Raw genomic sequence first — 57,671 nt, forward strand, 5'->3', positions numbered from 1 at the left:
AATCTTCAGTTTGTTTTCTGTCGTGCGTGGTTATAATATTCCAGTAGTTTTTTTAGCACAATATTTATCCTCAATATTTATCCTTTCGCCCGAAAAAAGAGCACTCGATGTCATTTTAGATTGGCGTTTGTTTCTACTCGTTTTTGCATCAACGCTAACCATTGCGTCGGGTTATATCATCAATAATTTTTACGATTCCGAAAAAGATTTAATCAACCGACCTAACAAGACTAAGTTAGATAGATTGGTTAGTCAGCACACAAAATTACAAGTTTATTTCGTGCTAAATTTTCTCGCAACAGCACTCGCGCTTATCATTTCCTTTCGCGCAGCATTCTTTTTTGCAACTTATATTTTCCTAATTTGGTTCTATTCTCACAAACTGAAAAAATACCCAATTATTGGAAATATAACGGCTTCGTTACTCGCAGTCTTGCCTTTTTTTGGTATTTTATTGTATTTCAAAAATTTCTATCACGTAATTTTTGCACACGCCATGTTTCTTTTTTTACTCATTTTTATTCGCGAAATGGTCAAAGATTTAGAAAACATAAAAGGCGATATTGCAAACAATTACCAAACTATTCCGGTACGTTTCGGAGAGCGAATTTCCAAACAAGTCATCACAATTTTAACCATTTCGACGATTATTCCAGTTTATATATTGATTGAAAAATATGACGTAGGATATATGGATCTCTATTTTTATATCAGTCTAATCATTCTAATTTTCTTCTTGCTCAAACTCTGGAAATCCGAAACACAACCCGAATATGTACAACTTCATGTTGTGCTAAAAATCCTTATCGTTGCTGGCGTTTTTAGCATTATACTTATAAATCCTTCGGTTTTAATAAACGGAAAAGCATTGCTAAAACTATAATTTTTCAGGAGCTATTTCCAGCTTTACACTTCAATCTTTTGTTTTTTAAAGGAAAAAACAAAAGGATTTCCGTTACAAACGAAGTTCACGGAACTCAGATAAAAATAAAAAATAAGTGAAGTAATCTGGGCTAATAAGAAACTATCAACTCCCATTTTTCATTATCAAATAAAGAAACACTATCTTTGCAAACTTGCGGTCATAAGACCCAAGAGAAGAAGTAAATACAGAAGTTATGAATAATTCAGGAGGCAATAAAAAAGGAAGTGGCGCGAGACCAAACAGTACTCGTCCAAGTTCTAACAAGCCAAAACCAGCGATGGCAAAGCGTGCCCAAGGTCCAAAAAAAGTAAAACCTACAACAAAAGTTGAGGTAGTCGACCCAAATAAAGTAGAGAAAAAACCAAATCAAGCACCTAAAAGGCCAAAAGTAAAAGACGAAATACGTCTTAATAAATACATTTCTAATTCAGGAGCGTGTTCGCGTCGTGATGCCGATATTTACATACAATCAGGTAACGTAAAAGTAAACGGAATTCCGGTTATCGAAATGGGTTATATGGTAAAACCAGGTGATGTTGTAAATTTCGACGGATCGGTACTTACACCAGAAAAGAAAGAATATATCTTACTAAACAAACCTAAAAACTTTACCACTGCTTTCGACGAAGGTCAGGAAAATCGTAACGTTTTAGAACTGGTAAGAGGTTCTACAAATGCAAAAATTGCTGCCGTAGGAAGAATGGACAAAAATACAACTGGTTTGTTATTGTTTACAAATGATACGGATATGATTCGTAAATTTAGTTTGCCAAGTCAGAAATCATCAAAAATATACCAAGTTTCTTTAGATAAAAACTTAAAATTTGAAGATTTAGAAAAAATAAACAAAGGATTGGTAATAGATGGTCACCGTGTTTTTGTAGAAGACGTAAGCTACATAGAGAACGAACCTAAAAGCGAAATCGGCTTAAAACTAAAAACGTCAAACGTAAAAGTTGTTCGTGCTATTTTTGAAAGCTTCAAATACGATGTACTTCGTATAGACAGAGTTTCGTTTGCAGGATTAACTAAAAAGAATTTACCAAGAGGAAATTGGCGTTTCTTGACTGAACAAGAAATTATCAATTTAAAAAATACATAATTTTAAATCCCGAAACTCTCGGGATTTTTTTTACCTACATTTTATGACACCAGAACAATTACAATCTATAGCATTTCGTTGGTTTGAAACCTTCAATAACAAAGAACTGGAAAAATTATTGGCGCTTTATGATGATGAAGCGGAACATTTTAGCCCAAAATTAAAAATTCGTCAGCCAGAAACCAATGGTTTGGTTGTTGGTAAAGAAGCTATGAGAGCTTGGTGGCAAGACGCTTTCGACAGGTTGCCAAGTTTGCATTATAAAGTAAAATCGCTCACGGCAAATTCCGACAGGGTTTTTATGGAGTATATTCGTCAAGTCGCAAACGAAGACGATATGCTTGTGGCAGAAGTACTAGAAGTTAGAAACGGAAAAATTATTTCTTCTAGAGTTTATCACGGATAATTTTAGGTAATATCAAATTAATAAAAAAATCCTGTTTCATTGAAACAGGATTTTTTGTTTAAAATACTGAAGTAGTTGGGTTGTTTTTATATTGTGATAATTTGATAAAAAAATAATTTTTTATCACAAAAAACCAAACGCTCTTCACGACTTATAATTTAGTATATTTGAATATAAATGATTACAAAAAAACTAACACTATTCAGACCAATCCGTTGCTGCGCTTTTGGTAGCTTTGTCTGATTTTATAAGGTCTAGATACAAGTTATAAGCCGTTTTATAAAACGTTACAAACAAACAACTGATATTCAAAATATTAACAAAAATAATAATGAAAAATTTTTACGCAATCGCTGAAGAAGGTGTTGAACCTCACGAATTCGAAATTAAATTTTTCGGTGATAAAACTGAACATAAAGTGGTTTCTTTTGACAATAGTTATATAGACCTCAAAAAGGTATATAAACCTGCAAAAGATGAGGATTATGATGTACAATTTCGTGCTGCAATGTACCAAATTAAGCCAATTTATAAAGTTTCCTTTTTTCTTGATTATCAATTATCGCGCTATGAAGGAAATCAGTCAGAATTCTTAGCACAAATAAAATATGTAATTCTACCACGTACAAAAAATGGTAAACCAGCTTATGCGGAAATCATTGAAAAATGGATAGAATCAAAAGAAGAAAAACCAAATGTCGGAACTTATACAATTTCTACTGGCGATGTTCATGCGCCAATTCAAATTCAGCAAAACTCAAATCATTCTTCTCAAAAACAGATAATAACCTACAATTCTTCTGATGTAAAAGATTTTTTTTCAATCCTAAAAAATGATATCGAAAAACTTGATGCGTCAATAAGAGAAGATTTCGAAATGGAAATGAAATATGCTATAAAGCAACTAGAAAAAGAAAAAGATATTCAGCCACAACTTCTAAATATTGGGTCTCTTATTTCAAATGTTGGATTACCAATCTTCACTAGCTTAACATCTTCAGGGATTTTTGAAGTAATCAAACCATTACTAGGATTATAAAAAAAACGAAAAATGAATTTAAAAAGTGTAGTTGTTGAGCAACTTGATTGGAATGCAACATCAAAATCTTTAACTCTTGAGCCTGACAACAAAGGTCAACTATGGGTTGCATTTCCGACGGATTATGACGAACCTAGAAATAGTCCATTTTATTTTCAGCATCCCAAGTACGAAAAACAGTTCAATAATGGTTTTGCAAAATGTCAAGCAAGAAGAATTACTAAAAACAACTTCTTTGAAACAGATGGCATTTTCACATATAAAACTACTTGGAGGAATATTCCAACTGAAAGAAACAGTGTCAGTTATTACGCATTATATTTGCCCGAAAATGCAGTGCCTCAGGAAATCCATCTTCTTGATCCCTTTTCTCATGGAAGAGAATATAGAAGAACAGTATTTAAAGACCTGCAACAACCAAGATACATAGTTTATTTACAATGTGCTTCAAAGTATGGAGCATTCAGTTTTGACATTATTTGCAAATTCAGGAATGATAGTAATGGTTTTGCAGAAAGTTCATATAATGATGACTTTCAACAAGACTTTTATACACAGCCAGAAGAATGGAAGCATTTTTTAAATAATAGTGAACGAGAGAAAGTTGAACAATATTTTATCACAAACAATATGAGAGACCAATATAATATCAATCAAGCAGGAGCCGTTGGGCCAAATTCAAGTTCCAACAACAATATTTTTAATCAAACAACTTATTCATTACCAGACAACACTAATTATGAATTACTAGGTTCAGAGCTTTCGCAGTTAAAACAATCATTGATTGGAAGAGCATCTTTACCTGAGCACTATTTAGCAATTTCTGAAGTTGCAAATGCAGAGGAAGCAACAAAAATAAAAGATGGTAACAAAGTAGTTAAATCTCTTTTGACAGGAGGAAAATGGGTATTAGACGCAGCGACAAGCATTGGAACAAGCGTAGTTGCTGAAATTATCAATAAACAAATGCTTGGTTAAATCAGTAAATAAAAGAAAAACGGCTTATAACAGCGGTTTGGCAATATGGCGAGCTTGAGACTTAATTTAAAGTTGGTTTTGTACTTGCAAAGTTAGTCTTTAACCGAAAATTAAAGCTTACTTTTCCCAAACCTCGTGTAGCTGAGGGATGTCAGCGGTCATTGTAACGGACGACCCAAGTAAAACAGACAGACAACTAAAATTAGAATATGAGAAAAGTAATTGCAGCAATAAACATGACGCTTGATGGGTTTTGCGACCATACTGCTGGATTTTTTGCTGATGAGGAACTACATTTTCATTATGCTGACTTGTTGAATAATGCAGGAGTAATATTATATGGGCGGACAACTTACCAGCTCATGCAATTTTGGCAAACATTATTAAAAAATCCTTCTGACGAAAAATCAATGAATGACTTTGCAATTTCAATAGACAAAATTGAAAAACTTGTTTTCTCTAATACATTAAAAGACACAGGCTGGGAAACTGCAAAACTTGCAAGCAGAACACTTAACGAAGAAATTTTAGAACTAAAACAACAATCAGGGAAAGACATCTTTGTAGGAAGTCGAAGCTTGATTATTCAACTTTTAAACAGTAATCTTTTAGACGAATTTCAAATTTGTATTCATCCTGTCATAGAAGGAAAAGGACTGCCATTGTTTGACCAAATAAAGGACAGGACTGCTTTCAAATTAAAAAAGACAAAATCCTTAAAATCGGGTACAACAGTTTTTTACTATGAACCGACATCAGAAATAACAACGAACCGCTAACAGCAAGCATAGAAAAATAAACGCAATAGATATGAATTCACAATCTAATCTTGAAATTTTCAGCACTAGAATTTTAAACGCTCCAGTTGAGGAAGTTTACAAAGCTTTTGATGATCCATCTCGTTTAAAAAATTGGTGGGGACCAAATGGTTTCACAAACACAATTCATGAATTTGACTTAAAACCTGGCGGAAAATGGATTTTGACAATGCATGGGCCTGAAAAAGGTAATTATGAGAATTCTTCGGTCTTTAAAATTGTTAAGCCAAACGAATTTGTAAGTTGGAAAAGGATTTCGAAACCTTTATTTGATATGGAAATTGCGTTTGAAAAAATTGCTGATTCGAAAACTAAAATATCGTTTCGAATGATTTTCGAAACTGTTGAAGAATGCAACAAAATCCGACCGTTCGCCGAACCAAAAAATGAAGAAAATTTTGATAGGCTTGAAAAAGAAATTATGAAAACGTAATCAAATAAAAAAATCCTGTTTCAATTGAAACAGGATTTTTTTATTTATCTAACTTCGTTATTCAAAATTAAATCTAAGTATAAATTTATTTTGTCTTTCAGTTCTTTTCTTGGTGTAATAAAATCTAAGAAACCGTGTTCTAAGACAAATTCTGCAGTTTGAAATCCTTCTGGTAAATCTTTTCCAGTGGTATCTTTTACAACACGAGGACCTGCAAAACCAATTAAGGCTCCTGGTTCAGAAATATTTACATCACCTAACATAGCGTAAGAAGCGGTTGTTCCTCCAGTTGTTGGATCGGTACATAACGAGATGTACGGGATTTTTGCTTCGGCCAATTGTGCTAGTTTTGCTGAGGTTTTTGCTAATTGCATCAATGAATAAGCAGCTTCCATCATACGTGCTCCACCAGATTTAGAAATCATAACAAATGGAATGTTATTTTTGATAGAATGGTCTATTCCTCTCGCGATTTTTTCTCCTACAACAGCTCCCATCGAACCACCAATAAAGGCAAAATCCATGCAGCAAACCACTAAGTCACGTCCTTTCGATTTTCCAACAGCAGTACGAACTGCATCTTTTAGTTTTGTTTTGTGCATCACATCTACTAAACGATCAGCATATTTTTTAGTATCTACAAATCCTAGTGGATCTTTAGATGTCATATTAGCATCAAGCTCTGTAAATTCGTTATTGTCAAACAATATCTGAAAATATTCGGCGCTTCCTATACGAACATGAAAATCGTCTTCTGGACTTACCCAAAGGTTTCTCGCTAGCTCATCGGCATCAACAATTTTTCCCGTAGGTGATTTGTACCAAAGTCCTTTCGGTACATCCATTTTATCTTCGGTAGCCGTAGTAATTCCTTTTTCTTTTCTTTTAAACCAACTCATATTTTTAATGGATAATGGATAATTGACAATGAATAATTATTAACTGTCAATTATCAATTGTTAATTTATAATGTATTTACGTTATTCAAATCGGCAAAAGCCTGTTCTAATCTTGTATTGAAAGTTATTTCGCCTTCACGAAGCCATTTTCTTGGGTCGTAGTGTTTTTTGTTTGGAGATTCTGCTCCGTCTGGGCTTCCAATTTGGGTTTTTAAATAATCGATATTTTTTACCATATAATCACGAATTCCTTCGGTAAAAGCGAATTGTAAATCGGTATCAATATTCATTTTTATAACCCCATAATCTATTGCTTCTCTAATTTCTTCGAGTGTTGAACCTGAACCACCATGAAAAACAAAATCTACTGGATTTGCATCTGTATTGAATTTATTTTGAACATAATCTTGAGAGTTTTTCAAGATTTTTGGAGTTAGTTTTACATTTCCAGGTTTGTAAACACCGTGCACGTTTCCAAAAGCTGCTGCGATAGTAAAACGAGGAGAAATTTTCATTAGTTCTTCGTATGCGTAAGCTACTTCTTCAGGTTGTGTGTATAATTTAGAACTGTCTACGTCTGAGTTATCTACACCATCTTCTTCGCCACCAGTAATTCCTAATTCGATTTCTAAAGTCATTCCTATTTTGCTCATTCGAGCTAAATAAGCTTTACAAATTTCGATATTTTCTTCGATTGGTTCTTCAGACAAATCAATCATGTGAGAAGAATATAATGGTTTTCCTGTTTCGGCAAAATGTTTTTCAGAAGCATCAAGTAAACCATCTATCCAAGGTAATAGTTTTTTTGCGCAATGATCGGTATGAAGAATTACGGTTGCTCCATAAGCTTCCGCTAAAGTATGTATGTGTTTTGCACCGGCTATTCCGCCAGCTATTGCTGATTTTTCGTTTGCATTAGATAATCCTTTACCAGCATTAAATTGCGCTCCTCCATTAGAAAACTGAATGATTACGGGAGCATTTAGTTTCGCTGCGGTTTCAATTACACAATTTATAGTGTCTGAACCAACAACATTTACAGCGGGCAATGCAAACCCTTTTTGTTTGGCATAATTAAAAATTTCTTGAACCTGATCTCCTGTGGCTACGCCTGATTTTATATTATGCGCCATTTTTTTAATTTTTAAAGATTTACAAAATTACAAATTTACTTTTAGAACGGATAGTTTATACCAATATTTAGTACAGTTTTACTTAAATTTAATTCTTTAAACCATCTTTGGGTTTCTGGCTTTGCTGGATTATAGGTTTTGAAACCAAAGTCTAGTCGAAGCAAAAAGAATTTGAAATCATATCTAAATCCAAATCCTGTTCCTAAGGCTAAACTTTTTAGCGAAGAAATCCCAGAAAAAACTTTAGTTTCATCGGTTTCATTGTCTAAAACATTCCAAATATTACCACAATCGGCAAAAAGTGCTCCGTTTAAATTTCCAAATAACTTGGATCTAAATTCGGCATTTAGTGCAATTTTCATATTGGCTTCGTTAAAATCGTTTAATCCTCCAGAGCTTCCTGGGCCTAAACTATAAGATTGCCAAGCTCGATTGTCGTTAGATCCTCCGGCAAAATAACTTCTTGCAAAAGGAACTGATTTAGAATTTCCGTAAGGAACTGCTAGTCCAAAAAAGCTTCGTACGGCAAATATTTTCCCGTTTGTTAAATCCCAATTTTTTACATAATCGAATTCTCCTTTTAGGTATTGTGAATATTGTAATCCGAAAACATTTCTAGTTCCGTCACTATTTTTAGGTTCTTTAAGAAGGTTAGAAGTTAGTGAAAGTAAGTTTCCGGCACTTTCTAATTTTGCTCTAAAACTATAAAATTCTTTGTCAAAAAAATCAGATTTAGAATCTTTTGCATAACCAAAATTTGCTGCAAAAATTAAATTGTTTTCAGTGAGTCGGTCTTTTCTTTCTTTGATGCTTTTTATCGATTTATAATCATCAGTCAATGGTGTTAAAAGAGGATATTGATTGGCTAATACACTATTGATAAAGTTATCGGCACCACCATCTTCTTTAGTAAGGTCGATATCGTTATTGTTGTATATTTTTGCTAAACTATTTAATCGATTATAGGTCGAGCCGTAGACATTGAAATAATTGGCAATATTAATATTTTTTACATATTGAACGTTTACTAAATCGAACTTTGCGGTTGTGTTTTTCTTTGGTGTCCAATTATAATTTATGGCTGCAGTTAGATTCTCTTTATCTAAACCAATATTTGTTTGTTTTGCAAAACCAATACTAATAATGCTGGAAGGCAACATGCTTTTAGAAATAATTTTATCAGTTCCGAAGGGAAGAAAAATTCTAGGAAAAGTTAATCTCATATCAGCTCCGACTTCTGAGATATTAAAAAACCTGTTTTCTGCAATTGTTGGGTCGTTTGAAGAACCAATATTACCGTGAAATCCTATTTGTAATGTTTCGGCACCTCTAAAAAGATTACGAATAGAGACCGCCGAACCTCCCGTTATACCAAAAATCTGAATATTAGATCTCGTAAAATCGGCATTGGCATCAAAATGAAATTTTGTTTTTGAAGTCAAATAAATATTCGCTTTAAGTGTTTGCGTTATTGTGTCTTCAACATACACAATATTAGGATAATTAAAGACTTGTAAGTTGCTTAATGAACGCAATGTTAAGGTTCTCTTTTCATCATTATACAAACTGTCTTTTTGTATAAAAACAGCATCGGCAATGGCTTTTGGCCTGTATCTTAATTTGTTTGTGCTATAAAGATTAAAATTTTTATAAGTTGCACTATCTGCAATTTGTAATTTGTTTTTTGTGTCAATATCATTTGTAAAAATATTAACCTGACTGATGCGATATATTTTATAAGGTTTCGATTGAGTAGAATCGCCAATCTTGGTAACTTTATCAGTAATATTGATTTTTACAGGAGCTTTGTGATTTGGATTTAAAGTATCAACTTCAAAATAAACACTTTGTTGTTGGAAATAATACACACCATGATTTCTAAAATAATTAGTAATTCGAGAACGTTCGTTACTAAAGTTTTCTGCTTTGTATTGCTGCCCTTCTTTGATGTAAGATTTAGATTTAGAAAGCAAATACAACGAATCGAGTGCTGGTGTTTCAATTTCGCGCGAAATAGTATCTAAAAAAGTAGGTTCTCCAGTAGTTACAGTATAATTTATATCACCTCGTTTATTCTCTTGATAATTTGCAGTAAATTTAGCGTCGGCATCAAAAAAACCTTGGTTAAAATAATAAGCTTTCAATCGTTTTAATGATCGCTTTGCTTTCAATGTGTCAATAATTACAGGTGGTTCGCCAGTTCGTCTCAAAAAACTATGCCAGCCAGAATACCAAAAAGATTGTCCTAGTCTGTCAACCTGTTTTTTAGAAAGCCATTTTGATTGTCGTTTGTATTTTGCTGGATTTGCAATATATTTTGCTCTAAAAAGTGAGTCTGTATTGTTTTTAGAAAGATTGAACATATTCAACCGCAACTTATAGCCAAAAATTGAAGTATTGGGTTGCTGCACTAATTGTAAAACGATATCTTCTTTCGAATTTTTTTCTCCGTTTACCAAAATTTCATTTTTAAGCAGAAGGTGTTTATCATCAGGAACTTTTTTTACCACATTACACGCAGTAATAAGTGCCACAATTAGAATAAATAATGATATTTTTGTAGTAATATTGCTCAAACGATTCTGAAATTTAGTTCAAAAATACACTTTTTTATGGTTAGTAAAAACCAAATAAAACTTATAACGAGTTTAGTTCAAAAAAAATATAGGAAACAACACCAATTATTTTTTGCCGAAGGCACAAAAGTGATTCAGGAATTGTTGCAATCTAATTTCGAATTAGAACATCTATACATTACTAAACCCATGTTTCCTGATGTTTCAGAATCAAAAAAAACAATTATTTCTGATTCTGATTTAAAAAAAATAACTGCATTGACTACAGCTAATGATTGTTTGGCAGTTTTTAGAATCCCACAGGAAAAACAAATAATAAACAACGGATTGATAGTTGCGTTAGACGATATCCGTGATCCTGGAAACTTAGGTGCAATAATACGTTTGTGCGATTGGTTTGGGATTACTCAAATTGTTTGTTCCGAACAAACTGTCGATGTGTATAATCCTAAAGTAGTACAAGCCACAATGGGATCTGTCGCTAGAGTAAATATTACATATTTAGGTTTAGAATCGTATTTAGCCGAAGCAAAAACAGAAATTTTTGGAACTTTTATGGATGGCGAAAATGTATATAAAATGCAATTACCCACTTCTGGAATTATAGTTTTAGGTAACGAAGCCAACGGAATTTCTAAAATAATTGAAGAAAAAGTAACACAGAAAATTGCTATTCCTCGTTTTGGAAACCTACAACTTACCGAAAGTCTTAATGTCGCAACAGCAACAGCAATTGTTTTGAGCGAATTTAAGAGAAATTGTTAGTGGAAAGCGAAGTTTATAAAAATGCCTCGAGTCGCAATTTTATCTATATTTCCTGTCCAAGGACTGTTTGGGTCATTGTCTGGGATTAATTCGTTTTTCGTTCCAAAAACACCTCTTATAGAAGGCGAAAATTTAAAATATTCGAAATATAAATCTATTCCAAGCCCCATTTCGTAATTACTGGTTTTTTTTACCATTCGGAATCTATTGCTCGAATTATCGTCTGGCGAGTTGGCGTTACTAGATAAATTCATATCCCACGAAAGACCGCCAAGTACATAAGGTCTAACATTTCCGATTCTTTTTGATGAAAATTTTAGCAATAACGGAAAATGAATATAAGTAGATTTTACCTCACGAAGCGCATCAACATTATCTGTAATATGAGGAAAACGCAAATTTCTCTGACCATAATACAATCCAGGTTCAAAACGCAAATCGACATAATCTGTTAGGCGCAAATTGGTTATTAATCCAACATTAAAACCAGTTTGACTATCTACAATAATATCTTCGTCGTCGTATTTTTTGTCGATTTTAAAATCATAATTATTAAAACCCAAATAAAACCCAAAATGCACTCTTTGTTTATCGAAATTTTCAAGATTTACAAGCGCTTTTTTTGCAAACATGCTTTTGCTAAAAACCTGTGCGTTACTAACGGTTGAAGTTATAATTATTAATATTAATAAGAGTTTTTTACTCATTTTGTGAATGATCAATTGTATAATTATTTTTTAGAAGCCGAATAAATGGTTGCTACGCCAAATGTTTGCGGCAAATGCTTTACATCTATAAACCCAATTTTTTGTAAAATATTGTTCAGTTTTTCTCCGTAAGGAAAAATAGAAGCCGAATCCGACAAATATTGATACGCTACTTTGTCTTTAGAGAACATTTTGCCAATAATTGGTAAAACGTTTTTAGTGTAGAAACGGTAACCTTGTTTGAAAGGAAATTTCTCAGGAACTGATGTTTCTAAAATGACAAAAATACCATTTGGTTTTAGGACACGTAATATTTCGGCAAGTCCGATTTCTAGATTTTCAAAATTTCTAATCCCAAAAGCAACCGTTACTGCATCGAAAGCGTTGTCATCGAAAGGAATTTTTTCTGAATCGCCTAGAATCATTTCTATTTTATCAGATAAATTTTTGTGGGCTATTTTTTGTTTTCCTACTTCGAGCATTCCTGCCGAAATATCTAATCCTATAATTTTCTCAGCATTTGTATTAGATAACAAAATGGCCAAGTCGCCTGTTCCTGTAGCAATATCTAGAATGTTATTTGGATTTTTAGCCGCAATCATTTTTAGGATTTTTTTGCGCCATTTTACATCGACACCAAACGAGATTACTCTATTCAGGTTGTCGTATTTTGACGAAATGGTATCAAACATTTTTGCGACCTGTTCTTTCTTTCCAAGTTCAGAATCTTTGTACGGTTTTGTGCTAATAGACATAAAAAATATTTTAGCAAATATAAAATTAAATTCCGAATGTTTAGAAAATGGTAAATCATCGGTAAATTAAACTTTTTTGTCGCATTTCTAACTAAAATTAGGTATATGCAAAAATACCAAATATCTGGTATTGTGGGGTTTGTTGTGTTTTTTTAAATTTACTATCTAATTAAGTTCTTTCGATGATTGTTATCTAATGATCTTAGATTAATGTAATGAGTTAGCACAATTTGTTACATTTCTTCATCAGAATCGGCAATTGTTTTTTTTCAATTGTAATTAAAAGTGCACAAACGTTCTTTGGTTAAATTTGTTTTTGGAAATTTTAGTTTTTTCTGTACTTTCTTAGTGGTATTTGGGGGTACAACGTTATAGAATTTTTTCCGTTTTTTATTGGCTAATATAAGTTTAGTTGAACAATAGAAAACAAAATAGATTTTGACTGTCGAATTAGATTTTTTATCAAAACAGCTTATTAGCATAAAAAACACTTCATTTCTGAGGTGTTTTTTTGGTTTTAAAAATTCCTGCGATTATTTGAATTAGATAATTTTCTTATAAGTTTCGAAAGCAAAAGAATGGTCGTGCTTCTCGTCTTTATCATGAAATTGAGAAGAAACCAACTCCCATTTTGTTGAATCTATTGTTGGGAAAAAAGCATCGGCATCAAAAGTATTGTGTACACGTGTGAGCTCGATACAATCAGCCATATTTATAGATTGTTTGTAAATTTCGCCACCGCCAATAATAAAAATTGTTTCGTTTTTTGGGCAAATGGCTATGGCTTTTTCGATAGAATCGACTACAAAACAACCGTCGGGAACACTGTAATTCTTGTTTCGAGTAATGACAATATGAGTTCGATTGGGTAATGGTTTTGGAAAACTTTCGAAGGTTTTTCTTCCCATAATAATATAATGACCTGAAGTTAAGGCTTTAAATCTTTTGAAATCATCAGGTAAGTGCCAAATTATTTGGTTGTCTTTTCCTAATTCATTGTTCTCGCCAGCAGCTGCAATAATTGTAATCATTAATTATTATTTTGGTCTAAATCTTTTTGTAGTTGTTCTATTTTTCGCTCTTGTTTGGCAATGAGCTTGTCTATTTGTGTGCGTTCCCAGTTTTTGTTCATAAAACTATCGGTAATAAAAACCCGAATAAAATGCAAGACAAACAAAAAACTTAAAATAGTAATTACCCATAAAAACCAATGTGTTTCTGGGTAAACTCCCAATAATTTATTTATAATTATAGAAAATATACTGAGCAATACAAAGAAAACAAAATGATAATACAGTCGTTTTTTTTGCTTCAAACGTTGTCTGGCATATTCGTATTGTTCGTGTTGAGTGTTTTCCATAAAAACTTATTTTAAGGATTTAAAGATAGAATTTAAATTTGAATTGTGTTTTTTTTTCGATTTTATTAATCGTCATTCTGGAAGTTAAGATTTATTGGCAATGAAAATTTAATTTTTTGCTTAATTCCTCTATACTCTCCAGGCGTCCAAAGATTACTAGTTGTTTTAATTAATCGAATTGCTTCAGTATCTAAATCTGTTTCTAGGGATTGAATGATTTTTATGTCTTCAATCTCTCCTCCAACACCTATAGTAAATCCTAAAAATATTTTTCCTTTTATGCTTTTTTGAATAGATGGTGTTTTATAGTTATGCGCAATGTACATTCCAAATGCGTGCATTCCTCCTATAAATTCAGGCGGTTTGTTTATTTCTAAATAGCCAAATTCTATGTTTAGAGCATCTCGGCTTACTCCTCCCATAAATTTGCCCAATTCATATTTTTCAACAAATTGAATCTTATATCTTAAATCAATGCCTTTCCAAATACCATCTTTAAAACCTCCGTTTATTTCTCCTCTCGAATTTTCGAATTCACCACGTTCGATCATAAATCCATTTCCTTCAACAATTTTTTGATTTTCATTTTCGTCCCAATAGGAAATTATCTTTATAACGGACTCTTTATTTAAATTATCTTTTGTTATCTGTGTGTATTCTCCATCAATCTCCTTTTTTCCATTTTCATATAATGAAAAATAATTGCCAGTTGGATTATTATTTTCATTGTTATAGTTTGTTACACTTTTTAAATTTCCCGATTCATAAAATTCTTTGTGTTGTCCTATTTTTAATCTCCCAGATTTGCTATGGGAAAAACCTTGATGTTTTATATGATTATTTAAGTAATAATCAACTATTTCGTATTTGTCCTTTTCTAGCGCGTAATCTTTAATTATTCGATAATATTTATAGCTTTCTTCAGTTGTTTCTTGATTTAAAGAATCTAAAAATATTTTTTTGTCATTATTATCTTGAGCAAAAAGGGAAGATGCAAAAAGTGAAAATATAATAAAAAGGTAATTTTTCATGTGTGGGTTTTAATGATTTTTTATACAGCAACCGCTCCTTTTATATGAGCATGTGCTTCGTAACCTTCTAGTGTAAAATCTTCAAATTTAAAATCGAAAATATTTTTCACTTCAGGATTTAAAATCATTTTTGGTAATGGTAATGGCTCACGAGATAATTGCAGTTCAACTTGTTCGAAATGATTGTTATAAATGTGTGCGTCGCCAAAAGTGTGAATAAATTCTCCCAATTGCAAATCGCAAACTTGAGCAAGCATCATTGTAAATAATGCGTAAGAAGCAATGTTAAAAGGAACTCCCAAGAAAATATCGGCACTACGCTGGTATAGCTGACAAGATAATTTTCCTTCGGAAACATAAAACTGAAAAAAAGCATGACAAGGAGGTAAAGCTACTTTTCCGTTGGCTACATTCTCTGCAAATGATTTAGTAGTGTCTGGTAAAACTGAAGGATTCCAAGCAGAAATTAACATTCTACGACTGTTTGGGTTGGTTTTTAGAGTGTCTATCAATTCGGTGATTTGGTCAATTTCTTCGCTATTCCAATTGCGCCATTGGTGTCCGTAAACAGGTCCTAATTCGCCATTTTCGTTTGCCCAATCGTCCCAAATTTTTACTCCATTTTCTTGTAAATATGCAATATTTGTTTCTCCTTTCAGAAACCAAAGCAATTCGTGAATAATAGATTTTAGATGTAGTTTTTTGGTCGTAACCATAGGAAAACCATCGGCTAAATCGAAACGCATTTGGTAACCAAAAACACTTTTTGTTCCTGTTCCTGTTCTGTCGCCTTTTTGTGTTCCGTTGTCTAGAACGTGTTTTACTAAATCTAAATATTGCTTCATCGTTGTTGATTCGGTTATTTGTTGATTTGGTTATTTGTTGATTCGAATAACCAAATCCACATTATAATTCTCTTTTCGAGATTTCGTCTCTTATTTTGGCTGCTTTTTCGTAATCTTCATCATTTACAGCAGTTTCTAACATTTCATGAAGTTCCGATAAACTGTGTTTTGAAAACAAATTTTTACTGTCGTTACTTTCTTCTAAAAAAGGTTCGGAAGCAGAAAGTACGCTATCTAAGTCATGTTCTAGATTTTCTGAATCTGGATTTATTTTTAGATAAATTCCTGCTTTGTCTAAGATGTTTTTGTAAGTAAAAATTGGTGCGTTAAAACGTAGTGCTAGTGCAATAGCATCGGAAGTTCTGGCATCGATAATTTCTTCAATTTTATCACGTTCACAAATCATGCTGGAGTAAAAAACGCCATCTACTAATTTGTGAATAATAACTTGTTTGATTACAATATCAAATCTATCTGCAAAGGATTTAAACAAATCATGAGTCAGTGGGCGAGGTGGTTTTATCTCTTTTTCGAGAGCAATTGCGATTGATTGTGCTTCGAAAGCGCCAATTACAATTGGTAATTTTCGGTCGCCATCTACTTCATTCAAAATAAGTGCGTAGGCACCGTTTTGTGTCTGACTGTATGATATTCCTTTTATTGTTAGTTTTACTAAACTCATCTTTGGATTTTAGATTTGCTTCGCCAATTCGCTGGCGCTTGGATCAGATTTTAGATTTATTAAAATAACCTAAAATTTGTATTGCAAAGTAACAAAAAACTTTTGCTTCTTAAAAGAAAAAACTACCTAATAAAATAATTAGATAGTTTTTTTTGATTGTAATTTTCTAATTGAAAACTAGCTATTTTGTGCTTTAAAAGCTTTTAATTTTTCGGTTAATCTTGGAAGAATATCGAAAGCATCTCCTACAATTCCGTAATCGGCAACTTTGAAGAAAGGTGCATCAGCATCAGCATTGATAACTACTTTTACTTTTGATGAGTTGATTCCTGCAATGTGCTGAATAGCTCCAGAAATTCCTACTGCGATATATAAATTTGTCGCTACAGGTTTTCCGGTTTGTCCTACGTGCTCACTGTGAGGTCTCCAACCCAAGTCAGAAACTGGTTTAGAGCAAGCGGTTGCAGCTCCTAAAACAGCGGCTAAATCTTCGATTAATCCCCAATTTTCTGGTCCTTTAAGACCACGACCACCTGAAACTACTACGTCAGCATCGGCAATGGTTACTTTTCCGGATCCTTTTTCTACAGACTGTACTTTGACACCAAAATCGGCATCAGAAATACTTGGAGCAAAATCTTCGGCAGCGGCTGAACCAGTATTCTCGAAAACTCCGTAAGAGTTTTTACCTAAACACAATACTTTTACATCAGTATTTATTTCGGTGATATTGAAAGCTTTGTTAGAAAAAGCATTTCTTTTTACTTGAAACGGTGACATGTTTACTGGTAATCCAACTATGTTTGAAGCAAAACCTGCGTCAAGCGCTACCGATACTAATGGTGCAAGGTATAAACTGTCTGTTGATGAAGATAACAAAACTAATTTTGCACTTTCTTTTTGAGCTGCTTGTTTGATGGCATCGGCGTAAGCTTTTGCTGTAAAATTAGCCAATTTATCGTTGGTAACTTTTAGTACTTTATCTACTCCGTATTTTGCAAGTTCTGAAACATCGCTCATGTTTACAGTGATTGCTGTAACGGTTTGTCCTGTTGTTTCTGCAATTTTTTTAGCATAAGAAGCCAATTCGAAAGCTACTTTCTTAAATTTTCCTTCTGCTGATTCTGCGTATATTAATATTGACATAATAATTTTAGATTTTAGATTAACGATTTTAGATTTTTGAAATGAATCAACAACCTTAAATCACCTTTGCTTCGTTGTGTAATAAGTTGATTAATTCGTCTAAATTGTCAGGACTTATTAACTTTACAGCTGATTTTTCGGCAGGCTTTTCAAACTTGACTGCTTTAGTTTCTGATGCTGCACTAATAGGTTCAAGAATTGTTAATGCTTTAGTTCTGGCAGTCATAATTCCTCTCATGTTAGGAATACGCAAATCTTTTTCTTCTACCAATCCTTTTTGACCACCAACTATTAATGGTAAAGTGGTTGCAACGATTTCTTTTCCACCATCGATTTCGCGAGATGCTTTTGCATTATTTCCATCGATAGTAAGTTCGGTACAAGAATTTACAAAATTCATGCCTAATATTCCAGCAATCATCCCTGGAACCATACCGCCATTATAATCTAATGATTCTCTACCTGCAATAACAAGGTCGTAACCACCAGTTTTTATGACTTCAGCTAATTGTTTTGCTACAAAAAAACCATCAGTTGGATTGGCATTAATACGAATCGCTTCGTTTGCACCAATAGCTAATGCTTTTCTTAAAGTAGGCTCAGTATCTGGACCACCAACATTTACAACAGTTACGTTTGCACCTTGTTGTTCTTGAAACCAGATGGCTCTTGTTAAACCAAATTCATCATTTGGGTTAATTACAAATTGTACCCCATTGGTGTCAAATTCTGAATCACCATTGGTAAAATTAATTTTTGAAGTAGTATCAGGAACGTGGCTGATGCAAACTAATATTTTCATGTTCTTTATCTTAAATTGAAACACAAAAATAAGATATTTATTTTAAATAAAATACTATGCATGCATAATATTTTATTAAAACTATTTCATTTTCGAAATGATTATTTCAATAAATTGAAGTATCAATACATAATTATGCTTTTATATGATTTTTAATTTTTACTTTTGCTGTTCAATTTTACAGATATACATCAAAATATATGAGAACGATACAATTTAGAGAAGCCATTTGTGAAGCCATGAGCGAAGAAATGCGTCGCGACGAATCAGTTTACTTAATGGGTGAAGAAGTTGCCGAATATAACGGTGCATACAAAGCTTCGAAAGGAATGTTAGACGAATTTGGAGCAAAAAGAGTCATCGATACACCAATTGCAGAGCTTGGTTTTGCAGGTATTGCAGTAGGTTCAGCTATGAACGGTTGTCGTCCTATTGTTGAGTATATGACTTTCAATTTCTCGCTAGTTGGTATCGATCAGATTATCAATAATGCAGCAAAAATGCGTCAAATGAGTGCAGGGCAATTCCCAATGCCAATGGTTTTTCGTGGGCCAACTGCTTCGGCGGGACAATTGGGAGCGACACACTCGCAAGCTTTCGAAAACTGGTTTGCTAATACACCAGGGCTAAAAGTTGTTGTGCCTAGTACTGTTTATGATGCAAAAGGTTTGCTAAAAGCGGCTATTCGTGATAATGATCCTGTGATTTTTATGGAATCAGAGCAAATGTACGGTGACAAAGGAGAAGTACCAGAAGGAGATTATATTATTCCACTTGGTGTTGCCGATATTAAACGTGCAGGAACTGATGTAACGATTGTGTCTTTTGGTAAAATCATCAAAGAAGCGCATCACGCTGCTGACGAATTAGAAAAAGAAGGAATTTCATGCGAAATTATCGATTTGCGTACTGTTCGTCCAATGGATTATGAAACTATTTTAACTTCTGTTAAAAAAACAAATAGATTAGTAGTTCTTGAAGAAGCGTGGCCTTTTGCTTCTGTAGCTTCAGAAATTACTTATATCGTACAAGAACGTGCTTTCGATTTTCTTGATGCGCCAATACAAAGAATCACTACTGCCGATACACCTGCGCCATATTCACCAACTTTACTAAAAGAATGGTTGCCTAATGCACAAGATGTTATAAAAGCGGTTAAAAAAGTAATGTATAAATAGACTGGATTAGATTGTTAGACAATTAGACTTCTTAGATTACACAAAGTCTAACAATCTAAGTAGTCTAATTGTCTAACAATCTAAAAAAAAACTATATTTGAAACTTCATCATTAATTGATGAAGTTTTTTATTTGAAATGTGTATGAAAAAAATATTTATAATCTTCGGTTTTTTACTTTCAATAAGTAACATTGCACAAACTAAAGTGAGTGGTGTCATTTATGACGATACCAATGCAACAGTTCCTTATGCAAATTTATGTTTCAAAGGAACTAGAGAATGTGTCACGTCCGACGAAAACGGAAGGTTTTATTTAGAATCTGATTCTGATAGAAAAATATTATCAGTGTCTTATGTAGGTTTTCAAAACAAAGATATTGTTCTTACCAAAGCGGTAAATTATGACATGAAAATTTATTTTTCGGGAGCAAATACGTTAGATGAAGTTAAAATATTTTCAGGAAAAACCTCTAAAAAGAACAATCCGGCACTTGATATTCTTCGAAAAATTTGGGAACGCAAGCGTAAGAACGGTTTGCATCAGTTTAACCAATATCAAATGAATAAATATGAAAAAGTAGAGTTTGATATGAATACTATCGATTCTGCTTTCATGAAAAATAGGGTTTTCAAAGGATTGGAATTTATTTTCAAACAAATAGATACTTCAAAAGTAACAGGAAAAACATACTTGCCCATTTTTATAAACGAATCATTATCGGAAGTTTATGGAGATAACACAAATGGGAAAACAAAAGAAATTTTAAAAGCCAACAAAAATTCAGGAATTGGCGAAGGAAATGGAGTTGATACTTTTATAAAAGATTTGTATTCAGAATATGATATTTATGATAATTATCTAAACTTCTTCGATAAGAATTTTGTGAGTCCGTTGTCTAAAACGGGAATTAATACATATAGTTACGTGTTAAGCGACAGTACATTTATAGATAAAAAATGGTGTTATAATATTGTGTTTTATCCACGCAGAAAAAATGAACTGACTTTCAAAGGAGATTTCTGGGTAAATGACACCACATTTGCCATCAAGAAAATAAACCTTACTGCTTCAAAAAGTGCCAATATAAACTGGGTAAAAGATATTTACATCGAACAAGAATTTGATGTGCTAAATGATTCTGTTTTTCTTCTAAAACGAGATCACATGATGTCAGATTTTGCTTTAAACAAAAAAGAAAAATCGAAAGGTGTTTACGGAAAAAGAACCACTTTATACAGCGATCATAAATTTAACGAAGTAAAACCAGACAAGTTTTACAAAGACGATGTAAATAATTATGATCAATCAGTTTATACAAAGTCCGATGAGTATTGGCAAGAAAATCGAGCAGAAACTTTAAATAAAGACGAAGCTGGAGTTTACAAAATGCTCGATACGCTAAAAACTGTCAAAAAATTCAAGCAATTGTATAATATAGTTTCTATACTTGGAAGCGGTTATATAAACAAAGGAATTATCGATTATGGACCAATATTTTCCATATTTGGGTACAATGATGTCGAAGGTCAAAGACTTAGAGTAGGAGGAAGAACTTACTTTAATACAAACGATCCTTGGAGAATTCAGGCTTATACGGCTTACGGATTTAAAGATAATAAATTCAAATATGGAGTTTCAGGAAAATGGATGGTCGATAAGAAAAATCGAATCATACTTTCTGGAGGAAACCGTCGTGATGTAGAGCAAATAGGTGTAAGTTTAACCACTTCAAACGATGTTTTGGGACGTAGTTTTGCTTCCTCATCATTTTTTGCAAGTGGAGATAATAGCAAATTAACCAATGTAAATTTAAGCTCTTTTGCTGCTGAGATTGAACCCGTAAAAGATTTAATCTTCCAAACAGGGTTTTCGTTCCGAACTTTAGAATCGGCATCGCCAACATTTAGTTTAGATTATTACACAGATTTGCCAAGCGTTTCTAACCCAACAGGAACTATAAAATCCGATGTAAGGCAAGCCGAAATCACAATAGGAGCGGACTTTACACCTGGTAGAAAAACAGTAGGTTATGGGGTCGAACGATTAGAAGTAGACAACAATTATTCGCGAGTATTTGTAAATTATAGTCAAGGTTTCAAAGGCGTTTTTAACAGCGATTTCGAGTACCAAAAACTGCAATTATATTACCGCCAACCAATATATATGGGCGGAATGGGACGATTGTTCTCTACAGTCGAAGTAGGAAAAGTATTTGGCGAAGTACCTTTAGGATTGCTAGCCGTAGTGCCAGGAAATCAGTCGTATTTCGTGATAGACAACACGTATAATCTAATGAATTATTATGAATTTGTAACCGACCAATACGCCTCATTACATTTAGAACAACATTTCAATGGTCGAATTTTCTCAAGAATTCCATTTATGAAAAAACTAAATTGGAGAGAAATCGTAGGTGTAAAGGCAGTTTACGGAAACGTTTCCGATGAGAACAGAGCCATAAACGCTTCTGGATTAAATTACCAAGCACCAACAAATGGCTACTGGGAATACCACGCGGGAATAGGGAATATTTTCAAATGTTTCCGTATCGATTTTGCATGGCGAGGTAGTTATTTAGAACTTCCAGAAGCCAAAAGATTCACCGTAAAAGGTTCTTTCGGGTTTTATTTCTAGGAGCTATTTCCAGCTATGCGCTATATCTTTTCCTTGCTAAAGGAGCAAGAAAAAGGATATCGCTACTATCTGGGCTATTATCAAGATTGTCATTCAAAAGAACATAGTTCAAAATTCAACATTAAAGAGCTAAAACTTAAAATGACTTTACAGTCTTATATGGTTCAAATATTTAAAATTTAAAAAAGGCTGAATTAATTATGCAACAAGCCATCAATTATCTATCAGAAAAAGACACGATTTTCAAAACCATAATCGAGCAATACGGAATTCCAGTAATTCCTTCACGACCACAAGGATTTGAAACATTGGCATTGCTAATTCTTGAGCAACAAGTTTCTATCGATTCGGCAAAAGCAACTTATTTAAAATTAAGAAACAAAGTTCAAGATTTTCAACCCAAAAACTTATTGTCACTTCCTGACGAAGAATATAGGAAGTGTGGAGTAAGCCGACAAAAAACAAAATACATCAAATGCCTTTCGGAAGCCATTCTAGACAAACAAATTATTTTAGAAAGTTTGCCTAACAAAACAGCACAAGAAGTCCGAGAAGAACTCATCAAAATAAAAGGTATTGGCAACTGGACGATCGATGTGTATTTAATGTTTTCTTTGCAAGAAAAAGATATTATTCCATTGGGTGATGTTGCGGTGGTTAATACAATAAAGGAATTATTAGATATTCAGGACAAGCAAGAAATGGAAATTTATGCCCAAAATTGGGCTCCGTATCGTTCTATGGCAACGTTTTTACTTTGGCATCATTATCTGCAAAAACGCAATCGAAAAATCACTTATCAGTATTAAAATTATTTTTAGAGAAAAAATCACTAATTTCTAACTTTTAATTTCTAACTTTTTATTACTTTTGCACCCTCAAAAAAAAGAAAATGACAGCAGATAAAGTACAAACTTTCGACGTTTTAGTCGAAATCCCAAGAGGAAGTAGAAACAAATACGAATACGATTTCGATTTAAAAAGAATGCGTTTCGACCGTATGTTGTTCTCATCTATGATGTATCCAGCAGATTACGGTTTTATTCCAGAAACACTAGCTTTAGACGGTGATCCATTAGATGTATTGGTATTGGTAACAAAACCTACATTTCCTGGTTGTGTAATCGAAGTAAAACCTATTGGTGTTTTCCACATGGCAGACGACAAAGGACCAGACGAAAAAATAATTTGTGTACCAGTTTCTGACCCAATTTGGAATACATTAAACGATTTGTCTGACATAAACGGACATTTATTAAAAGAAATCGAACACTTTTTCCAAGTTTACAAAGATCTCGAAAACAAGAAGGTTGATGTAGAAGGTTGGGGAGATGTAAAAGAAGCAAGAGAAATTATCAGACAATGTGTAGAGCGTTTTGAAGCTATCGAAAACAAGCCAGAAGGATTGTTTAGTATCAAATAAAGAAGCAATAAATCTCTATGATTTAGGGATTTTTATAACAAAAGGCATTAGATTTGTATAAATTAATCTAATGCCTTTTTTTATGACAAAAAAATACTTTTTACTTATAGCAGCAATTTTTAGTTTTGAATTTGCTTCAGCTCAAACTCTCAGTTCGGCTCCAATCTTGACATTTACAAACAATACTGGTATATCCTCAGATAATATTGCTAGTGATGGCGATGGCGGATCTGTAAATATTTCAGATATTGACATTCAAATTTATAATATTTCAGATGTAAATGGAACATTCCTAAATCAGTTATCTTGGGAAAATAATGGTTTTTTAGCAAGTAGTAATAGTTCTTTTTCTGGATTAACTAGAAATGATGGAGGACCTTCAATAGGTTCAAAAGGAATGCTTATTAAATCTGTAAGCGGAAGTGAATTTAAACTTAATCAGTTTGTTTATTACAATTGGGGAGAAACATCTTCAACTATAATTACTGTAAAAGGGTATAAAAATAATATTGAAGTAGCTTCAACTACTTTTCAAGCTTATGATGGTGGAGTTTATGCTCCAATGGCCATAACATTAAATACAGCTTTTAACGATGTAGATGAAGTTCGGTTTTATATTTCTGCTGGAGGATATGCTGGCAATCAATCACACACTAATCATAGTATTAATTCTATTCAAGTTAGTGCTCCAGTATTGAGTACAAATGATTTTGAATTAAATTCTAAAATAAAAATTTATCCAAATCCTGCAACAAATAATGTTCTTATTGATTTTCAAGATTTAGACCATACAAATGTGGAGGTTTCGGATAGTAACGGTCGAGTGTTATTTACTCAAAAATTAAGTAATAACTCAAATACAATTAATATTGATAATTTATCTTCTGGAATATATTTGTTTAAAGTAAGTTCTAACCAAGGAATTAAAACAAGTAAAGTAATAAAGTACTAAGTTTTTAAAATAAATAAATTTAAAAAGCAACATTTTGTAAAGAATGTTGCTTTTTTGTTTGTTTTTGTTAAATTTACCAAAACTAAATTACTAACCAATAATAATTTTATGAATACAATAATGATTTATGTGCCAATAATTATGGCAATCATCGGATTGATTTTTATGGCAATCAAAAGAAGTTGGGTATTAAAACAAGATGCTGGGGATGGGAAAATGAAAGAAATTTCAGATTACATCTACGAAGGTGCATTGGCTTTCCTAAAAGCAGAATACCGATTATTAGCCATATTTGTAGTTCTTGCAAGTATCGTTTTAGCGGGAATTACTTTTATTCCAGGAGTACATACACATTTATTTATAGTAGTTGCTTTTGTTTTTGGAGCTTTCTTTTCAGCTTTAGCAGGAAATATGGGAATGAAAATCGCTACAAAAACCAATGTTAGGACAACACAAGCTGCTCGTACGAGTTTACCCCAAGCCTTAAAAGTTTCTTTTGGTGGTGGAACCGTAATGGGATTGGGAGTTGCTGGTTTAGCCGTTTTGGGTTTAACATCTTTCTTTATTTTCTTTTTCCACTTCTTTATGAACGGGGTTTGGACATCTACTGAAGACATGACGATTGTTTTGGAAACACTAGCTGGTTTCTCTCTTGGAGCGGAATCTATCGCATTATTTGCTCGTGTTGGTGGAGGTATTTATACTAAAGCTGCCGATGTTGGTGCTGATTTAGTTGGTAAAGTTGAAGCTGGAATTCCAGAAGATGATCCAAGAAATCCTGCTACAATTGCAGATAATGTTGGAGATAATGTAGGTGACGTTGCCGGAATGGGTGCCGATTTATTTGGTTCTTATGTAGCAACAGTTTTAGCAGCGATGGTTTTGGGTAATTATATTATTAAAGACCAAATTGGTGGAAAAATTATGGATGCTTTTGGTGGAATCGGACCAATTTTATTACCGATGTCAATTGCAGGTTTTGGAATTTTATTTTCTATCATCGGAACAATGATTGTAAAAATATCAGATGACAATGCAAAAGAAGCACAAGTACAAAAAGCATTAAATATTGGAAACTGGGTTTCTATTATCTTAACCGCTATTTCTTGTTATTTCTTAGTACAATATATGTTGCCAGAAACTATGAAAATGAGCTTCTTTGGTGAAGGATTGAAAGATATTTCTTCAATGAGGGTGTTTTATGCCACTTTAGTTGGATTGGTAGTTGGTGGAGCAATTTCTTCAGTAACAGAATACTATACAGGATTAGGTACAAATCCAGTAATGGCAATTGTTCAAAAATCTTCAACTGGAGCAGGAACAAACGTAATTGCAGGATTGGCAACAGGAATGATTTCTACATTTCCAACAGTTTTAATCTTTGCAGCGGCCATTTGGTCTTCTTATGCTTTGGCAGGATTTTATGGTGTGGCTTTAGCTGCTTCGGCAATGATGGCAACTACAGCAATGCAATTAGCAATTGACGCTTTTGGACCAATTTCTGATAACGCTGGTGGAATCGCCGAAATGAGCGAATTACCAAAAGAAGTTCGTACAAGAACAGATATTTTAGATTCAGTTGGTAACACAACTGCTGCAACTGGTAAAGGTTTTGCAATTGCTTCGGCGGCATTAACATCATTGGCATTATTCGCTGCGTATGTTACTTTTACAGGAATTGACGGAATCAATATTTTCAAAGCACCAGTTTTAGCAATGTTATTCGTTGGTGGAATGATTCCTGTAGTTTTCTCTGCATTGGCAATGAATTCTGTTGGAAAAGCAGCGATGGATATGGTTTATGAAGTACGTCGTCAGTTTAAAGAAATTCCAGGAATTATGGAAGGAACTGGAAAACCAGAATACGCAAAATGTGTCGATATTTCTACAAAAGCAGCTTTACGTGAAATGATGTTGCCTGGAATCATGACAATTGGTTTCCCAATTGCAATTGTATTATTAGGATTGGTAGTTTATGGAGACAATCACCAATTAATTGCTGAAATGTTAGGTGGATATATGGCCGGAGTTACTGTTTCTGGTGTACTTTGGGCTATTTTTCAAAACAATGCTGGTGGCGCTTGGGATAATGCTAAAAAATCTTTCGAAGCTGGAGTTATGATTAACGGTGAAATGACTTATAAAGGTTCTGATGCTCACAAAGCTGCGGTAACTGGAGATACTGTTGGAGATCCATTTAAAGATACTTCTGGACCATCGATGAATATATTAATCAAATTGACTTGTTTAATTGGATTGGTAATTGCACCTATTTTAGGAAATGGGAGTCATTCAGAAACTTCTGCAAAATCTGCTTGTTGTGCTTCAGAAGTTAAAACTGAAATTAAATCTTGTGCTGCTTCAAAATGCGACATGACTAAAATGGCAACTATGACCAAAGATGAATGCGCTAAAATGTGCGAAGAAAAAGGTTGTACTGCTGAAGAAAAAGCTGAATGTATGTCACATTATGATGAAGCAGGAAAATTTAAAGGAGAAGTAAAACAAGAAATTTCTAAACAAGTAATGATTGAAAAATCTACCGAAAATGGTAAGACAAAAGCAAATGTTACTACTGTTGTAAACGGGATTTCAACTTCGCAAGTTTTTGAAGGAACAGAAGCAGAAGTTCAAGCTAAAATTGATGCTTTAAAGAAATAATTCTTTTAGTTTATACAAAAAAAAAATGCCTCACAATTTGTGAGGCATTTTTTATATCTATAGTATTTTTTTTTAAAACAAACCATTCAGCTCAGCATCGATTCTATTTAGAATCATGCCTAAATCTTCTGGATTGTTTACAAAATCTACATTGTCAACATCAATAATTAATAATTTTCCTTTAGTATAACTGGTTGCCCAAGCTTCGTAACGTTCGTTTAGACGACTCAAATAATCTATCGAAATAGAGTTTTCGTACTCACGGCCGCGTTTGTGTATTTGTCCAACTAAATTGGGGATAGAACTTCTTAAATAAATAAGTAAATCTGGTGGGCCAACCAAACCTTCCATCAGTTCGAAAAGTGAGGAGTAATTTTGAAAATCTCGGTTTGTCATTAATCCCATTGCATGAAGATTAGGTGCAAAAATATGCGCATCTTCATAAATAGTTCTATCCTGAATGATTTTCTTACCACTTTGTCGAATTTGTAATACTTGACGAAAACGACTATTTAGGAAATAAATTTGAAGGTTAAACGACCAACGCTCCATCTGATGGTAAAAATCATCTAAATAAGGATTGTCTACCACATCTTCAAAATGTGGTTCCCATTTAAAATGTTTTGCCAAAAGTTTGGTTAGTGTTGTTTTCCCGGCGCCTATATTTCCTGCTATTGCTATGTGCATTATGGTAAATTAATTTGATATTTAGTAATTCCTTCGTCTGTAAAAATAGATAAATTTTGGTCTACATAGTAAAAACTGATATAGCTTTTTTCTTCTAAAGTGATGGCTATATTTTTGTCACCATTTAAAATGTGATAATACAGTACACCATCTTTCTTAAAAACAATACTTAGACTTGAAACTAATTGTACCAAATCGAAATCTGGAACATGTCCTAAATTCATTATTTTGCCAAAAACATTACAAGTATATGCATCGTTATTCTCATCAATCCAAAAGAAATTATTAACATTGGTTTGGTAATATTTGATAGTTCCAGTAATTGGAATCGAGATGGTTTTATATTCTTTGTTCAAATAATCATACAATCCTACTTGCTGATTTGCCGAATTAAAAACCCAAAGATTGTTGCGAGAAGAAATTCCAACAGCGCTGGATATAATGTTTTGTTTGTTTATTAAGAAATCTATTTTTTGAATTTCATTCAGTAAGCTGTCAAGAATTACTACGGTATTAAAACTTTCGTAAAACACAACGATTTTCAATGAATTCTGAATATCAACTTTTGAAATTTTTCCTAAATAAATATTTTTATATTGATAACTTTCTCCATTTTTAAGTTTAAATAAAGTCGAATTTTTTAAAAAGTATTGATAACCCAAAGCATCTTGACCAATATATTGGTCGGCTTTAATAAACTCCGAACCCATTTGTGAAGCCACAGGATCCATATATTGACAATGAGCCAAGGACGAGATAAGAAAAACGATAAGTAGTACGATTTTTTTCATTGATGCTAAATTACAATTAAACTTTTTATTTTTTAAAAAACTCTTGTTTTTATTTAACAAATCATTAGTAACAAAACACGATTTCATTCGTGATATTTGTAAAACAAACATTAAACAGCATAAAAATGAACAAAATAATCATAACAATCGCCTTAGTAATAGTAAGTTTTACCTCGTTTGCACAAGATTTTCAAGGCATGGCAGTATATGAATCTAAAACCAGCACTGCCGAATTTAAGTCTAGAATGGAAGGCAACAAAGACATTACGCCTGAAATGCAAAAAATGTTTGAAGAAAGAATGAAAAGCATGTTCGAAAAAACATTTGTACTTAATTTCGATAAAAATGCTTCTATATATAAAGAGGAAGAAAAACTAGATGCGCCAGGAACACAAGGTGGCGGAAATATGAGAATGATGACTTCGTCGTTTTTGGGCGGCGGCGGGACACAATACAAAAATATCAAAGAAAAAATTTTTACTATCGATAAAGAAATGATGGGTAAAGAATTTCTAATTCAAGATACTTTACCCAAATTAGATTGGAAAATGAGCCAGGAAACTAAAGAGATTGGTGGTTATATGTGTTTCAAAGCTACTGCAAAACAAAAAGCAAGTCAGTCTGATTTTAGAAATTTCAGAATGAAAAAACAAGAAGAAAATAAAGGCAAAAAAGAAGCGACCGAAAAACCAAAGTCAACAGGTTTGATGGCGTCCGATGGCGAAATCCCTAAAGAAATAGAGGTTGTAGCTTGGTACACGCCAGAAATCCCAGTAAGCAATGGCCCAGAAAATTATTTCGGTTTGCCAGGTTTAATTCTCGAAGTAAGCGCAGGAAAAACAACCCTATTGTGTTCTAAAATTGTGATGAATGTAAAAGATAAAAAAGAAATAAAAGCGCCAACAAACGGAAAAGTAGTTACACAAAAAGAATATGATGAGATTGTAACTAAAAAAATGGAAGAGCTTAAAGAAATGAATCAAAGTCAAGGTCGTAACGGAAATGGCGGTATGCAAATGAGAATGGGAAGATAATTCTTACTATTTATTTGGGCAGCTTTTCCGCCTTCCGCTTCCAATCTTTTGTTCGTCGTTCCTCCTCGCAAAAGGATTTCCGCTCAAGTCGGGCTGCAACAGATGCCTAAAAACAACATTACATTTTGTTACAACTTATGAAATTCAAAAAAACAGTATTGTTTTTGCTTTTATTTGCAACAACATTTTCTTTTTCTCAAAGCATCACTTTTCAAGGAATTGTAAAAGACACCACAAATGCGCCGCTCGAAATGGCAAATGTCATGGCGGTAAATCAAGTTACAAAAGCGGTCGATTCCTATTCGATAACCAATGACAAAGGGAAATTTCACCTTTCGTTAAAAGCAAATGCGAATTATAATGTAAAGTTTTCCTATTTAGGGTTAAAATCAAAAAGCCTTGTCGTTGCTACAAAAGCGGAAGATATTTCGCAAACAATCACTTTAAATTCTGATGAGACGGAATTAGCTGGAGTCGAAATTGTACGAGAAATGCCAGTTTCTATAAAAGGAGATACTATTATTTACAATGCCGATTCTTTCAAAACAGGAACCGAACGCAAGTTAGAAGATGTACTCAAAAAACTACCAGGAGTTACCGTAAATAAAGATGGAGAAGTAGAAGTAGAAGGCAAAAAAGTCTCAAAACTAATGGTGGAAGGTAAAGATTTTTTTGACGGAGATACGAAATTAGGAGTCAAAAATATTCCAGCCGATGCCATAGATAAAGTGCAGGTTTTAAGAAATTATAACGAAGTTGGTGCGTTAAAAGGTCTTGAAAATAACGAAGACAATGTGGCGATGAATATCAAGCTAAAATCGGGAAAAAAGAATTTCTGGTTTGGCGATATGACAGCAGGAATAGGAGTTGGTCATACTGAAAGTAGATATGAAGTAAACCCAAAACTATTTTATTACAGCCCGAAATACAGTATTAACTTGTTAGGAAATTTTAATAATATTGGCGAATTGCCGTTTACAGTTCAAGACTATTTCAAATTTACAGGCGGTTTCAAAAACATGATGAAAAAAGGAGGAACAAACTTCAATGTTTCATCAAACGATTTAGGGATTTCGTTGCTTAGAAACAACCGAGCAAAAGAAATTGAAACCAAATTCGGAGCGACAAACTTCTCCTACAATCCAATAAAAACATTAAGTATTTCAGGATTTGCAATTTTGTCTGCTACCGAAACCGATTTAGAAACAAAAAACCAAACCAACTTTTTAAATACGGACGGAACCACAAAAAGCGCCGAAAACAGAAACGAAATTACCCGTCAAAAAAGCAATTTGGGTTTGTATAAACTAAGCGGAACCTACAAACCAAATGCTAAATTGCAGGTAGATTATGATGTTTTGGCAAAACAATCCAAGCAAGATGAAAACAATAATTCGAACCAAGATGTTTTTGATTCAAACTCAATTTTTATCGATAATCAAGATATAATTACTAATAAAAAGCAAAATCCATTTTCGTTAAATCAGAATTTCAATGGGTATTATACCAAGAATGATAAGAATGTTTTTGCGTTAGAAATGCAACATTTGTATCAAAACGAAAATCCATTTTATAACGCAAATCTAGAAAATCAACCATTCAATTTTAGCGACTATGTTTTGGGCGAAGCAAGAAATAGCATCAATCAAAATCGTTTTATAAAAACAAATAAAATCGATTCGAAATTAGATTATTACTATATGCTTACGCCAAAAAGCAACATCAATATAACTTTTGGAAATACGTATTCTTATCAATCATTCAACTCAAATATTTTTCAGATTTTGGATGACGGAACGACAAATAATATAAATTCTGGCGAAAACAAAAATGATGTAAAATACAGTTTCAACGATGTGTTTTTAGGATTGCATTATAAGTTTCTTACAGGGAAATTTACGTTCAATCCAGGATTTTCGATTCACAAATACAACACAAATGATGCGCAATTGGGAACCAATTTAAAAAATAATTTTTATAGAGTTTTGCCCGATGTATATGCATTGTATCAAATAAAAAAATCGCAAACGCTAACCTATAATTACGGTTTAACTACTGATTTTACTGATGTAAATAAGTTCGCTGCGGGAAATGTATTTTCTAGTTATAACTCATTATTCAAAGGGAATCGTGATCTAGAAAACGCATTGTCGCACACGCATACCTTGAGATTTTTTAAATACAATATGTTTAATTTCGAAAACATATTTGCCAATATTTCTTATTCTAAGAAAGTAAATCCAGTAAAAAATTCATCAACCTTTTTAGGAATAAACCAAGTCAGTACAGCGATTAATTCTAATTTTGCTGACGAATCTATAAGCGGAGCCGCAAATTACGGACGCTCGTTTTTACGAAACTACAAAGCATCGTTAACCTTGGCTGGAAGTTGGTCTAAATTCAATAATATTCAAAATAATTTGACACAAACCAACGAAAGTTTGACGCAAAATTATACGATCAAAGCATCGACTAATTTTAAAAACATGCCTAATGTCGAATTCGGGTATAATTATTTGATAAATGATTACCAAGACACGAAATTTTACACCAAAACACCATCAATAAAATTAGATTATTATTTCTTAGATGCTTTTTCTTTGGTGTCAGAATATGAATTTTACAACTATACAAACAACACAAAAACGGTCAAAAACGAGTATGATTTCTTAACCGCAAGCCTAATTTATCAGAAAAAAGGAGCCAAAATAGAATATAAAATCTCAGGAACAAACTTGCTTAACACGACCTCATTAAACGATGATAGTTTCTCTCAATTTTCTACAAGAACCTCACAATATAAAGTACAACCAAGATATTTAATATTCAGTTTGAAGTACGATTTGTAGCTATTCCCGCCATGCATTATATCTTTTCCTCGCTAAAGAAGCGAGAAAAAGGATGCCGCTTCTGTCGGGGCTAAAAAACAAAAAACCTGACTAAACAGTCAGGTTTTTTTTATATCTAAGGAATTGATTAATTACAATCCAAAAGCGCTTTTCACTGTATCTACAAAATCTAATTTTTCCCAAGTAAACAATTCAACTTCTACAGTTTTTGTTAATCCACCAGGAGCAGAAAATGTTTTAGTTACAGTTTTTGGAGTTCTTCCCATGTGTCCGTAAGCTGCAGTTTCGCTATATATAGGATTTCTTAATTTCAAACGTTGCTCGATAAAGTAAGGACGCATATCAAAAATTGCTTCTACTTTTTTGCTAATTTCACCATCGGTCAAATTCACTTTGCTAGTTCCGTAAGTAACCACGTTTATCGATGTTGGTTTAGCCACGCCAATAGCATAAGAAACTTGAACTAAAATTTCATCACATATTCCTGCAGCAACCAAGTTTTTAGCGATATGACGCGTTGCATAAGCTGCACTTCTATCTACTTTACTTGGGTCTTTTCCAGAAAATGCACCACCACCGTGAGCTCCTTTTCCACCGTAAGTATCAACAATGATTTTTCTTCCAGTAAGTCCAGTATCTCCGTGTGGCCCACCAATTACGAATTTTCCAGTTGGGTTTATGTGATACGTAATTTGGTCATTAAACAAATGAGCATATTGCGGATATTTTGCTTTAATTCTAGGGATTAAAATACCAACTAAATCAGTTTTAATTTTTGCCAACATAGTAGCTTCCTCATCAAAATCATCATGTTGCGTAGAAATTACAATCGCATCAATCCTTTGTGGTTTGTTATCGTCAGAATATTCTAAAGTTACTTGCGATTTTGCGTCTGGGCGAAGGTATTTAATTTCGTTGTTTTCTCTTCTCAAGTTAGCCAATTCAATCAACAAAGCGTGTGATAAATCTAATGCTAACGGCATGTAGTTTTCAGTTTCGTTAGTTGCGTAACCAAACATCATTCCTTGGTCTCCAGCGCCTTGTTCTTCTTTGCTAGCTCTGTCTACACCTTGGTTTATATCTGCTGATTGCTCATGTATTGCCGAAAGAATTCCACAAGAATTAGCTTCAAACATGTATTCGCTTTTCGTGTATCCAATTTTTCTAATCACTTCTCTCGCAATGTTTTGCACGTCAAGATACGTATTTGATTTTACTTCACCGGCAAGAATTACTTGTCCAGTTGTAACTAATGTTTCGCAAGCCACTTTCGATTCGGCATCAAAAGCCAAAAAATTATCTATTAATGCATCACTAATTTGATCTGCAATTTTGTCTGGATGTCCTTCACTTACTGACTCTGACGTAAATAAATATGCCATAATATAATTATTTAAAATTAATTTAGTGAAGAAAAAAATGGGATTGCAAGGGAAATGATAAAGGAGAATTTCTGCTTTAGCATTTTTTTAACGAGGTTGCAATCAGTTCAAATTTTTCCTCTTGATTTTCGTTTGCAAATGTATGAAACGAATTTGAATTGCAAATTAATCTTACCTTTTTTTTTGATTAAAATAAATTTAATTAAAGTTTAATATGTGGTATTACATATTGAAAAATACGAATTTTAAGTGTAAAATAATCTGCATAAATTAATTTTAATAATAAAATTTAGAAAAATAATCTAAAATATTTGTTTGTATAGAAAATAAAACTACATTTGCAAAATAAAATTAGAAACAAGAAATGAAATTTACTATGTGCCATATGTGTTGTATGATGTCGGAAAATTCCGCAGAGCACCGCATTGCATCATTTTAAATTTTTAAAATATACAATCAAACCTCTGCCAATCGCAGAGGTTTTTTTATTTAAATCAAAATCAATAATAAAATAATGAAAAACTTAATGTCAAATAAAATGATGGTGTGTTGTCTTACTATGTGCAAAGTACGGTGAGGTGTTTTTGTTGTTTTAATAATTTAATACAAACAGAAAACCTCTTTCATCAAAGAGGTTTTTTTATAACTATAATCTAAAATATAATGGACGATACTTTTTTAAAAAATATTATAAACGGTAATAATCTTGAGAAAAATCTAAAATCGATAGCTGATGCAATCAGTGAGAAAATAGTTTTTTCGACAAGCTTCGGCATTGAAGATCAAGTAATATTACATTCGATTTTTAGTCAGAAAATAAAGAACATTGAAGTTTTTACTTTAGATACTGGTAGACTTTTTCCTGAAACTTATGCTTTATGGGACAAGACATTACAGCAATATAATGCTTCAATAAAAGCATATTATCCGAATACAAGTCAAATAGAAGAATATGTTCAAAATAATGGAATTAACCCTTTTTATACTTCGGTAAATCTAAGAAAAGCGTGTTGTCATATCAGAAAAGTCGAACCGCTTAACAGAGCACTTTCGGGAGCAAAAATCTGGATAACAGGATTAAGAGCCGAACAATCGGATAATAGAAATGGACTTAATATCATCGAATGGGACGAGCATTTTCAGGTTTATAAATACAATCCTTTATTGCATTGGACGACAAGTGAAGTAAAAGAATACATCAACAAAAATGGTGTTCCTTACAACTCACTTCATGACAAAAATTTTCTAAGTATAGGTTGCGCACCTTGTACTAGAGCCATTAAGGAAGGTGAAGATTTCAGAGACGGTCGCTGGTGGTGGGAAGATCAGTCTAAAAAAGAATGCGGGTTACATAAATAGATTTTACGATAATAAAAAAATAAAAAAAATGAGCAATTCAACACATTATTTAAATCAATTAGAAGACGAGGCAATTTATATACTGCGAGAAACGGCAGCGCAATTCGAGAAACCAGCTTTGTTGTTTTCTGGAGGAAAAGATTCGATTGTTCTAGTACATCTAGCATTAAAAGCATTTCGTCCTGGTAAGTTTCCCTTTCCGTTAGTACATATCGATACGGGTCATAATTTTCCTGAAGCTATTGCTTTTAGAGATTATTTGGCGAATCAAATAGGAGAAAAACTAATCGTTGCTTCGGTTGAAGAGAGTATCAAAAAATACAATTTGAAAGAAACATCTGGTCGTTTTCCATCACGAAATGCTTTACAAACCTATGCTTTGCTAGATGCAATTCAGGATAATGAATTTGATGCTTGCATAGGAGGCGCTAGACGTGATGAGGAAAAAGCGAGAGCCAAAGAACGAATTTTTTCTGTTCGTGACGATTTTGGACAATGGGATCCAAAACTACAACGTCCAGAATTATGGGATATTTTAAATGGCAAAGTACAGAAAGGGCACAATGTTCGCGTGTTTCCAATTAGCAATTGGACTGAATTAGATGTATGGAATTACATTCAAAAATACAACATAGAATTACCCAATTTATATTTTGCTCACGAAAGAGAATGCATCGTGCATCATGACAAATTAGTGGCAACTTCTCAGTTTATTCAGCCTTTACAAGATGATACTGTTGTAAATGAAAAAGTACGTTACAGAACTGTTGGAGATATGACTTGTACGGCTGCAGTTCCTTCCACAGCTGCTACAATTCAGGATATTATCGATGATATTATTCAAACTAGAGTAAGCGAAAGAGGTCAGACCCGATTAGACGACCAACTCTCGGAAGCAGCGATGGAAGATAGAAAAAAACAAGGATATTTTTAAAAAAAAGCTTTATGCAGTAAGCAATATGCTTTATGCTGAAAAAAATGAGAACTAATATAAATGCTTAATGCCTAGCACATAAAGCCTAAAGTAAGAAAAAATGAACACACTAAGATTTATAACCGCAGGAAATGTAGATGACGGAAAAAGCACATTAATTGGAAGATTACTGTACGATTCCGATAGCATTCACACCGATCAATTAGGATTATTGGAGAAACAAACCAAACAAGAAGGAGTAACTATCGATTTGTCACTCATTACCGATGGTTTGCGAGCAGAAAGAGAACAAGGAATTACGATTGATGTGGCGTATAAATATTTTTCTACCAAAAACAGAAAATTTATTATCGCCGATGCACCAGGTCATGAGCAATACACCAGAAACATGATTACTGGAGCATCAAATTCTGATTTGATAATTATTTTGGTCGATGCCAGAAAAGGAATTACAACCCAAACCAAAAGACATGCCAGTATTGGTTCTTTAATAGGTATTAAAAAAGCCATAATTGCAGTAAACAAAATTGATTTGGTAGAATATTCAGAGGTAGTTTTTGATGCTATAAAAGCAGATTTCGAAAATCTAAAATCTAATTTAAATTTTGATGAAATTGTTTATATCCCAATTAGTGCGCTCGAAGGAGATAATATTGTAGATAAATCAACTAAAACGCCTTGGTTTGAAGGAGATACATTGTTGGAAACACTCGAATATATTGAAGTTCCGTCAAGCGAAAATTTAGCTTCTCGTTTTCAGGCGCAATGGGTTATTCGTCCAAAAGATGAAGAAAATCATGATTATAGAGGTTATGCAGGACAAGTTTTGAGCGGAAGTTATCAGGAAGGAGATAAAGTGAAAATATTACCTTCTGGAATAGAAACTACCATTTCAAAAATCGAAAAACACCAGCAAACTATCACAAAAGCAGTAGCTGGAGAAAATGTTGTTTTGCATTTATCTGAAAACATCGATATCAGTCGAGGCGATAGTATTGTAAAAATCGATGAATTACCAATCACTTCTAATGACTTAAAAACGTGGGTTTCTTGGCTTGATAACACAGCGTTGCAAATCGGGAAAACTTACATTTTGCAACACCGATTTAGAAAAGTTCGTGTAAAAATTCAATCAATCGATAAAAAATGGGACAGCAATGAATGGCAATTTAGTAAAGCTAATGGAATTGGGCTGAACGACATTGGGCAAATTTCACTAAAGTCGAACCAACCATTGTTTTTTGATGCTTTTACAGATAATTCGAAAAGCGGAAATGCTATTTTAATTGACGAAACAACACACAACACAGTAGGAGCATTACTTTTTCTGGCTTAAAGCCTATTGCCTAATACTTAAAGCTATAAAAAATGATACATCCAATTTATAAAAAGAATAATGCAAAAGTCAAAAAACTACCTGATAAAGTCAAAACAGAAACTTGGGTAGAAGAAATTTTTTATTGGATTTTTTCAATAGGAGAGCAGTATTCGGATTATGATTTCTTTCTAGAAAAAGAAAAACAATTACAATCTAATTTAACCGAATTAATAGATAATGTTCTTACAGATACTGAAAAAGCACAAGAAATTGTAAAACAATTGTTTGCAGAATTGGAAACCATTCACAATTGGCTTGAAGCCGATTTAGAAACCGTTTTCAACTTTGACCCAGCAGCTAAATCCCGCAGTGAAGTTTTGGTTGCCTATCCCGGATTTTTTGCGATTGCCATTTACAGACTATCGCATCAGCTTTGGAAAAACAATGTGCCTGTTTTACCACGTTTGATTTCGGAATATGTGCATAGCAAAACTGGAATCGACATTCATCCAAGTGCAAAAATTGGAGAACGATTTTTTATAGATCATGGGACTGGAATCGTAATTGGAGAAACATCGATAATAGGGAATGATGTTAAAATTTATCAAGGAGTTACACTCGGCGCCTTAACAGTAAGTAAAGATAAAGCCGAAGAAAAACGACATCCAACGATTCAAAACAATGTCATTATTTATGCCAATGCAACCATATTAGGAGGAAATACAGTTATTGGAAGTGAATCAATCATAGGAGGAAATGTTTGGATAACAAATTCAATACCGCCGAAATCATTAGTATATCACAAGAGTGAAATTATCATAAAAAATAAAGATCCTTTTCCGGAGCCATTAAACTTTATGATATAAATTAATAGAACCCTTCTAGGGTTTAAAACCCTAGAAGGGTTAAGGAATGAAAAAATAACAATGTAAAAAAAATAAGATGAAAGCAAATAATATTTTAGAAACTATAGGAAACACACCAGTTGTACAAATTAATAAGTTGTTTGGATCGAACAAAAAAGTGTGGCTTAAATTAGAAAAAAACAACCCTGGAAACAGTATCAAAGACAGGATTGCATTGGCAATGATTGAAGATGCAGAACGCAAAGGATTGCTTAATGAAAATACTGTAATTATAGAGCCAACATCAGGAAATACAGGAATTGGATTAGCTCTGGTTGCAGCGGTAAAAGGATATAAAGTCATTCTGGTAATGCCAGAATCAATGAGTGTCGAGAGAAGAAAGTTAATGGAAATTTACGGAGCCGAATTCGAACTAACTCCTCGTGAAAAGGGAATGAAAGGTGCAATTGAAAGAGCCAATGAATTGGTTGCTCAAATTCCAAATGCTTGGTCGCCACAACAGTTTGACAATCTTGCAAATGTAGCAATTCATGAACGAACAACGGCACAGGAAATTATTTCAGATTTCCCAGAAGGTTTAGATTATATCATTACAGGAGTGGGAACTGGCGGACACATTACAGGAGTCGCAAAAGTATTGAAAGCAAAATTTCCAAATCTAAAAGTCATTGCTGTCGAACCAGAATTATCACCAGTATTAAGCGGTGGTACACCAGGACCACATCCGTTACAAGGAATTGGAGCTGGGTTTGTTCCTTCAATTCTTCAAAAACATTTAATAGATGAGGTGGTACAGGTTAGCAAAGACGAATCGTTTGAATTTGCTAGAAGAATAGCAAAGGAAGAAGGAATATTAGTAGGAATTTCTACTGGTGCATCTTTAGCGGCTGTTGCAAAAAAAGTAGCATCATTACCTGATGATGCTGTAGTATTAACCTTTAATTACGATACGGGTGAACGTTATCTTTCAATAGAAGGATTGTTCTAAAAATTAGTAATTTATTGTAGGAATTATACTTCATTTTTAAAGTGGAGCAGACATTTCTATACCTAATTTAAAATAAAAAATGATACAAATAGTAAAAAAAGGGAAAGTTATTTTGGCAGGAGCCGGCCCTGGAGATCCAGATTTAATAAGTCTGAAAGCATTAAAATATTTGCAAACTGCTGATGTGATTTTAACAGACAGATTGGTTTCACCAATTCTTATTGAAGAATATGCGCGTAAAGATGCGGAAGTAATTTATGTGGGAAAACAATGTAGTAAAGGTATTTGGACACCACAAAAAGACATCAATGAGTTGATGGTGGAATTTGCTTTGCAAGATAAATTGGTACTGCGATTAAAAGGTGGCGATGCTTCTCTTTTTTCTAATGTGTTAGATGAATTACATGCGGTAAAAAAGAACAACATTCCGTATGAAATTATTCCAGGAATCTCGGCTGCGTTTGGAGCAGCTGCTTATACAGGAATTCCATTGACGGCTAGAGAATATTCTAGAGGTGTGCGATTTTTAACGCTTTACGATTTAAATACGGTCAAAGAAAATCAATGGCAAGATTGGGCAACAACCGAAGATACGTTGGTTTTCTACATGAGTGGTCAACGTTTAGATGTGTTGTCAAAACAGCTTTTAAATTTCGGAATTGATACTTCCAAAGGAATTGCTGTTGTGCAACAAGCGACCACGCCAAATCAAAAAACAAGTGTGTTTTCTTTTGAAGATATTCAGAAGAAATCTTTACCAGAATTCGAATATGTACCAACCTTATTAATTATAGGAAAAGTGGTGAATTTACATCATCAATTTTCTTGGTTTACAGAAAAAAACACATCCGAATCTTATTTCGATAATCATAAAAATATTTACAAAAATGCTATCTGAAACTAAATTATCACTATTGCAACAATTGGTGCAAAGTGCAACAACGGAAGAAATCATCTGGACAAAAGGCTATTTGGCGGGTTATTTAGATAAAAATGGGATTGACATAGCAGTTTCAAATATTATAGAAACAACCGCTATTGCTGTCAAGCCACTTATTATTTACGGAACCGAAACTGGAAATTCTAAAAAAATAGCCTCGCAATTATTGGCAGGTTTCAAAAAGAATAAAATTCAAGCCAAAGCAGTCGATGTTTTTCAATACGATTTGACCAAATTAGAAAAAGAAAGCTTGGTTTTGTTTGTCATGAGCACACAAGGCGAAGGTGAATTTCCTCAAAATGCCGTTGCGTTTTACGAGAAATTAAAAGCTTCTGAGGTAAATTTAAGTAAGGTTTCCTTTGCCGTCTTCGGACTGGGAGATTCTTCTTATCCTTTGTTTTGTAATGCGGGAGTTTTATTAGATGAAGTTTTATCAGAAAAAGGAGCGAAACCATTGTTGCCATTAGTAAAAGCCGATGTCGATTTTGCAGAAACGGTTGCAATTTGGGAAAATGATTTGCAAAAAGCGTTTCAAAATTTTGGTTCAAATGTGACGAATGAAGTAAAACCAACAAGTTCAACAGTTGCTTCGTCTAAGAAAAATTATTTGGGTAAAATTAGTCATAAAGTTGTGTTGAATGATACAGGTTCAAACAAAGAAACCTATCATATCGAAATTGAATCAGATGACGAAATTAGTTACGAACCTGGCGATGCTTTAGGTGTTTTTCCAAAAAATAAAGAAGAAGAAATTCAAGCAATTGCCACGTATTTCAATGAAGAAAATTATTTAATTCTTGCGGATAAAAACGTTCGAGGTTTGTCTAAAAAATCATTGGAAGCTTTTTCAAAATTATTTGAAATTGAAATTAGTGAAGAGAAAGCAAATCTGTTAGACATCATTCAAAAATACCAACCAAAAAAGGTAAAATTAGAAGAAGTAATTGGGTTGCTTCATGCAATTTCTCCTCGATTGTATTCTATTTCGTCTTCTTCGGAAGCGCATGACGGACAAGTGCATTTAACGGTTAATGTGAATAAATTTAAAGTGAATGATGAGGTTAAAACTGGTTTAACATCTGAGTTTTTAGCCGATTTTCCTTTAGAGGAGCAACTGGAATTCTACATTCATAAAAATCAAAATTTCCGATTACCAACAGATGATACTGATGTTATTATGATTGGGCCGGGAACAGGAATTGCGCCCTTCAGAAGCTTTTTAGCACACAGAGATGCTACGGGTGCCGAAGGAAAAAATTGGTTATTCTTTGGCGAGCAACACTTTGTGTTAGATTTTTATTATCAAACCGAAATTCAAGAATGGGTTAGTACAGGTGTTTTATCAAAACTTTCTACTGCTTTTTCTCGTGACCAAGAACGAAAAATTTATGTGCAGGATCGTATTCGTGAAAATGGAAAAGATTTTAACGAATGGTTAGAAAGTGGAGCCAGTATATACATTTGCGGACAAAAAAATCCGATGAGTCAAGACGTAGAACAAGCCATTATCGAGGTAATTGCGCAAGAGCGAAAAATCTCATTAGACGAAGCAAAACAAGTTTTAGAAGAACTAGAAAGTCAAGGAAAATACCAAAAAGACGTTTATTAAATCATACAACCCTATCAGGGTTTTAAACCCTGATAGGGTTAAAAAAATAAAAAGATGAGTGAAAAATTATCGCCAATAGAAGCCATAAAGATCCAAAGTGATGGTCTTAGAGGTACATTAAAAGAAAGTATCGATTTAGATAATCATACAGGAAATGTTCGTCCAGACGACGAAACTTTAGTCAAGTTTCATGGTATGTACGTACAAGATGATCGTGACAGAAGAGCCGAAAGAGCGGCTAAAAAATTAGATAAATTGTACTCGTTTATGATTCGTTTGCGTATTCCAGGCGGTGTAATTACCGCCGACCAATGGATTGCAACACACGAAATATCAGAGCAATACGGGACAGGAACTTTAAAAATAACGACAAGACAAACTGTACAGTTACACGGTTTGCTAAAACACCAATTGCGTCCCACGATTCAGTCTTTCAACACAGCGAAGCTAGATTCGATTGCGGCATGTGGCGATGTAAATAGAAATGTAATTGTGAGTTCACACCCGCAATTGTCTAGCTTACACAAAGAGATATACGAATATGCGGATAAAATTTCGACATTATTATTGCCAAAAACACAATCGTATTATGATGTTTTTATCGATGGAGAAAAAATTTATGAGCGATCATCAGAAGCCGATCCGCTATATGAAGACCGGTATTTGCCAAGAAAATTTAAGATTGCCATTGCAATTCCGCCGTCTAATGATGTCGATGTGTTTACCAATGACATTGCACTGATTGCCATTGTCGAAAACGACAAGTTAAAAGGATTCAATATTGCTATAGGTGGTGGTTTAGCTACGACACACGGGAATCCGAATACTTATTCAAGATTGGCTTCCATCATTGGTTTTACAGATACTGAAGAGAAAACACTCAAAGCCGTTTATGAAATTTTAACCATTCAAAGAGATTTCGGAAATAGAGTAGATAGAAAATTATCTAGAATGAAATACACGGTCGATAAGTTGACTGTTCCAGTATTTAAAAAAGAACTAGAAACTCGCATCGGATTCGATTTGTTGCCAGAACAACCATTCAAATTTACCGAAAGAAGCGATCGTTTTGGTTGGGAGAAAAGCGAACAAGGACAATGGTTTTACACCTTATTTATAGAACATGGTGTGGTAAAACCAGAGCAGAAACAATTTTTACTAGAAGTAGCCCAATTACAGGTTTCTAATTTTATCTTTTCAGGGAATCAGAATTTGATTTTAGGAGAAGTAAGTGAAGAAAATAAATCTAAAATCGAAGTATTAATAGCAGAACATCAAATTAACAAAAATGACAGTGCACTCCGAAAAAACTCGATGGCGTGTGTCGCTTTACCTACTTGTCCTTTGGCTTTAGCTGAGGCGCAACGTTATTTGCCAGAATTAGTAACTAAAATCGAACCTATTCTAGAGAAATACAACTTGCAAGAGGAAGGAATTGTGATTAGAATGACAGGCTGTCCTAATGGTTGTGGTCGCCCTTATGTTGCCGAATTGGGTTTTGTAGGAACAGGTCCTGGACAATATAATTTTATGTTGGGTGGCGATAGATATGGTGAAAGACTAAATAAATTGTATAAAGAAAAGCAAACAGAAGCTCAAATTTTAGAAGAAGTAGATTTTATCTTAAATAGATATAATAGCGAAAAAGAGAGTGGAGAAACTTTAGGGGATTTCGCTTATCGAGTAATTTTAGATAAATGAAAAATATAATTTTACTATCCTTTTTATTGATTTCGAAATCTTTATTTGCGCAAAAAAAGGTGGAACACCAACAACTTATTTGGTATGGCTATTATAATAGTTTAAAGTTTAACGAGAGTTGGTCTCTACACAGCGAAATACAAGAACGTCAGTTTTATAATCCAACAGCACAACATCAATTGGTGTTCAGATCAAATTTGGAAAGAAAATTAATTGACAATTGGAATACTTCGGTTGGAATGACTTTGTTTTTACAAAACCCTAATAATCCCAATTCGGAAAGTAATCTGACAGTTCCTGAATTACGTCCTGATATTGGTTTTAATAATAAGCAAAAATTAGGTTTTATAACCATCAATCATCGTTATAAAGCAGAAGCGCGATTTTTTCATGATGTAGAAAATCAAAAATTAGTAGGTGGTTTTAGATTTTCAAACATCCGTTTACGATATCAGTTAGGTTTAGATTTTCCACTTTTTAAGAAAGAAGAAAAAGAAAAAATTATTTTAAAAGTTAAAGACGAGATAATGTTTAATATAGGAAATAAGATTGTCAAAAACACCTTCGACCAGAATCGAATATATCTCGCTATACATTACAAGTTAAATGATTCTTATGCTTTAGAAGTAGGTTATATGAATTGGTTTCAACAGCAAAAAACAGGAAGCGATTATTATAATAGAGATATTTTGCGACTGTCAGTCTTTCATAATATTGATTTTAAAAAAGAAAAAACATGAGTAATACATTATTTCCCATTTTTTTAAAAACAGAAACCGCCCATTTTTTAATTGTGGGCGGTGGTAATGTTGGATTAGAAAAAACGGAAACCTTATTAAAACAAAACCCTGAAATTAGAATTACCATTGTGGCGACATATTTTCATCGAAAATTGACGGAAATTATAAGTCAATATGAAAACATTTCTTTTTTCGAACGTCCTTTTGAAGAAACCGATTTGCAAAACAAAGATTTTGTGATTATCACAACAGATAAATCAGAAATTAATTCAGAGGTCAGAGAATTGGCAAAAGCCAAAGGAATCAAAGTAAATACTGCCGATCAGCCTGCTTTGTGTGACTTTTATTTAGGATCAATTATTACTAAAGGAAGTCTTAAAATTGCTATTTCTACTAATGGAAAATCGCCAGTTTTAGCACGAAGAATGCGTGAGTATTTCACAGAAGTTATTCCAGATAATATAGAAGAAAGTATTGAAGTTTTAAACCAATTTAGAAGTAATCATAAAGGTGATTTTCAAGAAAAATTAGCCGATTTAAATAAAATCACTCAAGGTTTTAAAGGAAATAAAAAAGTAAAAGAGGCTAGGAAATACAAACAACTGGCGTTTACTTTAGCTATTTCTTTTTTAATGTTATTTGTGGGGTACGGATTGTCAACAATTGTTTCAATTTCAGATGCAAAGGAAGGGTTAAGTAATATTCCAAAAGAATTTTATGGCATGTTACTCATTGGTTTTTTAGCTCAATTAGTCGATGGTGCAGTAGGTTTGGGTTATGGTGTAACTTGCGCTACGAGTATGATGCTTTTGGGGATTAATTTACCAGCCATTAGCGGCAGTATTCATACCGCCGAAATGTTCTCCAGTGGTGTTAGTGGTTATTCCCATTATAAATTTGGTAACGTAAACAAAAAATTATTGCTATGGCTAGCTATTCCTGGTGTGTTTGGAGCTATAAGTGGAGCTATGCTTCTTATTTATTTAGGGAATAAATATGTCACGATTGCGTATGTAGTTTTGTCTATTTATACGATGATTATTGGTATTAGATTAATCATTTTGGCCTTCAGAAAAATAAAAGAGAAAAAGAAAATAGGTAACACTGGTTTTCTTGGGTTTTCAGGTGGTTTTTTAGATGCTTTTGGTGGTGGTGGTTGGGGCCCCATTGTAACTTCGACACTATTAGCTAAAGGAAGAAAGTCTAACTACGTTGTAGGTACAGTAAGTTTGGCAGAATTTTTTGTTACACTAGCTGCTGCGGTTACTTTTTTTGCTTCATTAGGCGTGAGTCATTGGTATATTATTGTAGGTCTAATTATTGGAGGGATTGCAGCAGCACCATTGGCAGCAAAATTAGCTGGAAAACTGCCTCAAAAAACTGCTTTATTGCTTGTTGCTACACTAGTAATTGTTTTTAGTGTAAGGATTTTAGCGAAGATCTTTTAATCTTCTAATTTAGTTTTATTTTCTAAATAAATAGAGTGTATTAAAATAATTCAGAAAAATAATCTAAAAAATTTGTTTGTTTAGAAAATAAAACTACATTTGCAAAATAAAATTAGAAACAAAATGAAAATTACAACGTATAACATGTGTCGTATGATGTCGGAAAATTCCGCAGAGTAACGCATTGCATAATTTTAATTTTTTAAAATATACAATCAAACCTCTGCCAATCGTAGAGGTTTTTTTAGAACCTTTGAAAAATAATTAACAAAATAAAAATTGAAACCCTTAAAAACGGGAAATTATAATATAAAATGAAAAATTCAGTAGCAAACAGAAAAATGATGACGAAACGAATGATGCAAATGTGTATTTACATCAAACCTTGCTATTGCCAAAAGCGGAAGATTTAATCTTTGTTATAGTTCAAACTATAAAGTCCTTTTGGTAAATGTTCCAAAAGGACTTTTTTTTTAAAAACAATTAAATATCTCAGCAAATGAAAATTCTCAATAAAATTTTAAAAATAGTACAATCGATAGTAAACGTCGATTTCAAAAAAACAGCAGTTAAGTCAATAAAAAAAGAATCGTTAAAAGTAATTGAATTCAAATACGGTTCAGAATCAAACGATTCAGAGTCATTATTATTTTTAATAAACGGACAAGAAGACGAATTTCTTTTTATATAAATGAAAAACATTAGAATTTTAGATTCTAAAATAAGATGGAAAAATTAGAAAAAACAATAATATCAGATTTTATTACCGAAAGCGGAAAGATTCAAAAGAATATACCTCTTTTTTATCAAGTTTTTGGAAAACCTATCGGAAAAGCACCTGTAGTTTTGGTTAATCATGCGCTTACCGGAAACTCTCAGGTAACCGAAGAAAATGGCTGGTGGGAAGATTTAATTGGTAAAAACAAAACAATAGATACGAATGATTTTACCGTTTTAGCTTTCAATATTCCTGGAAATGGATATGACGGATTGAAAGAAAATTTAATTCATAATTATACTCATTTTACAGCTAGAGATATTGCTAAAATATTCTGGAAAGGGTTGCAACAATTACAAATAGAAAATATTTTTGCAGTTATTGGTGGAAGCTTAGGTGGTGGTATTGCTTGGGAAATGGCAGTCATAAATCCCGCTGCAATCGAAAATTTAATTCCAATTGCTTCCGATTGGAAAGCCTCGGATTGGGTCATTGCCAACACCTTAATTCAGGACGAAATCCTGAATAATTCCAATTATCCAGTTCCTGATGCGAGATCACATGCTATGCTTTTGTACAGAACGCCACAATCATTAAAACAAAAATTTAATAGACAGAAAAACGAGTTAAAAAATATTTTTCAAATAGAAAGTTGGTTATTTCATCATGGCGAAAAATTACAAAAACGTTTTCAATTAGCGTCTTACAAAATGATGAACCATCTTATAAAAACAATTGATATTACTAGAAATCGAAAAGATTTTGTAACCGTCGCAAAAGTAATTCAGGCAAATATTCACATTATTGGAGTAGATACCGATTATTTTTTTACTGCCGATGAAAATCGCGAAACTTACGAAGATTTGAAAAAAGTAAAGCAAAATGTGTTTTACCACGAAATAAAATCCATACACGGACACGACGCTTTTCTAATCGAATACGAACAGTTAGATTCAATTTTAAACAAACTTTTTATAACAAATAAACAAACAGCATAATGAAAATATTAAAATTTGGAGGAAAATCACTCACTTACGGAAATGGATTTGAGAAGACAATAGAAATTATTTTAGATAAAGTAAATAATAACGAAAAAATTGCCGTTGTCGTTTCAGCAATTGCAAATGCGACCGATGAGTTGGAAGGAATTTTAGAAAAAGCAGCAAAAAACGAAGCTTATTTAGAGCAGTTGAATGCTTTTAAAAAATATCAAAAATCTAATTTTTCAGTAGATTTATCAGAAGAGTTTCGGCTTTTGGAAAAAACGTTTGAAGGCGTCGCTTTGTTAGGTGATTATAGTAAAAAAATAAAAGATAATGTTTTAGCACAAGGAGAAGTTATTTCTGCTAAAATTGTTACCCAAGCATTGAAAGATAAAGGAGTAAACGCTCATTTTTCGGATACGCGTTTGCTCATAAAAACTGATGCAAAGTTTGGTGATGCACAACCTTTAGATAGTTTGTCGAAGAAAAATGTAATTAACCATTTCAAACAAAATAACGGAACAACGGTAAATGTTGTTACAGGTTTTATTGGTTCAAACAACAATAATGACACAACCACTTTAGGCAGAAACGGAAGCAACTACACCGCTTCGTTAATCGCAAATTATCTCGATGCCGAAGAATTACAAAATTACACTCATGTGGACGGAATTTACACCGCCAATCCAGATTTAGTTTCCGATGCCAAAAAAATTGATTTCCTTACTTTTAATGAAGCCAATGAATTAGCCAATTTTGGAGCCACAATTCTACATGCCAAAACGATTGTTCCTTTATTAGAAAAAAATATTCCACTTCGGGTTTTAAACACATTTAATCACGAAAACAAAGGGACATTAATTACTTCAACTGCAAATAAAGAAGGTATAAAATCACTCTCTGTTCTGGAAAATGTGGCTTTAGTAAATCTTGAAGGAAGGGGTCTTTTAGGCAAAACAGGTGTAGATGCTCGAATTTTCAAGGCGTTGGGAGATAATGATATTAGTGTGAGTATCATCTCACAAGGTTCATCAGAAAGAGGAATCGGGATTGTAGTTGCGGCCGATAAAGCTTCGAAAGCAATTATTGCATTAGAAAAAGAATTTGAAAATGATTTTTATTCTAAAGATGTAAATAAAATTTCAGCAACCGATAATGTTTCGGTGATTTCTATCATAGGGCAGGATTTAAGCACGTTTCACAAACCGTATTCGGCACTTATAAAAAACAAGATTGTTCCAATTCTCTTCAATAATACCGTTACAGGAAAAAACGTGAGTTTGGTGGTTAATAAATCCGAACTTCATAAAGCGGTAAATGTCATTCATGGTGAAATTTTTGGAGTTTCAAAAAAAGTAAACATCGCTATTTTTGGTCACGGATTAGTTGGAGGAACACTAATCAACCAAGTTTTAACTTCGGCTGCGGTTATTGAAAAACGAAAAGATATTAAACTCAATATCTTTGCAATCGCCAATTCTAAAAAGGTGTTATTTAATAAAAGTGGAGTAGCCGAAAATTGGGCTTCCGAAATTGAAAATAGCGGAATTTCGTATACTATTGATGACATTATCGCTTACGCCAATGAACATCATTTAGAGAATTTAATAGCTATCGACAATACTGCAAACACTCCATTTGTACAAAATTACACTTCACTAATAGAGAATAGTTTCGATTTAATTTCTTCCAATAAAGTGGCGAACACCTTGAGCTATAATTTCTACAAAGAAGTGCGTAAATCACTTGCCGAAAATCAAAAAAATTATTTATACGAAACTAATGTTGGTGCAGGATTACCAGTTATAGATACTATAAAATTATTGCATCATTCTGGGGAAAATATCACAAAAATAAAAGGAGTTTTGTCGGGTTCATTAAGCTTTTTGTTCAATACTTTTTCGGCAAATGACATTCCTTTTAGCGAAGCATTGAAGCAAGCAATCGATAAAGGTTTTACAGAACCTGATCCTAGAGAAGATTTATGCGGAAATGATGTTGCGAGAAAAGTGCTCATTTTAGCAAGAGAACTAGATTTGCAAAACGAATTTGAGGAAATTAACATTCAAAATCTAATTCCAGAAAATTTAAGAGAAGGTAATAAAGAAGAATTCTTGAGCAGATTATCTGAGCTAGATGCTATTTATGCTAAAATAAAAGCAGACCAAAAACCAAATCACGTTTTGAGATATGTTGGCGAATTATCGGGAGATTTGCAAAAAGAAAAAGGAAATCTAGAGGTAAAATTAATCTCAGTTCCACTCGACACCGCTTTGGGACAATTGAAAGGTTCCGATTCTTTTTTCGAAATTTACACAGAATCTTATGGCGACAGACCAATCGTAATACAAGGCGCAGGTGCAGGATCTGCCGTAACGGCGAGAGGTGTTTTTGGAGATATTTTAAGATTGTCAGACAAAGGTTAATGATTTTAAATCAAAAATAATCCGTTCAAATCCGCGTTTGAAAATCCGTATCATCCGCGTTCAAAAATAAAAATATGAAAATAACACTAAACAGAATCAATAATGATTACCACTTTCAACTAAAAAACGAAAGAGGACACATCGTAGAATTAGACAGCAGAGCCGAGTTTGGAGGTAACGATTTAGCGCCAAGTCCGATGGAATTTTTATTGATGGGAGTTGCTGGTTGTAGTGCTATCGATGTCATATCAATACTCAAAAAGCAACGTCAGGAAATTACGTCCTACAAAACAGAAGTAGAAGGTATTCGAGAACAAATTGAAGATGCAAAACCTTTTAAAGACATTACAGTAACCATTTTTTTAGAAGGAAATATCAACGAAGAAAAAGCGCTAAAAGCGGCTCAACTTTCTTTCGAAAAATATTGTTCGGTTTCCAAAACATTAGAGCCAACAGCAAAAATTAATTATAAAGTAGTTTTAAATAATAAAGAAATATGAGTCAAGAAAATTTCGGTTTCGAAACCCAAGCCATACGAACACAATTAGAACGCACACAATATTTAGAACATTCAGTGCCATTATATTTATCATCTAGTTTTGTTTTCGAAGACGCCGAAGACATGCGAGCTTCGTTTACAGAAGAAAAAGACAGGAATATTTACAGTCGTTTTAGCAATCCTAACACGACAGAATTTGTAGAAAAAATTTGCAAAATGGAAGGTGCCGAAGCTGGTTATGCTTTCGCAACAGGAATGGCTGCGGTATATTCGACTTTTGCAGCTTTATTAAATGCGGGAGATCATATCGTATCTGCAGGAAGTGTTTTTGGATCAACACACGCTTTGTTTACTACTTATTTTCCGAAATGGAATATTCAAACTTCTTATTTTGATATTAATAAGCCTGAAACAATCGAAAGTTTTATCAAACCAAATACTAAAATTCTTTATGCAGAATCGCCTACAAATCCTGCTGTCGATATTATCGATTTAGAATTATTAGGTGCAATTGCAAAAAAACACAATTTGATTTTAATTATCGACAATTGTTTTGCAACGCCATATATTCAACAGCCTATAAAATTTGGAGCACATTTAGTAGTGCATTCTGCAACTAAACTAATCGACGGTCAAGGAAGAGTTTTAGGCGGAGTAACTGTAGGAAGTGCAGATTTAATTAGAGAAATTTATTTATTTTCAAGAAATACAGGACCAGCACTATCACCATTTAATGCTTGGATTTTATCTAAAAGTTTAGAAACATTAGCTGTAAGAGTTGAAAAACATTGCGAGAATGCCTTAAAAGTAGCAGAATTTTTAGAAAACCATTCAAAGGTAAAAAAAGTAAAATATCCGTTCTTGAAATCGCATCCACAATACGAAATCGCCAAAAAACAAATGAGTTTAGGAGGTAATGTAGTTGCTTTCGAAATTGAAGGCGGAATAGAAGCTGGTAGAAAATTTTTAGACAAAATTAAACTGTGTTCCCTTTCGGCAAATCTAGGAGATACGCGAACCATTGTAACACATCCCGCCTCGACAACGCATAGCAAACTCACAGTCGAAGAACGATTAGCAGTAAGCATTACCGATGGTTTGGTTCGAGTTTCTGTAGGATTAGAAACAGTAGCTGATGTGATAAATGATTTAAATCAAGCCTTGAATTAACAAAGTCAATAAATCTATTTGAAGTAAGTAAAATAGATTTATTTTCCGTTTTATAAATAAATAAAATCATTTCATAGAAAATTTTTCATAACAAAAATATTATTATTACATTTGCACCGTTCATACATTTATTGCTTGTTATCACGAAAGCTGGAGGGATTAGACCCAACGAAAGCTTAGCAACCCTTTACTACAAAGAAGGTGCTACATTCTATTTCGATTTATCGGAAACAGATAACCACGAGAATTCCCTCTCACTTTCCCATAACATTATATATCTTTAAGAACTAATTTCTGAATTTTCAGAAGCTATTTCCTGCTGTACACTATATCTTTTCCTTGCTAAAGAAGCAAGAAAAAGGATAACGTTTCCATCAGGGCTATTTAAGAAACATTTTAGTAAAAAATTGGCGCTTTTGCGTCTTTGCGAGAAAAAAACATGTCAAGAATACAACAAGCCATAAAAGAAAGAATTCTAGTTCTAGACGGAGCTATGGGAACCATGCTACAACGCAATAACTTCTCCGAAGAAGATTTTCGCGGCGAACGTTTCAAAGATTTTCCACATCCGTTAAAAGGGAATAACGATTTATTATCTATAACACAACCCGAAGCGGTCAAAGAAGTTCACAGACAATATTTCCAAGCAGGAGCCGACATTGTCGAAACCAATACATTCTCGGGAACAACTATCGGAATGGCAGATTATTACCTAGAAGAATATGTTTACGAACTCAATTACGAATCCGCAAAAATAGCCCGTGAAGTAGCTGATGAGTTTACGGACCGACCACGATTTGTAGCAGGAGCAATCGGACCAACAAACCGAACTGCATCAATGTCTCCAGACGTAAACGATCCAGGATACCGAGCCGTTACTTTCGACGATTTACGAATTGCCTACAAACAACAAGCAGAAGCCTTAATCGACGGAGGTTGCGATATTCTATTGGTAGAAACTATTTTTGATACACTAAATGCCAAAGCCGCACTTTTTGCCATCGAAGAAGTAAAAGAGGAAAGAAATATCGATATTCCAATCATGGTTTCAGGAACAATAACCGATGCTTCAGGAAGAACACTTTCAGGACAAACGGTAGAAGCTTTTTTAATTTCTGTTTCACATATTCCATTATTGAGTGTGGGATTCAATTGCGCTTTGGGAGCCGATTTACTTAAGCCATATTTACAAACCTTGGCACATAATACTTCATTCAATATCTCGGCACACCCAAATGCGGGATTGCCTAACGCCTTTGGAGAATACGATGAAACACCTGTACAAATGCAAGCTTTCATCAAAGAATATTTAGACGACAATTTAATAAACATCATAGGTGGTTGTTGCGGAACAACGCCAAATCACATCAAATTGATAGCAGATATAGCAAAAGAATACAAACCTAGAAAAGCAGAAATACTTGCCTAATGAAAGTGAATCAGAAAAGAAAAAACCTAGTATTATCAGGATTAGAACCCTTAATCATTACGCCCGAAAGCGTATTTGTGAACGTTGGTGAGCGAACCAATGTTACAGGTTCTAGAAAATTCCTTCGGTTAATCAAGGAAGAAAAATACGAAGAAGCACTCAGTATTGCCAAAGAGCAAGTAGAAGGCGGCGCGCAAATCATCGATATTAATATGGATGAAGGAATGCTAGACGGTGTTTATGCCATGACAAAATTCCTAAATTTAATCGCTGCCGAACCAGATATTTCTCGTGTGCCCATTATGATCGACAGCTCGAAATGGGAAATCATCGAAGCGGGTCTAAAAGTCGTGCAAGGAAAGAGTGTCGTAAATTCTATTTCATTAAAAGAAGGTGAAGATCAATTTATTCATCACGCCAAATTGATCAAACGATATGGTGCCGCAGCAATTATTATGGCTTTTGATGAGGTTGGTCAAGCTGATAATTATGAACGCAGAGTTGAAATTTGTCAACGTTCGTATGATATTTTGGTAAACAAAGTTGGTTTCCCTCCGCAAGATATTATTTTCGATTTGAATATATTTCCTGTTGCGACAGGAATGGAAGAACACCGCCTGAATGCTTTGGATTTCTTTAGAGGGACCAAATGGGTTCGCGAAAATTTACCACACGCACATATTAGTGGTGGTGTGAGTAATGTTTCTTTCTCGTTTAGAGGAAATGATACAGTTCGGGAAGCAATGCATTCGGTTTTCTTGTATCATGCCATCAAGAACGGAATGACAATGGGAATTGTAAACCCGGAGATGTTGTCGATTTATGACGAAATCCCAAAAGATTTATTAGAACATGTAGAAGATGTAATTCTAAACCGTCGTGACGATGCTACAGAACGTTTGTTAGATTTTGCAGAAAATGTAAAAGGGGATGTAAAGAGCAATGAAAAAGCAGTTCAAGAATGGCGTTCGGGAACAGTTCAAGAACGAATTACGCATTCCTTAGTAAAAGGAGTCGATGAATTTATAGAAATTGATGTTGAAGAAGCTCGCCAGGCGGCTACAAAACCTATCGAAGTTATTGAGATCAATTTGATGACGGGAATGAATGTGGTTGGGGATTTGTTTGGTTCGGGTAAAATGTTTTTGCCGCAAGTGGTAAAATCGGCGCGTGTAATGAAAAAAGCAGTGGCGTATTTATTGCCGTTTATCGAAGCCAGCAAACAAGCTGGAGACAAACAAGGAAATGGTAAAATCCTGATGGCAACTGTTAAAGGCGATGTACACGACATTGGTAAAAATATTGTTTCGGTAGTATTGGCTTGTAATAATTACGAAATCGTAGATTTAGGCGTTATGGTGCCTCCCGAAAAAATTATTGCAGCAGCTATAGAACACAACGTAGATATTATTGGATTGAGCGGATTAATCACGCCATCATTAGACGAAATGGTTTATCTCGCCAAAGAATTAGATAAAAGAGGGCTGAAAATCCCAATAATGATTGGTGGTGCAACAACGTCTCGTGCGCATACAGCTGTAAAAATTGCGCCTCAATATAGAGAAACCGTAATTCACGTAAATGATGCTTCGAGAGCCGTAACGGTTGCTGGAAGTTTATTAAATAAGGATAAAAAGATATACGCAAGCGACATTAGAGCAGAATACGATGCGTTTAGAGAAACGTTTTTGAATCGTTCACGAGACAAAAATTTTCTAACTATTGAGCAAGCTCGTAAAAATAAATTACAATTGGATTGGGAGAATTTCACTCCGGTAAAACCAAATGTAATTGGCGAACAAGTTATCGAAGTCGATTTAGATGTTTTGGTTCCGTATATCGATTGGACACCGTTTTTTAGAACATGGGAATTGTTCGGAAAATATCCAGCGATATTAACAGACAATGTAGTTGGAGAACAAGCCACTTCCGTTTTTGCGGATGCGCAGGAAATGTTGGAAGTAATTTTGAGAGAAAAGAAACTAACAGCCAAAGGGATTTATGGAATTTTCCCTGCCAATCAAGTAAACGATGATGATATAGAATTGACTGATGAAAACGGAAAAATTTTGGAGAAGTTCTTGACGTTGCGTCAGCAATCACAAAAAACAAAAGGAGCGCCAAATATTGCTCTTTCTGATTTTATTGCTCCAAAAGACAGCGGTAAAACTGATTATATGGGAGCATTTTGTGTAACGACTGGTTTTGGTGTCGATGAATGGGCTGCCGAATTCGAAAAGAATTTAGACGATTACAATTCGATTATGGTCAAAGCATTGGCGGACCGTTTCGCAGAAGCATTCGCAGAATATTTACACGAAAAAATCCGTAAAGAAATTTGGGGTTATGCCTCCGATGAGGTTTTAAGCAAGGAAGCACTTATTGAAGAAGGCTACAAAGGAATTCGTCCAGCACCAGGTTATCCAGCTTGTCCAGATCATTTAGAAAAACCAACTATTTGGAAATTGCTAAATGTAGAACAAGAAATTGGAGTGACCTTAACCGAAAGCATGGCAATGTGGCCCGCTTCTTCGGTTTCGGGTTATTATTTTGGGAATCCAGAAAGTAAGTATTTTGGACTTGGAAAAATAAAAGAAGATCAAGTTATCGATTACGCCAAAAGAAGAAATGTTTCAACCGAAGTCGCCTCAAAATGGCTGAATCCAAATATTGCAGATTGATGATTTTAGTATTTTTAAATCTAAAATCATAATGCTAAAATTCTAAAATTTAAAAATGAAAGTAACGCAACATATAGAAAACGCTCAAGGAAAACCACTTTTTTCTTTCGAAATATTACCACCGCTAAAAGGACAAAACATACAATCTATTTTTGATAGTATCGATCCATTAATGGAATTTAATCCACCATTTATAGACGTAACTTACCATCGGGAAGAATACGAATACAAGGAATTACCTAGCGGATTGTTAGAAAAAAAGATTGTAAAAAAACGTCCAGGAACGGTCGGGATTTGTGCTGCGATTCAAAATAAATACCGTGTAGATGCCATTCCGCATATTTTATGTGGCGGTTTTAATAGAGAAGACACTGAGAATTTATTGATAGATTTGGATTTTCTAGACATCGATAATGTGGTGGCATTGCGTGGAGATGCGTTAAAAAACGAAATTTATTTTAAGGCAGAAAAAGCAGGGAATCAATACGCATCAGAATTGGTTACACAAATCGCCAACTTAAACAAAGGAATTTATCTTGATGAAGATTTGCAAAACTCGTCATCAACGAATTTTTGTATCGGAATTGCAGGTTATCCCGAAAAACACATGGAAGCACCAAGTGTAGATAGCGATGTTCATTTCCTAAAGCAAAAAATAAAAAACGGAGCGCAATATATCATCACGCAAATGTTTTTCGACAACAAAAAATTCTTCGATTTTGTCGCAAAATGCCGTGCGGCAGGCATCACAATTCCTATCATTCCAGGATTAAAACCTATTGCGACAAAAAAACAATTAAACCTTATTCCGCACCGATTCAGTGTGCAATTACCAGACGATTTAATTATGGCGGTAGTAAAAGCAAACGATAACGATGCCGTAAAGCAAATAGGAATCGAGTGGTGTACTGAACAAAGTAAAGAATTGGTTGCGGCAGGAATCCCAGTTTTACATTATTATTCGATGGGAAAAGCAGAAAATATCAAAGCGATTGCAAGAGAAGTTTTTTAGGAGCTATTTCCAGCTATTCGTTACAATCTTTTGTGCTGAAGAAAAATCAGCACAAAAGGATTTCCTCTACTATCTGGGCTAAAAAAAAATCCGTGAAAATCAGCTTAATCCGTGTCATCCGCGTGCCATTTTTCCGAAACTTACTTCGTCATTTCTCTAAAAATACTTTCTAAATTCTTATTTTTCAAATTCAACTGTAAAGTTTTTAGTCCATTTTCGTGAGCAAAATCGAAAACCACGGGACGCATATCGGTTTCGGTTGTAAAAGAAAGCTCCCAAACCAAATCATGTAAATTTTTATACGATTGAATATTTGGTAAAGTATCAAATAATTTTTCGTCAATGACTTTATCAAATTCAACTTCGATAATTTGTTCTGTTTTTTCGGCAACCAATAAATCAAGATTCTTGTCGGTAACAATTTTTCCGTGATTTATAATAATAACTCTGTCGCAAATCGCTTCCACTTCTTGCATGATGTGTGTCGATAGGAAAACAGTTTTGTCTTTGCCAATATTTTTTATCAATTCACGAATTTCAACCAGTTGGTTTGGGTCTAATCCTGTGGTTGGTTCATCAAGAATTAAAACATCAGGATTGTGCAAAAGCGCAGTCGCTAATCCTACACGCTGGCGATAACCTTTAGATAGTTGACCAATTTTCTTATGACTCTCAGGCGATAAACCTGTCAAAAAAATCACTTCTTCAATACGAGATTTTGCTACTTTATAAACATCGGCATTAAAAGCCAAATATTCTCGAACATACAAATCCAAATACAACGGATTGTGTTCTGGTAAATACCCAACCGATTTCTGAACTTCCAATTGATTTGTATTTACATCAAATCCATTT

General features: G+C 33.5%; 50 protein-coding genes and 1 riboswitch (2 of these 51 cut by a window edge). Of the genes, 34 read left to right on the plus strand and 16 right to left on the minus strand.

From position 1 onward, the window contains the following. From BM053_RS06720 to BM053_RS06750, 7 genes are all read left to right on the plus strand, one after another. A protein-coding gene (locus tag BM053_RS06720) for a geranylgeranylglycerol-phosphate geranylgeranyltransferase (protein WP_091475407.1) crosses the window boundary here: on the plus strand, positions 1-883 show its 3' portion. It extends 35 nt beyond the left edge of the window; only the last 883 of its 918 coding nucleotides appear in the window; its start codon lies beyond the left edge, outside the window; the stop codon is at positions 881-883. A 235-nt stretch (positions 884-1,118) separates the two neighbouring features. Further along, positions 1,119-2,027: a pseudouridine synthase gene (locus BM053_RS06725; protein ID WP_091475409.1), complete on the plus strand. Its 909-nt coding sequence runs from the start codon at positions 1,119-1,121 to the stop codon at positions 2,025-2,027. Positions 2,028-2,070: 43 nt separating this feature from the next. Beyond that, on the plus strand, positions 2,071-2,433 hold the full coding sequence (locus BM053_RS06730; protein WP_091475412.1) for a nuclear transport factor 2 family protein: 363 nt from the start codon (positions 2,071-2,073) through the stop codon (positions 2,431-2,433). A gap of 331 nt (positions 2,434-2,764) precedes the next feature. Continuing rightward, entirely contained in the window at positions 2,765-3,472 is a 708-nt protein-coding gene (locus BM053_RS06735) for a hypothetical protein (protein ID WP_091475415.1), read from the plus strand. Positions 3,473-3,484: 12 nt separating this feature from the next. After that, positions 3,485-4,450 carry a hypothetical protein gene (locus BM053_RS06740; RefSeq protein ID WP_091475417.1) on the plus strand — a complete coding sequence of 322 codons (966 nt, stop codon included), beginning with the start codon at positions 3,485-3,487 and terminating at the stop codon, positions 4,448-4,450. A gap of 209 nt (positions 4,451-4,659) precedes the next feature. Further along, on the plus strand, positions 4,660-5,229 hold the full coding sequence (locus BM053_RS06745) for a dihydrofolate reductase family protein (protein ID WP_091475419.1): 570 nt from the start codon (positions 4,660-4,662) through the stop codon (positions 5,227-5,229). A 31-nt stretch (positions 5,230-5,260) separates the two neighbouring features. Beyond that, positions 5,261-5,701 (plus strand): SRPBCC family protein, encoded by a 441-nt coding sequence (locus BM053_RS06750; RefSeq protein ID WP_091475421.1) that lies wholly within the window; start codon positions 5,261-5,263, stop codon positions 5,699-5,701. A gap of 44 nt (positions 5,702-5,745) precedes the next feature. On the opposite strand, the gene accD is transcribed toward BM053_RS06750, so the two are convergent. The 3 genes from accD to tamL form a co-directional block, all read right to left on the minus strand. After that, a complete protein-coding gene (gene accD / locus BM053_RS06755; RefSeq protein ID WP_091475423.1) occupies positions 5,746-6,600 on the minus strand; it encodes an acetyl-CoA carboxylase, carboxyltransferase subunit beta in 855 nt (284 codons plus the stop codon). A gap of 65 nt (positions 6,601-6,665) precedes the next feature. Further along, a complete protein-coding gene (gene fbaA, locus BM053_RS06760) occupies positions 6,666-7,733 on the minus strand; it encodes a class II fructose-bisphosphate aldolase (RefSeq protein WP_091475425.1) in 1,068 nt (355 codons plus the stop codon). 41 nt (positions 7,734-7,774) lie between these two features. Then, positions 7,775-10,309 (minus strand): translocation and assembly module lipoprotein TamL, encoded by a 2,535-nt coding sequence (gene tamL / locus BM053_RS06765; protein WP_091475428.1) that lies wholly within the window; start codon positions 10,307-10,309, stop codon positions 7,775-7,777. Between the two features lie 36 nt (positions 10,310-10,345). Between tamL and BM053_RS06770 the strand changes: the two genes are divergently transcribed. Beyond that, complete coding sequence (locus BM053_RS06770) at positions 10,346-11,074, plus strand: TrmH family RNA methyltransferase (protein WP_091475431.1); 729 nt, start codon at positions 10,346-10,348, stop codon at positions 11,072-11,074. On the opposite strand, the gene porT is transcribed toward BM053_RS06770, so the two are convergent. The 9 genes from porT to BM053_RS06815 form a co-directional block, all read right to left on the minus strand. Beyond that, positions 11,071-11,781, minus strand: a complete 711-nt coding sequence (porT, locus tag BM053_RS06775) for a type IX secretion/gliding motility protein PorT/SprT (protein WP_091475433.1) — start codon at positions 11,779-11,781, stop codon at positions 11,071-11,073. The genes BM053_RS06770 and porT overlap by 4 nt on opposite strands. 23 nt (positions 11,782-11,804) lie before the next feature. Then, positions 11,805-12,536 carry a bifunctional demethylmenaquinone methyltransferase/2-methoxy-6-polyprenyl-1,4-benzoquinol methylase UbiE gene (gene ubiE / locus BM053_RS06780; RefSeq protein WP_091475436.1) on the minus strand — a complete coding sequence of 244 codons (732 nt, stop codon included), beginning with the start codon at positions 12,534-12,536 and terminating at the stop codon, positions 11,805-11,807. Between the two features lie 542 nt (positions 12,537-13,078). Next, a complete protein-coding gene (locus BM053_RS06785; protein ID WP_091475438.1) occupies positions 13,079-13,567 on the minus strand; it encodes a dihydrofolate reductase in 489 nt (162 codons plus the stop codon). Further along, a complete protein-coding gene (locus tag BM053_RS06790; RefSeq protein ID WP_091475440.1) occupies positions 13,567-13,896 on the minus strand; it encodes a 2TM domain-containing protein in 330 nt (109 codons plus the stop codon). The genes BM053_RS06785 and BM053_RS06790 overlap by 1 nt, the downstream gene beginning before the upstream one ends. Before the next feature lie 65 nt (positions 13,897-13,961). Beyond that, entirely contained in the window at positions 13,962-14,927 is a 966-nt protein-coding gene (locus BM053_RS06795) for an energy transducer TonB (protein WP_091475441.1), read from the minus strand. Between the two features lie 20 nt (positions 14,928-14,947). Continuing rightward, positions 14,948-15,772, minus strand: coding sequence for a thymidylate synthase (locus tag BM053_RS06800; protein ID WP_091475443.1), 825 nt, complete (start codon positions 15,770-15,772; stop codon positions 14,948-14,950). A 61-nt stretch (positions 15,773-15,833) separates the two neighbouring features. Continuing rightward, the gene (locus BM053_RS06805; RefSeq protein ID WP_091475445.1) at positions 15,834-16,454 is read right to left on the minus strand and encodes a bifunctional nuclease family protein; all 621 of its coding nucleotides are present in this window, start codon (positions 16,452-16,454) and stop codon (positions 15,834-15,836) included. Between the two features lie 177 nt (positions 16,455-16,631). Next, positions 16,632-17,600: an electron transfer flavoprotein subunit alpha/FixB family protein gene (locus tag BM053_RS06810; RefSeq protein WP_091475448.1), complete on the minus strand. Its 969-nt coding sequence runs from the start codon at positions 17,598-17,600 to the stop codon at positions 16,632-16,634. A gap of 55 nt (positions 17,601-17,655) precedes the next feature. After that, a complete protein-coding gene (locus BM053_RS06815; RefSeq protein ID WP_091475451.1) occupies positions 17,656-18,402 on the minus strand; it encodes an electron transfer flavoprotein subunit beta/FixA family protein in 747 nt (248 codons plus the stop codon). Positions 18,403-18,602: 200 nt separating this feature from the next. On the opposite strand from BM053_RS06815, the gene BM053_RS06820 reads away from it, so the two are divergent. From BM053_RS06820 to BM053_RS06845, 6 genes are all read left to right on the plus strand, one after another. After that, a complete protein-coding gene (locus tag BM053_RS06820) occupies positions 18,603-19,580 on the plus strand; it encodes a pyruvate dehydrogenase complex E1 component subunit beta (protein WP_091475453.1) in 978 nt (325 codons plus the stop codon). Between the two features lie 143 nt (positions 19,581-19,723). After that, on the plus strand, positions 19,724-22,216 hold the full coding sequence (locus BM053_RS06825) for a DUF5686 family protein (RefSeq protein WP_091475456.1): 2,493 nt from the start codon (positions 19,724-19,726) through the stop codon (positions 22,214-22,216). Between the two features lie 200 nt (positions 22,217-22,416). Beyond that, positions 22,417-23,025, plus strand: coding sequence for a DNA-3-methyladenine glycosylase family protein (locus BM053_RS06830; protein WP_091475459.1), 609 nt, complete (start codon positions 22,417-22,419; stop codon positions 23,023-23,025). A gap of 83 nt (positions 23,026-23,108) precedes the next feature. Then, positions 23,109-23,639 carry an inorganic diphosphatase gene (locus tag BM053_RS06835; RefSeq protein WP_091475461.1) on the plus strand — a complete coding sequence of 177 codons (531 nt, stop codon included), beginning with the start codon at positions 23,109-23,111 and terminating at the stop codon, positions 23,637-23,639. A gap of 82 nt (positions 23,640-23,721) precedes the next feature. Further along, positions 23,722-24,591: a T9SS type A sorting domain-containing protein gene (locus tag BM053_RS06840; protein ID WP_167357313.1), complete on the plus strand. Its 870-nt coding sequence runs from the start codon at positions 23,722-23,724 to the stop codon at positions 24,589-24,591. A gap of 108 nt (positions 24,592-24,699) precedes the next feature. Continuing rightward, positions 24,700-27,252 carry a sodium-translocating pyrophosphatase gene (locus BM053_RS06845; RefSeq protein WP_091475645.1) on the plus strand — a complete coding sequence of 851 codons (2,553 nt, stop codon included), beginning with the start codon at positions 24,700-24,702 and terminating at the stop codon, positions 27,250-27,252. A 72-nt stretch (positions 27,253-27,324) separates the two neighbouring features. On the opposite strand, the gene BM053_RS06850 is transcribed toward BM053_RS06845, so the two are convergent. Both BM053_RS06850 and BM053_RS06855 read right to left on the minus strand, forming a co-directional pair. Continuing rightward, positions 27,325-27,939 (minus strand): deoxynucleoside kinase, encoded by a 615-nt coding sequence (locus BM053_RS06850; protein ID WP_091475466.1) that lies wholly within the window; start codon positions 27,937-27,939, stop codon positions 27,325-27,327. Then, on the minus strand, positions 27,939-28,730 hold the full coding sequence (locus tag BM053_RS06855; RefSeq protein WP_091475647.1) for a hypothetical protein: 792 nt from the start codon (positions 28,728-28,730) through the stop codon (positions 27,939-27,941). The genes BM053_RS06850 and BM053_RS06855 overlap by 1 nt, the downstream gene beginning before the upstream one ends. A 125-nt stretch (positions 28,731-28,855) precedes the next feature. On the opposite strand from BM053_RS06855, the gene BM053_RS06860 reads away from it, so the two are divergent. Both BM053_RS06860 and BM053_RS06865 read left to right on the plus strand, forming a co-directional pair. Continuing rightward, positions 28,856-29,764 (plus strand): GLPGLI family protein, encoded by a 909-nt coding sequence (locus BM053_RS06860; RefSeq protein ID WP_091475468.1) that lies wholly within the window; start codon positions 28,856-28,858, stop codon positions 29,762-29,764. Between the two features lie 137 nt (positions 29,765-29,901). Then, positions 29,902-32,613 carry a carboxypeptidase regulatory-like domain-containing protein gene (locus tag BM053_RS06865; RefSeq protein ID WP_091475470.1) on the plus strand — a complete coding sequence of 904 codons (2,712 nt, stop codon included), beginning with the start codon at positions 29,902-29,904 and terminating at the stop codon, positions 32,611-32,613. Between the two features lie 131 nt (positions 32,614-32,744). Here BM053_RS06865 and metK read toward each other — a convergent pair whose 3' ends face one another. After that, positions 32,745-33,995 (minus strand): methionine adenosyltransferase, encoded by a 1,251-nt coding sequence (gene metK, locus BM053_RS06870; protein ID WP_091475472.1) that lies wholly within the window; start codon positions 33,993-33,995, stop codon positions 32,745-32,747. A gap of 663 nt (positions 33,996-34,658) precedes the next feature. Between metK and BM053_RS06875 the strand changes: the two genes are divergently transcribed. The 18 genes from BM053_RS06875 to metF all read left to right on the plus strand — a co-directional run bounded on the left by BM053_RS06875 (position 34,659) and on the right by metF (position 56,816). Beyond that, positions 34,659-35,354, plus strand: coding sequence for a phosphoadenylyl-sulfate reductase (locus BM053_RS06875; RefSeq protein ID WP_091475474.1), 696 nt, complete (start codon positions 34,659-34,661; stop codon positions 35,352-35,354). 28 nt (positions 35,355-35,382) lie between these two features. After that, a complete protein-coding gene (cysD, locus tag BM053_RS06880) occupies positions 35,383-36,288 on the plus strand; it encodes a sulfate adenylyltransferase subunit CysD (RefSeq protein WP_091475477.1) in 906 nt (301 codons plus the stop codon). A 100-nt stretch (positions 36,289-36,388) separates the two neighbouring features. Then, positions 36,389-37,624 (plus strand): sulfate adenylyltransferase subunit 1, encoded by a 1,236-nt coding sequence (locus tag BM053_RS06885; RefSeq protein WP_091475480.1) that lies wholly within the window; start codon positions 36,389-36,391, stop codon positions 37,622-37,624. A 32-nt stretch (positions 37,625-37,656) separates the two neighbouring features. Next, on the plus strand, positions 37,657-38,472 hold the full coding sequence (epsC, locus tag BM053_RS06890) for a serine O-acetyltransferase EpsC (RefSeq protein ID WP_091475482.1): 816 nt from the start codon (positions 37,657-37,659) through the stop codon (positions 38,470-38,472). A 76-nt stretch (positions 38,473-38,548) separates the two neighbouring features. Then, a complete protein-coding gene (gene cysK / locus BM053_RS06895; protein WP_091475485.1) occupies positions 38,549-39,460 on the plus strand; it encodes a cysteine synthase A in 912 nt (303 codons plus the stop codon). Between the two features lie 79 nt (positions 39,461-39,539). Continuing rightward, positions 39,540-40,358 (plus strand): uroporphyrinogen-III C-methyltransferase, encoded by an 819-nt coding sequence (gene cobA / locus BM053_RS06900; protein WP_091475487.1) that lies wholly within the window; start codon positions 39,540-39,542, stop codon positions 40,356-40,358. Further along, positions 40,348-42,009, plus strand: coding sequence for a diflavin oxidoreductase (locus BM053_RS06905; protein ID WP_091475489.1), 1,662 nt, complete (start codon positions 40,348-40,350; stop codon positions 42,007-42,009). The genes cobA and BM053_RS06905 overlap by 11 nt, the downstream gene beginning before the upstream one ends. 54 nt (positions 42,010-42,063) lie before the next feature. Continuing rightward, complete coding sequence (locus BM053_RS06910) at positions 42,064-43,710, plus strand: NADPH-dependent assimilatory sulfite reductase hemoprotein subunit (protein ID WP_091475490.1); 1,647 nt, start codon at positions 42,064-42,066, stop codon at positions 43,708-43,710. Continuing rightward, positions 43,707-44,450 carry a DUF2490 domain-containing protein gene (locus BM053_RS06915; RefSeq protein WP_091475492.1) on the plus strand — a complete coding sequence of 248 codons (744 nt, stop codon included), beginning with the start codon at positions 43,707-43,709 and terminating at the stop codon, positions 44,448-44,450. The genes BM053_RS06910 and BM053_RS06915 overlap by 4 nt, the downstream gene beginning before the upstream one ends. Beyond that, positions 44,447-45,898 (plus strand): TSUP family transporter, encoded by a 1,452-nt coding sequence (locus BM053_RS06920; RefSeq protein ID WP_091475494.1) that lies wholly within the window; start codon positions 44,447-44,449, stop codon positions 45,896-45,898. The genes BM053_RS06915 and BM053_RS06920 overlap by 4 nt, the downstream gene beginning before the upstream one ends. A gap of 499 nt (positions 45,899-46,397) precedes the next feature. After that, positions 46,398-46,589: a hypothetical protein gene (locus BM053_RS06925; RefSeq protein WP_091475496.1), complete on the plus strand. Its 192-nt coding sequence runs from the start codon at positions 46,398-46,400 to the stop codon at positions 46,587-46,589. A gap of 35 nt (positions 46,590-46,624) precedes the next feature. Continuing rightward, the gene (locus tag BM053_RS06930; protein ID WP_091475498.1) at positions 46,625-47,614 is read left to right on the plus strand and encodes an alpha/beta fold hydrolase; all 990 of its coding nucleotides are present in this window, start codon (positions 46,625-46,627) and stop codon (positions 47,612-47,614) included. Next, positions 47,614-50,025, plus strand: coding sequence for a bifunctional aspartate kinase/homoserine dehydrogenase I (thrA, locus tag BM053_RS06935; protein WP_091475500.1), 2,412 nt, complete (start codon positions 47,614-47,616; stop codon positions 50,023-50,025). Before BM053_RS06930 ends, thrA begins: the two co-directional genes overlap by 1 nt. A 74-nt stretch (positions 50,026-50,099) precedes the next feature. Then, complete coding sequence (locus tag BM053_RS06940) at positions 50,100-50,525, plus strand: OsmC family protein (protein ID WP_091475502.1); 426 nt, start codon at positions 50,100-50,102, stop codon at positions 50,523-50,525. Continuing rightward, the gene (locus BM053_RS06945; RefSeq protein ID WP_091475504.1) at positions 50,522-51,694 is read left to right on the plus strand and encodes a trans-sulfuration enzyme family protein; all 1,173 of its coding nucleotides are present in this window, start codon (positions 50,522-50,524) and stop codon (positions 51,692-51,694) included. The genes BM053_RS06940 and BM053_RS06945 overlap by 4 nt, the downstream gene beginning before the upstream one ends. Before the next feature lie 135 nt (positions 51,695-51,829). Next, a riboswitch (SAM riboswitch) is annotated at positions 51,830-51,935 on the plus strand. Positions 51,936-52,133: 198 nt separating this feature from the next. Next, complete coding sequence (locus BM053_RS06950; RefSeq protein WP_091475506.1) at positions 52,134-53,123, plus strand: homocysteine S-methyltransferase family protein; 990 nt, start codon at positions 52,134-52,136, stop codon at positions 53,121-53,123. After that, on the plus strand, positions 53,123-55,804 hold the full coding sequence (gene metH, locus BM053_RS06955) for a methionine synthase (protein ID WP_244148509.1): 2,682 nt from the start codon (positions 53,123-53,125) through the stop codon (positions 55,802-55,804). The genes BM053_RS06950 and metH overlap by 1 nt, the downstream gene beginning before the upstream one ends. Positions 55,805-55,859: 55 nt before the next feature. Beyond that, the gene (gene metF / locus BM053_RS06960) at positions 55,860-56,816 is read left to right on the plus strand and encodes a methylenetetrahydrofolate reductase [NAD(P)H] (protein WP_091475508.1); all 957 of its coding nucleotides are present in this window, start codon (positions 55,860-55,862) and stop codon (positions 56,814-56,816) included. Positions 56,817-56,956: 140 nt separating this feature from the next. On the opposite strand, the gene gldA is transcribed toward metF, so the two are convergent. After that, positions 56,957-57,671, minus strand: the 3' portion of a protein-coding gene (gene gldA / locus BM053_RS06965; protein WP_091475510.1) for a gliding motility-associated ABC transporter ATP-binding subunit GldA. The gene runs 182 nt beyond the window's last position; the window shows 715 of its 897 coding nt (coding positions 183-897); the start codon falls outside the window, past its right edge; the stop codon is at positions 56,957-56,959.

The sequence above is a fragment of the Flavobacterium swingsii genome (genome assembly GCF_900111965.1).
Lineage (GTDB): Bacteria > Bacteroidota > Bacteroidia > Flavobacteriales > Flavobacteriaceae > Flavobacterium > Flavobacterium swingsii.

Bases quoted from the DNA above. Each gene is read 5' to 3' on its own strand.
- metK (WP_091475472.1), bottom strand. From the start codon at position 33,995: ATGGCATATTTATTTACGTCAGAGTCAGTAAGTGAAGGACATCCAGAC.
- BM053_RS06815 (WP_091475451.1), bottom strand. From the start codon at position 18,402: ATGAAAATATTAGTTTGCATCAGCCACGTTCCTGATACTACTTCAAAA.
- BM053_RS06945 (WP_091475504.1), top strand. From the start codon at position 50,522: ATGAGTCAAGAAAATTTCGGTTTCGAAACCCAAGCCATACGAACACAA.
- BM053_RS06795 (WP_091475441.1), bottom strand. From the start codon at position 14,927: ATGAAAAATTACCTTTTTATTATATTTTCACTTTTTGCATCTTCCCTT.
- porT (WP_091475433.1), bottom strand. From the start codon at position 11,781: ATGAGTAAAAAACTCTTATTAATATTAATAATTATAACTTCAACCGTT.
- BM053_RS06905 (WP_091475489.1), top strand. From the start codon at position 40,348: ATGCTATCTGAAACTAAATTATCACTATTGCAACAATTGGTGCAAAGT.
- BM053_RS06940 (WP_091475502.1), top strand. From the start codon at position 50,100: ATGAAAATAACACTAAACAGAATCAATAATGATTACCACTTTCAACTA.
- BM053_RS06915 (WP_091475492.1), top strand. From the start codon at position 43,707: ATGAAAAATATAATTTTACTATCCTTTTTATTGATTTCGAAATCTTTA.
- metH (WP_244148509.1), top strand. From the start codon at position 53,123: ATGAAAGTGAATCAGAAAAGAAAAAACCTAGTATTATCAGGATTAGAA.
- BM053_RS06810 (WP_091475448.1), bottom strand. From the start codon at position 17,600: ATGTCAATATTAATATACGCAGAATCAGCAGAAGGAAAATTTAAGAAA.
- cysK (WP_091475485.1), top strand. From the start codon at position 38,549: ATGAAAGCAAATAATATTTTAGAAACTATAGGAAACACACCAGTTGTA.
- BM053_RS06855 (WP_091475647.1), bottom strand. From the start codon at position 28,730: ATGAAAAAAATCGTACTACTTATCGTTTTTCTTATCTCGTCCTTGGCT.
- BM053_RS06840 (WP_167357313.1), top strand. From the start codon at position 23,722: ATGACAAAAAAATACTTTTTACTTATAGCAGCAATTTTTAGTTTTGAA.
- BM053_RS06750 (WP_091475421.1), top strand. From the start codon at position 5,261: ATGAATTCACAATCTAATCTTGAAATTTTCAGCACTAGAATTTTAAAC.
- BM053_RS06825 (WP_091475456.1), top strand. From the start codon at position 19,724: ATGAAAAAAATATTTATAATCTTCGGTTTTTTACTTTCAATAAGTAAC.
- BM053_RS06830 (WP_091475459.1), top strand. From the start codon at position 22,417: ATGCAACAAGCCATCAATTATCTATCAGAAAAAGACACGATTTTCAAA.
- BM053_RS06725 (WP_091475409.1), top strand. From the start codon at position 1,119: ATGAATAATTCAGGAGGCAATAAAAAAGGAAGTGGCGCGAGACCAAAC.
- BM053_RS06930 (WP_091475498.1), top strand. From the start codon at position 46,625: ATGGAAAAATTAGAAAAAACAATAATATCAGATTTTATTACCGAAAGC.
- BM053_RS06910 (WP_091475490.1), top strand. From the start codon at position 42,064: ATGAGTGAAAAATTATCGCCAATAGAAGCCATAAAGATCCAAAGTGAT.
- BM053_RS06735 (WP_091475415.1), top strand. From the start codon at position 2,765: ATGAAAAATTTTTACGCAATCGCTGAAGAAGGTGTTGAACCTCACGAA.
- BM053_RS06865 (WP_091475470.1), top strand. From the start codon at position 29,902: ATGAAATTCAAAAAAACAGTATTGTTTTTGCTTTTATTTGCAACAACA.
- BM053_RS06835 (WP_091475461.1), top strand. From the start codon at position 23,109: ATGACAGCAGATAAAGTACAAACTTTCGACGTTTTAGTCGAAATCCCA.
- BM053_RS06785 (WP_091475438.1), bottom strand. From the start codon at position 13,567: ATGATTACAATTATTGCAGCTGCTGGCGAGAACAATGAATTAGGAAAA.
- BM053_RS06920 (WP_091475494.1), top strand. From the start codon at position 44,447: ATGAGTAATACATTATTTCCCATTTTTTTAAAAACAGAAACCGCCCAT.
- BM053_RS06885 (WP_091475480.1), top strand. From the start codon at position 36,389: ATGAACACACTAAGATTTATAACCGCAGGAAATGTAGATGACGGAAAA.
- BM053_RS06745 (WP_091475419.1), top strand. From the start codon at position 4,660: ATGAGAAAAGTAATTGCAGCAATAAACATGACGCTTGATGGGTTTTGC.
- accD (WP_091475423.1), bottom strand. From the start codon at position 6,600: ATGAGTTGGTTTAAAAGAAAAGAAAAAGGAATTACTACGGCTACCGAA.
- ubiE (WP_091475436.1), bottom strand. From the start codon at position 12,536: ATGTCTATTAGCACAAAACCGTACAAAGATTCTGAACTTGGAAAGAAA.
- epsC (WP_091475482.1), top strand. From the start codon at position 37,657: ATGATACATCCAATTTATAAAAAGAATAATGCAAAAGTCAAAAAACTA.
- BM053_RS06820 (WP_091475453.1), top strand. From the start codon at position 18,603: ATGAGAACGATACAATTTAGAGAAGCCATTTGTGAAGCCATGAGCGAA.
- BM053_RS06770 (WP_091475431.1), top strand. From the start codon at position 10,346: ATGGTTAGTAAAAACCAAATAAAACTTATAACGAGTTTAGTTCAAAAA.
- BM053_RS06925 (WP_091475496.1), top strand. From the start codon at position 46,398: ATGAAAATTCTCAATAAAATTTTAAAAATAGTACAATCGATAGTAAAC.
- BM053_RS06740 (WP_091475417.1), top strand. From the start codon at position 3,485: ATGAATTTAAAAAGTGTAGTTGTTGAGCAACTTGATTGGAATGCAACA.
- BM053_RS06860 (WP_091475468.1), top strand. From the start codon at position 28,856: ATGAACAAAATAATCATAACAATCGCCTTAGTAATAGTAAGTTTTACC.
- BM053_RS06845 (WP_091475645.1), top strand. From the start codon at position 24,700: ATGAATACAATAATGATTTATGTGCCAATAATTATGGCAATCATCGGA.
- BM053_RS06730 (WP_091475412.1), top strand. From the start codon at position 2,071: ATGACACCAGAACAATTACAATCTATAGCATTTCGTTGGTTTGAAACC.
- BM053_RS06805 (WP_091475445.1), bottom strand. From the start codon at position 16,454: ATGAGTTTAGTAAAACTAACAATAAAAGGAATATCATACAGTCAGACA.
- cobA (WP_091475487.1), top strand. From the start codon at position 39,540: ATGATACAAATAGTAAAAAAAGGGAAAGTTATTTTGGCAGGAGCCGGC.
- BM053_RS06850 (WP_091475466.1), bottom strand. From the start codon at position 27,939: ATGCACATAGCAATAGCAGGAAATATAGGCGCCGGGAAAACAACACTA.
- BM053_RS06790 (WP_091475440.1), bottom strand. From the start codon at position 13,896: ATGGAAAACACTCAACACGAACAATACGAATATGCCAGACAACGTTTG.
- thrA (WP_091475500.1), top strand. From the start codon at position 47,614: ATGAAAATATTAAAATTTGGAGGAAAATCACTCACTTACGGAAATGGA.
- BM053_RS06875 (WP_091475474.1), top strand. From the start codon at position 34,659: ATGGACGATACTTTTTTAAAAAATATTATAAACGGTAATAATCTTGAG.
- cysD (WP_091475477.1), top strand. From the start codon at position 35,383: ATGAGCAATTCAACACATTATTTAAATCAATTAGAAGACGAGGCAATT.
- BM053_RS06950 (WP_091475506.1), top strand. From the start codon at position 52,134: ATGTCAAGAATACAACAAGCCATAAAAGAAAGAATTCTAGTTCTAGAC.
- BM053_RS06800 (WP_091475443.1), bottom strand. From the start codon at position 15,772: ATGAAGCAATATTTAGATTTAGTAAAACACGTTCTAGACAACGGAACA.
- fbaA (WP_091475425.1), bottom strand. From the start codon at position 7,733: ATGGCGCATAATATAAAATCAGGCGTAGCCACAGGAGATCAGGTTCAA.
- metF (WP_091475508.1), top strand. From the start codon at position 55,860: ATGAAAGTAACGCAACATATAGAAAACGCTCAAGGAAAACCACTTTTT.